This is a genomic window from Yersinia sp. 22-579 (genome assembly GCF_030433455.1).
In the GTDB taxonomy this organism is placed as follows: Bacteria; Pseudomonadota; Gammaproteobacteria; order Enterobacterales; family Enterobacteriaceae; genus Yersinia; species Yersinia enterocolitica.
This window is the reverse complement of the sequence record NZ_JAUJTZ010000010.1, coordinates 115,343-173,013: the sequence shown is the minus strand read 5'-3', so window position 1 is coordinate 173,013 and position 57,671 is coordinate 115,343. Positions and strand designations below refer to the sequence as shown.

Here is a 57,671-nt window from a genome sequence, read left to right as displayed (position 1 = left end):
AACCCAGTGTCTGCAACAGCAAACACAAGTGAAATCCAAGCTGGAAGAGACTGAAATGCAGTGGCTGGATGCGCAAGAGCAGTTGGAGAATCTCACCAAGCTGTTTGAAGCAGGGTAACCCGCTTTTCAAAAAAACACCTCATTAAGGATAATAAGGTTATGAGTAATAAGGATATTAGCGTGATAGTGCCGGTATTTAATTGCGGCGCTTATCTCGCACTACTCTTAGATTCACTGTACCAGCAGTCTGGTGTGTCATTGGAAATCATCGCCGTTAATGATGGCTCAACCGATAATAGTCTGGCGATTTTAGAAAACGCGGCACACCTTGACCCACGGCTGGTCATTATTAGTCAACCCAATCAAGGGCTTTCTGCTGCTCGTAATGCTGGTATAAGCCGGGCCAGCGCGCGCTGGGTTGCTTTTGCGGACGGTGATGATTGGCTTGCGCCCAATGCATTATTGACTTGGTTGCGGCAAGCTGAGCAACAACAGCTAGATTTACTGGTAGGAAATGGTTTCAGCTTTACCACTGACCCTTATTTCCCTCCGGAGAGCCCTTTGTTACATAAACAATTGTGGGGTCAAACACTTAGCGGCCAACAATGGATTATCCGCAGTGTTGAGCATAATGAATGGCCACATTACGCATGGCTGCAATTAATTCGCCGCGAACTCATTAATACCCACCAGTTGGTATTCATCCCCAAAATGCTCCATGAAGATATTCTGTGGACGACTCATCTGGCTCTTGTCACCCGGCGTATCGGTTTCTGTGAAACGCCATTCTATGGTTATCGTACTAATCCGCAATCAATCACCCACTCTCCATCAACCCAAGCCTTATTAGCTCGCGCCAATAGCTATCTCCATATTATCAAAGCGTTAGTTAGCCTTGCCAGAACGCAAGAGCTACCTTTACGCGCTGCGTTGTTACGTCACGCCAATCAAGAGAGCGGCCATTTTTTAGGGCTAATGCGTAAGAGATTACCCCCGTCACCAGAGCGTACAGCGTTAGCTATTGAGTTTCGGGAGCTCGGTTTACCCTCGGCTCTGTATCGGGGTGCGAGTAATATCCATGAATTTTGGCGGGCATTACGTTGTTCCGTGATTTTGGCACGTTTAGCACAACAAAATCATAACCCATAGAAATAGATAGACAACTTATACTTATTTCCGTGAATACTTAGAAGGTTTTAGTGTCTAATAGGCAATAAATTTTCGGTAGGAATAGGTGTAAATGCAGCGCATTTTGGTTATCCGGATAGATTTCCTTGGTGATATGGTCTGTACCACAGCGTTGTTGCATGCACTCAAGCAACGTTGGCCCGCAGCAGAGATTCATGTATTAGCGAACAAATACAATCAGGCGGTATTGGCTCGTAACCCTGATATTACTGCGGTTCACACCTATGTTTACAGTAAGCAATGTGAAAGGAATCAGCAGCCTGGCAGAATTAAGGCGCTCGTTAACCGTCTGGCACTGATTCGGCGATTACGGCGATTGCACTTTGATCTGCTGATTATTCCTAATGGCGGCATGAACAAAAACAGCATTCAGTTCGCCAAACTACTGGGTGCTACGGATTGTCGCTGGCATACCACTGAAAGTGAGTTCGACGATCGCAATCCTGACCATGTTACCAACCGGCCAATACGCCATGAGGCACTCTCAGGTTTCGCGCTGGTACCTGAATTAGGGCCAGTTGATATCGACGCATTGCAACTGCACATCTATCCAGATCCACAATTACAGGCTAAATGGCACACAGAATTAGGTGAGAAAAAGCGGCCACGGGTTGGCTTGTTCATTTCCAACAAAGCACCACAACGCCGCTGGAGTTTGGAGAAATGGCAACAATTGGCGCAAAAACTCAGTGATCAAGCTGATATCGTCGTGTTGTATGACCCAACAGACCCACCAAGTGAAGCACAGTTGGCCTCTTTTCAGGGCCGTTGCCTATTCACCCCCGGCGTCGATGAGTTTGTTGCAGCCATAAGTCTGCTGGATATGGTGATTTCAGCCGATAGTTCACCGGTACATGTCAGCTCTGCATTGCAGATACCGGTGGTCGCGCTGTTTGAATCACGGCCAGAAAAGTACTTGCGCTGGTATCCATTAGTGCGCCATGTCTTGTTGCATGCCGGGCCGCAAGTTGAAGACATCACAGTCGATGCCGTCGAAAATGCAGCCCGTTCATTGTTGGGCTAAAAATAAATTGTTGGGCGAAAAATAAGATAGCCCATTAAGGCCGAAATACTGGCTTATCTCCGAGAATCGTCGCTCGGTGCATAATCCGTCGCTGCGGTAGATAATCCGCATTGGCATAGTGTTGGGTGACGCGGTTATCCCAGATAGCCACGTCATCCTGTTGCCAGCGCCAGCGCACTTGAAACTCCGGTTTGGTGGCATGCGCAAACAGAAAACGCAGTAGCGCATCGCTCTCTTTCTCACTGAGATCCACTATTCTCGTAGTGAATCCTTCATTAACAAATAATGCCTGACGCCCACTCACCGGATGAGTACGTACTACCGGATGGAGCAATGGCGGATTCTTCTCTTTTGCCAGCAACCAGCGCTGATGGTCTTCTGGCGTTGCACGGTGCTTATGTTCGGGGAAAGAATGGGTGAAATCGTGCTCTGCCCGTAACCCCGCTAAAAGCTGTTTAAACGGTGCTGAAAGGGCTTCATAAGCGGCGATCCCACTGCTCCATAACGTATCACCGCCAGTGGTCGGCAATTGCTTCGCAGCCAGAATCGCACCTAAAGGAGGAGTCTCGATAAAAGTGACGTCAGTGTGCCAATTATCATTATCCGGCGGATTATTATCGTGCGTATCTAAAACAATAATCTCTTCACACTCTTTCGCGTGAGGATAAACCGGATGAATATGTAAATCACCAAAGCGCCCGGCTAAATCGCGTTGCTGTAACGGGGTAATCGGTTGATTGCAGAAAAACAGGACTTGATGCTTGAGCAAGGCATGATAAAGCTGCTCAAACTGGCTATCCCCCAACGGGCGGGCGATATTCACATTCTCAATCAGAGCGCCAATATGCGGTCCCAATGGCGTCACTACCAAACGTTCATTCATTGCTGTGCTCCATACCAAGGTGTTAACCGGCGCTGAATTGCCCGCAAACTTAATTCCATGCCAAAAGCGATAATGGCAATCACACTGATGCCCGCAATCACTACGTCGGTGGCGAGAAATTCTCCAGCCGATTGCACCATAAAGCCCAATCCACGCGTCGCAGCGATTAACTCAGCCGCCACCAATGTTGACCAACCGACCCCCAGCCCGATGCGAATGCCGGTTAAAATCTCCGGTAATGCGCTGGGCAAAATAACAAACCATAAAACCTGCCAGCGGCTGGCACCCAATGCGCGTGCCGCTCTCACTCGTACCTGTGCCACACTGCGCACTCCTGCCACCGCGGCCAAAGTGATCGGCGCGAATATGGCCAGATAAATCAGCAATATTTTTGACGTTTCGCCAATACCAAACCAAATCACCATCAGCGGCAGATAGGCCAGCGGTGGCACTGGGCGATAAATCTCAATAAGCGGATCCAACACGCCACGCACTGTGCTGCTCAGCCCCATAGCAATTCCGGTGGGGACACCGAGAGCTACAGCGGCTAACAGTGCAATTAAAATACGCCCCAAACTGGCGGCCAAATGTTGCCATAACGTGGCATCCATAAAGCCCTGTGGGCTGGCAATCACCAGTAACTGATGCAGAACCTGTTGCGGCGCGGGTAGAAATAACGGGCTGATAAGCCCAAGCGCCGTGACCGCCCACCACAGCGCCACCACACTCACCAAAGTGGCGATACTGAGCCACAATCCTTTCGTCGCCGGTAAACGGCGTACAGGCTTCTTAGCGTTCAAGGGCGCTGGACGCACGGCCTCAGGCGCAGATAACGGGGTGGCTTGTGGGCGTAAACTGGCGTCGCGTAATGTACTGTGCAGGCTCATATCAGGGTCTCCCGCTGTTGGAAGACTTTACCCAGCACATATTCGCGGCGGGCGATAAATTCAGGATCAGACTTAATGCTGCGGCAAGCTTCGCCATCGGCATAGCGCTGACCAAAGTTTAGCGATAATCGCTCGACCACCTGCCCCGGCCCCGGCGACAGCAATAGCAGCTCGCTGGCCAGAAATACCGCTTCTTCAATATCGTGGGTAATCAGTAAAATTTGTTTGCCGGTGTCACGCCAAATAGACAGCAGCAGCTCTTGCATCTGTTCACGAGTAAAAGCATCGAGCGCACCGAACGGTTCATCTAGCAGTAATAAGCGCGGATCCACCGCCAGCGCTCGGGCAATCCCCACTCGCTGGCGCATCCCTCCAGAAAGCTGCCAAATGTAGTGATGTTCAAAACCGGCTAACCCGACCCGATTAAGCATTTTCAGCGCGGTTATCCGTCTCTGTTGCTTGCTCAAACCAGCCAGTTGCAAGCCAAACTCGACATTGCTGACCACATCGCGCCACGGCAGTAAACCCTCATGCTGGAACACCACTCCCCGTTCGGCACTCGGGCCATGAACCGGAATATCATCCAGAGTGATGCTGCCAGCTGAAGGCTCCATAAATCCGGCAATCAAATTCAACAATGTAGTTTTGCCACAGCCTGATGGCCCCAATACCACGACCAACTGTCCGGATGCGATTTGTAATGACACATCCTGTAAGGCAGGTTTGCCCTGATATTCAGCCCACAGGCCACTGACATTTAACATGATGGCTCCTAGGACTGCGGGGTCGCCTGAACATCTTTCACAAAGCGGTCAGTGACGAAATCACGATAATCACTGGCAACCTGCGGGATCTTACCCTGTTGTTTGAGGAACGCAGCGGTATCACGGATAGCTTGATCCACCGGCTGGCCCAATTGGGTTATCTGATCGGCTACTGACAAGTAGGTGTTGCCTTTCACCAGTTCTGGCACTTGCTCTGGCGGAACACCGCTTAAGCGCGAAAGCTGGCTCAGATGTTCTGGGTTTTTAAGCCATTGATCCGGTTGTGCTAAATAAGCCCCTTGAGCGGCCAATGCACTGCGAGCAAAGGCGGTCACCACTTCAGGATGGGCCTGAGCGAAGTCCTTGCGTACCACCCAAACATCCAGAGTTGGCGCGCCCCATTGCCCCACTTGCGCAGAGTCAGTCAGGACAGTACCGGTTTTGGCTAATTCGTTGACAGCAGGAGCCCAAACATACGCGCCATCAATATCACCACGTTGCCAGGCGGCAGCGATAGCGGGTGGCTGTAAGTTCAGAATAGTGACCTGATCCGGCTTGATACCCCAATGCTTCAGAGCAGCCAGTAGGCTGTAATGGGTGGTGGAGATAAATGGCACGGCAATGCGTTTACCAATTAAATCCTGCGGAGTTTTGATCTCTTTTTTGACCACTAATGCTTCAGAGCTGCCCAGTTGTGAGGCCAACAAGAAAACCTCAATCGGGACATTCTGGCTGGCCGCAACAGCCAGTGGGCTAGAGCCGATATTACCAATCTGCACATCACCCGAAGCAAGCGCTCTGACGACACTGGAGCCACTATCAAATTTACGCCAATCCACCTTGGCACCGGAAAGCTTGGCAAAGCTGTTATCCGCTTGCGCGACCTTGGCCGGTTCCGCAGAGGTTTGGTAGGCCACTGTCACATCAACAGCATGTGCGCTGGTCGCCACCAATGACAGAGCCAACAGCGCCCCACCCGATCGCCAGATGCCACGTGCTGCGCTGGCAAGACTTACAGAAGAAAAGGTTATCGTCATGGGTTCACTCCGCTCGGTTAACAGTGTCATTCGCTTTTGTTGCGTGAAATAACAGTGATACCTGAAGGAGTAACACCGCTAAAGGAATAAAAAATTATTCTTTATTCCTTTAAGCGATAACAAATTAACTCACAGAAGAATTCTTATCCGTAACAAACAGTTAACTAAAATGTAATTTCGCCTTTAAGGAAAATGCGGGATGCACCTGAAATAAAAGTACGTTCCCCGGCTAAAGTGCAAAATAGCTCACCACCACGCGCGGATATCTGGCGGGCATGCAACGATGTTTTACCCAACCGCGCCACCCAATATGGCATTAATGTGCAATGAGCTGAGCCGGTAACCGGATCTTCATTGCTGCTCAGGGTAAAGTAGCGCGAAACAAAATCGACCTCATCACCCGGCGCGGTCACAATCACACCTCGGCCGGTATAAGCAATCAGCGCCACCAGATCCGGCTGTAATTGACGTACTTGTTGCTCACTCTCCAGCACCACCAGCAGGGATTTTGCCTGCCATACCTGTTGAATATCGGTACCAAGCAGGGCTTTCAGTTCAGCCGCAATCGCAATCTTCTCTGGGGGCAATGCAGGGAAATCCAGTGATAGTCGGCTAAAGTTGTCAGTATCGCGCTTGACATGTAAATCACCACTGGCGCTACGAAAACAGATATCGTGCAAACCGGGGTTAACCACGTTGAACATTACATGTGCCGCCGCCAGAGTGCCGTGGCCGCATAAATCCACTTCACGCTCTGGCGTAAACCAACGGATTGCCGATTTATCCCCTTCGTCCCAGACAAAGCTGGTTTCCGGTAAATTGATTTCCGCAGCGATACGCTGCATCTGTGCTGCCGACAGCGGTTTTTTCAGTAAATACACCCCAGCAGGGTTACCGGATAACCCTGTGCCGATAAACGCATCCACATGAAAATAGTTATAAGCCATTTATTAGTCCCGCTGAGTAATCAATGCCAAATAAGCAGCACACAGGCCGCCGTCAGCAAGCCCATCGCGATATTAAAGGTAAACCATGCCCGGCGACTGCGTAACAGACGGCCGATCAATGTTCCAAAACCCAGCCAAATGATTCCGGCCACCAGATTCACCATAAACATGCCAAGACTGATCATTAAGATCGAATGATTATAGGCCGCCCCTGCCATGCTGAAGCTGGCAACTGACCCTAATCCCATCAACCAGGCTTTTGGGTTAAGGAACTGCAATAACCACCCTTGATACAAACGCAGCGGTTTTGGTGGAACAACATTGGTTTCTAATTTTTCATAGGCCGAAGTGGCAATTTTCCATGCCAGCCATAGCAGATAAAGACTACCCAGGATTTTCAGAATTAAGTGCAAGGAGGGGTAGATCAGAATCAGACCACCGACGCCAAACGCCACCAGCAGCAGCATGCTTTGCATGCCTAACATAATGCCTAACATCAACCAGATAGACCGCATAAAACCAAAATTGGCCCCAGCTGAAGTTAACAGCATATTGTTTGGGCCAGGAGTGATAGCGGCAACCCAGAGAAAACCTACCATTGAAAGAAATAAACTCAGTTCCATGAGACGGGTGCCTCTCACCCAAAATGATGCGCGATATACCCATGAAGCTAACAGTGTGCTATTGATCACACAAGAGCAACAACATGATTTCCATTCACCATATGCATGAAATATTTCGTCCGCTGGCCGGTGCCAGCAATCCACATCTGCAAACGCTGCTGCCACGGCTGGTCAGGCGGCGGGTTCAACTGCAACCTTTTTGGCAACGGCTGGAATTACCCGATGGGGATTTTGTCGATCTAGCCTGGAGTGAAAACCCCGAGCTGGCACGGGATAAACCCAGAGTCGTGCTATTCCACGGGCTGGAAGGGAATTTTTACAGCCCCTATGCCCACGGTTTGCTGCGCGCCTGGCAAGACAAAGGGTGGCTGGGTGTGGTGATGCATTTTCGCGGATGCAGTGGCGAACCCAATCGTAAATCACGTATTTATCATTCTGGTGAAACAGAAGATGCCCGGTTCTTTCTGCGTTGGCTGCGGGAAAGCTATGGTCAGGTTCCCACCGCCGCGGTTGGCGTCTCTTTGGGCGGCAATATGCTGGCGCTCTACTTGGCTGAACAAGGGCAGTTGGCTGAGCAAGGGCAAGAGAGCTTATTAGAGGCAGCCGTGGTGGTTTCTGCGCCACTGATGCTTGAGCCTTGTGCTAATCGTATGGAACAAGGTTTCTCTCGCGTCTATCAGCACTATTTGTTGAACCAACTGAAGTTAAATGCCACCCGCAAGTTGTTGCATTACCCCGGAAGCCTGCCATTGGATCTGCCTCAATTGAAAGGACTGCGGCGAATCAAAGAGTTTGATGATGTCATCACGGCAAGAATACATGGCTTCGATGATGCACTGGATTACTATCGACGTTGCAGCGCTTTACCATTATTGCCGCAAATTACAACTCCACTGCTTATCATTCATGCCAAAGATGATCCGTTCATGACGGCTGAAGTCATCCCGAATCTACACGAGTTACCGGACAATATTGATTATCAGCTAACTGAGCATGGCGGCCACGTCGGTTTTGTCAGTGGCTCGTTAAAACATCCGCAAATGTGGTTGGAACAACGTATTCCAGCCTGGCTTTCCCCCTATTTGGAGCAACAATCATGATAATCCCCTGGCAGCAAGTCGACAGCGAAACGCTGGATAATCTGCTGGAAGCCTTTGTGCTACGTGAAGGCACGGATTACGGCGAACATGAGCGGTCATTGACGCAAAAAGTCGAAGACGTACGCCGTCAATTAGTCAGTGGTGAGGCCGTATTAGTTTGGTCAGAGCTACACGAAACTATCAATATCATGCCACGCGGCACCTTTCGTGCTGGAGCAGAAGAGCTGCCATAACCCATGCGTTGTCACCCTATCCTCTAAGTAAAATCAGGGTGACAAGCCGGGCACTTTGCCCTAAAAATAACCATTAACAAGAAAAAATAGACCGTTTAAGCCCGCCCACTGAGGATCTAACCCCATGGAGTTACAGCTAATATGTCAATTAAACATCCGGTTATAGCCGTCACCGGCTCAAGTGGCGCAGGGACAACCACCACCAGTCTGGCGTTTCGCAAAATTTTTCAGCAATTGAATATCCGCGCAGCGCCAATTGAAGGTGACAGCTTCCATCGCTATACCCGTCCTGAAATGGATACCGTCATCCGTAAGGCACGGGATCAAGGCCGACATATTAGCTATTTTGGCCCAGAAGCCAATGACTTTGGTCAGTTAGAAGAGAGTGTGTCGCAATACGGCGAGCATGGAACCGGGCGCTCACGTAAGTATCTCCATACCTATGATGAAGCCGTGCCCTATAACCAGATCCCAGGCACATTCACCCCTTGGGAGGCTCTGCCGGAACCCACGGATGTCCTGTTTTATGAAGGGCTGCACGGCGGGGTCGTGACCGAACATCATGATGTCGCAAAACATGTCGACTTGCTGGTCGGCGTGGTACCGATAGTCAACCTGGAGTGGATTCAGAAATTAGTCCGTGATACCGGCGAGCGAGGCCATTCCCGTGAAGCGGTAATGGATTCGGTGGTGCGATCTATGGATGACTACATTAACTACATTACGCCACAGTTCTCACGCACCCATATTAACTTCCAACGCGTTCCGACGGTTGATACCTCTAATCCATTTGCCGCCAAAGCCATTCCGTCACTGGATGAAAGTTTTGTCGTCATTCACTTCAGAGGTTTGGATCAAATCGATTTCCCCTACTTGCTCGCAATGTTGCAAGGGTCGTTTATTTCCAATATCAATACATTGGTGGTACCCGGCGGGAAGATGGGGCTGGCAATGGAGCTGATTATGGCACCGTTGGTGCAGCAATTGCTGGAAGGTAAGAAGATAGGCAACTGATTAAAGAATAAACCCATAACCTATTCAGCGAGGTTATGGGTCAGCACTTTTACGCGATGTCACGGATTTCAAAACTGTGGGTAATAGTCGCCGCTTTCCCCAACATTAAAGAAACCGAGCAATACTTCTCAGCCGAAAGCTCAACCGCACGCTCAACGATTTTATCCGTCAAGCCTTTGCCGCTGACAATAAAATGCAGGTTAATTTGCGTAAACAGGCGCGGTGCTTCTTCCCGGCGCTGCGAGGTTAACGTCACTTCGCAATCGCGCACATCGTTACGCCCTTTCTGTAAGATAGAAACGACATCAATTGCACTACAGCCACCGGCCGACATTAACAACATTTCCATCGGACTTGGTGCTTTGTCTCCAGCATTCCCATCCATTAAAACTTGATGACCTGAAGCGGACTCACCTAAAAATGTAAGCCCTTCAACCCACTTTACACGTGCCTGCATAACTCTTGCTCCCGGTTAAATTTTCCGATTCAGACTACCCTTTCATTTACAAACTGGCAATGTAACCCGATGTTCATCATGCTGAAGCGATACAACACAAGACACTAGCCTCATCCTGTGCTACAAACAGAACCGAAAGTATTGTTTTTAGAATTAAATAGGGTAGCTTCTCAATACTCAGTGAAGGGTTTCTATCCGGTACGTATCTTGGCTATACCTTTCGGCAGTTGAGCAAATTAATATGCTAAGAGAAAGTGTATTTTATAAGCACGCCGTACAGGGAACTCTGAGCCCTGTTAAGTTAGGCAGCGATAACAACAGAGGATAACAGCGAATGGTTCTCGGCAAGCCACAAACAGACCCGACTCTCGAATGGTTCCTGTCTCATTGCCATATCCACAAATATCCATCGAAGAGTACGCTAATTCACCAAGGTGAAAAGGCCGAAACGCTTTACTACATCGTGAAAGGCTCCGTTGCGGTGCTGATCAAAGATGAAGAAGGTAAAGAGATGATTCTCTCCTATCTAAACCAGGGAGATTTCATCGGCGAACTTGGATTATTTGAAGAAGGCCAAGAACGTAGTGCCTGGGTCAGAGCAAAAACTGCCTGTGAAGTGGCTGAAATTTCTTACAAAAAATTCCGCCAGTTAATTCAGGTCAATCCAGATATCTTGATGCGCCTGTCTTCACAAATGGCGAATCGCTTACAGATAACATCTGAGAAAGTGGGTAACCTTGCTTTCCTTGATGTGACTGGACGCATTGCACAAACGCTGCTTAATCTGGCAAAACAACCTGATGCCATGACCCACCCAGATGGGATGCAGATAAAGATTACCCGCCAGGAAATTGGTCAAATAGTTGGCTGCTCCCGCGAAACTGTGGGGCGGATACTAAAAATGCTGGAAGATCAAAATCTGATCTCCGCACACGGTAAAACGATTGTCGTTTACGGCACCCGTTAATTCCCTATAAACCGGTGCTGCTACCTCGGCACCGGTTTTCTTTTGTGTGATTAATAAATTTCTGGGGCCTACATGAAATGGCAACGGCTTATTTATCATCCTGAAGTTAATTATGCGCTCCGCCAAACACTGGTTCTCTGCTTACCGGCGGCATTGGGGTTTGCCGTGGGGGAATTGCGGCTGGGGTTGATGTTCTCCCTGATACCCGCCTGCTGTAATATTGCTTCGCTCGATACTCCCCATCAACATTTCTTCCGGCGGCTGATTGTCGGCGGGACACTCTTTACCTTCAGTAGTTTTCTGACTCAACAATTACTGCTATGGGATATCCCATTGCCGGTGGTGATGCTTGGTCTCGCATTAACATTGGGGGTAAGTGGTGCCATCAGCCAGCTCAATGGCCGGTTGCTCCCGGCAGCATTGATCGCCGCGATTTTTAGTCTCAGCATGGTAGGCCGTGCGCCTATTTGGCAAGCGCCGTTGATGTGTGCCGTGGGGACTCTCTGGTACGGGGTATTTACCTGGCTATGGTTTCGGTTATGCAAAGACCAACCCATCCGTGAGCCACTGAGTCAGCTTTACCATCTGTTGGCCGATTATTGTGATGCTGCCTATTCTTTGCTTGGTCAGCGCCAGAAAGCGGAAAAAATGATGCCAGCCCTGCTTGATAGGCAGCAAGGTATTATGGATAAAATTAATCAGCTTTATCAACAATTTAATCTACTACCTAATGCCACCAAGAAAGAACAAAAGCGGCTACTGATACTCTTTCAAATGGCGCTTGATTTGCAGGAACATATCACTGCGGCGATGAATCAGTCAGAAAAGGCGCAAGAGCTGATAGAGCAGAGTTCAATAGAAGCCATCCTTGAACGTAATGTACGGATTATCTCAACACAAATGCGTACCATCGCCGATAATATTCTCTATCACCACCGCGCGAAGACTCATTTCAGTGCCGGTGATGCGCTGGTCGAACTGGAAGAAGTTGCCCAGCAACATCCAGATAATCCGGTGGCACAATTCTGCTATTACCATATCAGCCACATTACCCAGATCCTGAGCGATCAGCGCCCGCAATATGACCGCGATTTGATGTCTAGCCAACTATCTCAACCATTCTGGCCAGCGCTTGTCGGCTATTTATCATTTAAATCCAGCGCATTACGTGATGCAGGCCGCATGGGCGTAACGCTGGCAGCAGGCAGTTATATTGGTAGCCTGATCCATTTGCCTAAACCTTATTGGATTTTACTCACCATCATGTTGGTGACGCAAAACGGCTACAACGCCACTAAAATTCGGATTCACCACCGCGCCATGGGCACTCTGATTGGGCTGTTACTCGCAGCGGCCCTGCTGCATTTTCAAATGCCGGAAGGGACTACGCTGAGCATCATGTTGCTCATCACATTGATAGCCTATCTGGTTCAGCGCAAAAACTATGGCTGGTCAGTCATCTTTAGAACCATCACTACAGTGTATATCTTGCAATTATTGACCGGAGAGGGTGCCGACTTTTTAGTTCCACGATTGCTGGATACCTTAATCGGCTGTGCGTTGGCCTTCGCCAGCGCACTATGGTTGTGGCCACAGTGGCAAAGCGGTTTGCTGCGAAAGAATGCGCATCAAGCACTGGAGAGTTATCAGAAGATCCTGCGCATCCTACTGAAATCTAATCCAGATATCGGGCAACTCTCCTATGAACGCATTCAGGTGAACAAAGCCAGCAATGCTGTCCTGAGCTCACTGAATCAGGCCATGCAGGAACCCGGATTTAACTCAAAATATTTGGCCGACATGCGCCTATGGGCCACCCATAGCGAACTTATTGTTGGGCATATCAATGAGATGACCATCCTGACTCGCGCTTATCCATTGGAAGAATCACCGCTAGAATCAGATAAACGCCATATTCAGCTGACTGTTAAATTGGCGGAAGAATATTTACAGCTTTGTGAGATGGCAATTCAGCAATGCCAGCAACGGCTGGAATCGGATAACAGTGAGGGGAATAACGATTTTGTGCAAATGCCAGACATCGATCCTGATACACAAATCTCTGAATCGGAACGTAATTTACGGCGAATCTTGTCACATCTCAGTGTAATGCATACCGTTTCATCTCTGGCATGGCAGCAACAGCCGCACCACGGTATTTGGCGTCGGCACAAGTTGTACAGCAAGGCGTAAAAATGAAGAGGCCAAAAAGCCTCAGACTACTGACGAAGTAAAATGAAGGGGAAACGTGCCGTTGGGGTCGTAACGGCGTAAGCCGTTGAAGCGCCCCTAGGTACGGTCAACCCTTCACTCACTGAGCTATAAATAGCATTGTCATTAACCTCAGATAAAAAAAGCCTCTTCATAATGTAATGCAAAGTTACCCTTGCGCCAGGCTGGCAATAACATGTTCCAAGCGCGCCATACCTTGCTGGATATCTTCTTGCTCAATCACCAGCGAAGGCGCTAAGCGCAATACATCTGGCCCGGCATTGAGGATCATCAAGCCATTCGCTGCCGCAGCTGTCAGGAACTCCCGTGCACGACCCTGATATTGCGGTGCTAATTCAGCGCCAATCAATAGCCCCATGCCGCGGATATCACTGAACACATGATACTTGTTATTGATCTCTTGCAGAGCTTGCACAAATAGGCCGTGACGCTGTTCAATACCATTAAGTACCTCAGGGGTGTTAATGACATCCAACGCGGCTTCTGCCACCGCACAGGCGAGAGGATTGCCGCCATAGGTAGTACCATGCGTGCCTACCGCCATCACCGATGCAATTTCTTCTGTGGTCAGCATCGCGCTGACAGGGAACCCGCCCCCCAGAGCTTTAGCTGTCGTGAGGATATCTGGCGTCACACCATAATGCATATAGGTAAACAGCTTACCGCTGCGCCCCATGCCGCTTTGCACTTCATCAAATACCAACAGCGCTTTATGTTGGTCACAAAGTGCACGTACCCCTTGCAGAAACTCAGGTGTGGCAGCAGTAATCCCACCTTCACCCTGAATAGGCTCCAGCACGACGGCACAAGTATGGTCGTCCATGACAGCTTTTACCGCAGCCAAGTCATTAAACGGCACGTGGATAATATCCGCCGGTTTCGGGCCAAATCCATCGGAATACTTTGGCTGCCCACCAACGGATACAGTAAACAGGGTGCGACCATGAAATGCATTATGGAACGCAATGATTTTAGTTTTATAAGGACTATGGCGTTCAATGGCGTAATGGCGAGCTAACTTAAACGCCGCTTCATTTGCCTCACCACCAGAGTTAGCGAAAAACACCCGATCGGCAAAAGTTGCTGCAATCAGTTTCTGTGCCAAACGCAGTGCTGGCTCATTGGTAAATACGTTACTGGTATGCCATAACATTTCACCTTGCTGATGCAATGCTGCTACCAGTGCCGGATGGCAATGACCCAAGGCAGTAACCGCAATTCCACCTGCAAAATCAATGTATTCCGTACCTTGTTGATCCCACACGCGGCTTCCTTTCCCTTTTACCGGAATAAACTGCGCTGGTGCATAAACAGGCAAAATAACCTGATCGAATGTACTGCGAGTTACTGCTAATTTATCTGCCATTACGCTGTCCATCCTAATAAACCATTGAGTTGCCAATTTCTGACATGTGAAAATATAATCATAAAATATGCATAAAAAATCACAATCAGGCAAACGAAAAATAAACCAATTGGTAAAGTAGATCTCAACAGATTAATTTTTAAGGAAATTATCTAATAACTGATGGCCTTGCTCGCTAAGAATACTCTCCGGATGAAACTGCACCCCCTCCAGTGGCAAGGTGCGATGGCGGATACCCATAATCTCATCCATCACTCCGTCTTGTTCTGTCCATGCGGTCAGTTCAAAACAATCAGGCAGTGAATCGGCGGCAATCACTAAAGAGTGATAACGAGTCACCGTTAGCGGCTGATTAAGCCCACGGAAAACCCCCTGCCCACTGTGGCGAATTGCTGTCGTTTTACCGTGCATCACTTGTCGCGCCCGCACGATACGCGCCCCAAAAGCCTGCCCCAGTGCCTGATGACCCAGGCATACGCCCAGTATGGGTAATTTACCGGCAAAATGACGAATAGCATCCAAGGAGATCCCAGCCTCATTGGGGGTACAAGGGCCGGGGGAAATAACCAAATGAGAAGGTGATAGCTTTTCAATATCAGCTAGTTGTACTTCATCATTGCGTTTAACCAGCACCTCTGCACCCAGCTCGCAAAAATACTGGTACAGGTTGTAGGTAAACGAATCGTAATTATCGATCAATAACAGCATTTCATATCCAAAAAATCAGGTTAGCGCTTGCGCCCACCAGTAATTGACCCCAGAACACCGCGCAAAATTTGTCGCCCCAGATCGCGTGCCATACTTTTAGCCGCAGTCTGAACGATACCATCTCGTTTGCCACCACGCGGGCCTGTCGAACCAAATAGCAAATCATTTAGCCCATCCATCAATCCGCCCCCCTGATTACTCGGCTGCTGCGGAGCAGTCGTGCCGTCTGGAGCCGCATCTCCCAAGGTGGAGGAACCGCCGGCGGATAACTTCTCATATGCCGACTCGCGATCCACCATCTCTTCATAGCGGCCATACAGTGGTGAATGATTGATGGCGTGATTACGTGCTGCGGTGTCCAGTGCGCCCATTTTAGATTGTGGGGCAATCACCATAGCGCGCTCAACGATATTGGGCCGCCCTTTCTCATCAAGGAAGGAAATAAGTGCTTCGCCAACACCCAGTTCGGTAATCACCTGTTCGGCGCTGAATGCCGGGTTCGCGCGCATGGTTTGCGCCGCAGATTTAACCGCCTTTTGATCCCGTGGAGTAAAAGCACGTAGAGCATGCTGCACGCGATTGCCCAATTGGCCGAGAATTTTATCAGGAATATCCAATGGATTTTGTGTCACGAAATAGATGCCAACCCCTTTTGAGCGAATCAGCCGTACCACTTGCTCAACTTTATCCACCAGCGCAGTCGGAGCATCGGTAAACAACAAATGGGCCTCATCAAAGAAAAAAACTAATTTAGGTTTATCGACATCACCAACTTCAGGTAATTGCTCAAAAAGTTCAGCTAGCAACCACAGCAGAAAAATTGCATACAGTTTTGGTTGATTAATCAGACGGTCAGCGGCCAGCAGATTGATAACCCCTTGCCCATCGCTGTCAGTTCGCATCAAGTCGTGAATGTCCAACATCGGCTCGCCAAAAAATTGGTTAGCGCCCTGCTCTTCTAAAGTCAGTAAACCGCGCTGGATAGCGCCAATCGAGGCGGGTGTAATATTGCCATATTGAGTGCGGAACTGTTTTGCATTATCGCCAACGAATTGCACGATGGCGCGTAAGTCTTTCATGTCCAGCAGCAGTAGATTGTTGTCATCCGCAATTTTAAATACCAATTGCAGCACACCACTTTGCACTTCATTGAGATCAAGCAAACGTCCCAGCAGTAACGGGCCAAGATCGGAAATGGTAGCTCGGATTGGGTGGCCTTTTTCAGCGAAAATATCCCAAGGCACAATCGGGCAAGCTTGTGGTTGCCAGTCTGTCACCCCAATTGCCGCCAGTCGTGCTTGCAACTTTTCTGACGCAACACCTTCAGCACCAATACCGGATAAATCGCCTTTCACATCAGCCAGAAAGACTGGCACGCCAATGCGGGAAAATTGCTCGGCCATTTTTTGTAACGTGACGGTTTTACCGGTACCTGTCGCGCCAGTAATCAAGCCATGACGGTTTGCCAATGCCGATAAAATCACTAAATCCTGTGCCGGCTGTGCCTTCGCGATAAGCAATGCTTCACTCATAAACCGTTACCCCCAACTGAGACAGATAATTGATTATATGCAACCTGGTTAGGCAAAAGGATTAATTTCTGGTGAGGATGGGATGTTAGTAGGGTATATCAGCCTTCGGGGAAGAAGGCTGACAACTAAATCATTAAGGTAAAACTTTTGCCGACAGAATAGTGATCGGTTTCACCGGCACATTTTGGTATGGCCCGACGTTTTCGGTCTGAACCTGAGAGATTTTCTCTACCACGTCCATACCCTTAACCACTTTACCGAACACGGCATAGCCAAAGTCACGTTGGCCATGATCAAGGAAAGCATTATCTGCCACGTTGAGGAAGAATTGGCTGGTGGCGCTGTCTTTATCTGCGGTACGGGCCATAGAAATGGTGCCACGCAGGTTACGCAAGCCGTTATCTGCTTCATTTTTGATCGGCGTTTTAGCCGTCTTTTGTTTGAAATCGGCAGTAAAGCCCCCGCCCTGAATCATAAAACCGGGGATAACGCGGTGGAAGATAGTGTTGTTGTAATAGCCGTTGTTGACGTAATCAACGAAATTCTGTGTTGAAATCGGTGCCTTCTGGCTATTGAGTTCCAACTCAATATTCCCAACCGACGTTGTTAACAACACATGAGGTTCACCGGCAGCTAAAGCTGCGGGCACCACGGCGCTTAGGGAGCAAAGTGCAATGAAGGTCACTAAAGTACGTTTGAACATTAACGGTTCCTTTCTGTGGGATGCGAACAACGGAAAAGCGCTTTGATTCTAGAGAGCTGACCCGCTCAATGCCACCCATTTACGGTTATTTACGTAACAGAATACGCATTTTCGCAGGAAACTCACCACTTCGGCCGTTAAACCGCGTAATAGAGATTAATTAGCCAAACTAAACCATCCACCCAATCTCAGGCAATGCCGAAATTCTGCAACCGGGATCACGTCTTGCTTATTTCCTTGCTCTCAGGCTGTCATTTTTGCGAGCAACATCCCATTTTGTTTTTGGTTAATCGTTAGTCTTCTCCCAAATGAGAGCGCTCTCATTTATAATTTACTCATTTGGAGGCCAAATATGAAAACCTTTAAAATTGCCATTGTTGGCGGCGGCAGTAGTTATACCCCTGAACTAGTTGATGGATTAATTCAGCGAATTGACCAACTGCCGGTTACCGAACTGGCACTGGCTGATGTCGAGTTAGGTCGTCAAAAAGTGGAGATTATTGCCGCGCTGACCCGCAGAATGCTGGATCGTCACGGGTTGGAACAGGTGAAAGTTAGTGTTCATTTCTCACTGGATACCGCCATTGAAGGTGCCAGTTTCGTTCTGACACAATTCCGTGTCGGCCAACTCCCGGCACGGGCAGCGGATGAGCGTTTGGGTTTGAAATATAACTTACTCGGGCAGGAGACCACGGGTGTCGGCGGTTTTGCCAAAGCGCTCCGTACCATTCCGGTTATGCTAGATATTGCTGCGAAAGTTGAAAAACTGGCACCGGATGCCTGGATAATCAACTTTACCAACCCAGCCGGTATCGTCACCGAAGCAGTAACCCGCTATAGCAAAGCGAAGATTATTGGCCTGTGTAATGTCCCGATCAGTATGCACCATATGATTGCGAAGTTACTGGATGCGCCTTATGAAGATATCCAGCTGCGTTTCGCCGGGCTAAATCATATGGTATGGGTGCATGAAGTGCTCCAGCAGGGTAAAAACGTCACCGCAGATGTGCTAAACATGTTGTGTGACGGAGCCTCACTGACCATGAACAACATCAAAGAAGCACCATGGCCACCGGAGTTCCTGCGAGCAATGGGTGCTATCCCTTGCCCTTATCATCGCTATTTCTACCAGACACAAGATATGCTGGCAGAAGAAATGGCCGCAGCGGCTGAACGCGGCACCCGTGCAGAACAAGTGATGCAGGTAGAAAAAGAGTTGTTTGATCTGTACGCTGACCCACATCTGGATAGCAAACCGGAGCAACTCAGTTTCCGTGGCGGATCATTTTATTCTGAAGTAGCACTGGAACTTATTCGTGCAATTCATAATAATTTAGGTACGCAACTAGTTGTGAATACAACAAACCGTGGCGCGATTCGTGGTTTGTCTGATGGTTCCGTGGTAGAAACCAACTGTATTGTTGATGCGCAAGGTGCACACCCACTGACTTTTGGCCCTTTACCGGTTTCCATGCATGGGCTAACCCAGCAAGTCAAAGCCTATGAGCGCCTGACAATTGAAGCTGCAGTGCACGGCGATCGCCGTAGTGCTTTGTTGGCATTGGTGACCAACCCACTGATTGGGAACGCCAGTATTGCTCAGCCACTATTGGACGATGTGCTACAAGTAAATAAACTTTACTTGCCGCAGTTCGCAGATTTGTAACATTCATTCATTTTATACTCTACGTAATTGGAGTTGCAGTTCCCCCTGCAACTTCAAGTATGAAGGGGATTGGAGTCAGCAATGGTCACACTGGAAGACGTCGCGGTATTAGCCGGGGTTTCCCGCGCTACGGTATCCCGCGTGGTCAATGGTGATACCAATGTTAAAGCGCAAACGCGTGAAAAAGTTGAGCAAGCGGTCGCAGTTTTGGGCTACACCCCGAACCCTGCCGCACGGGCACTGGCCTCCAGCCAAAGTAATACGCTGGGGTTAGTGACCACATCCTACCGTGGTGGCTTTTTTGGGGCGTTGATGGATTTCGTCCAAACTGAAGCCGAATCGCAGGGTAAACAGCTGTTAGTCACTCAGGGGCGGGATAACGCAGATAAGGAATGGCAGGCTATTCAGCGCCTGTATAACCTACGTTGCGATGGATTAATCCTGCATGTGCGTTTTCTCAGTGATGAAAGGCTACATCAGTTAGCGGCAGCAGGCCGTTCGTTTGTCTTATTGGATAGACTGGTTCCCGGCCTGGAAGCTCGCTGTGTCACTTTTGATCATCGCCGTGCCAGCCAAATGGCTACACAAGTACTTATTGATGCCGGCCATCGCCACATTGCTTGTATCAGTGGTTCAGCGCAGCGCCATTCCAGTGAATTACGTCGTCAGGGCTTTATCGATGCGATGCAATTAGCCGGTTTAGAGCCGGTAGCTTGTGTGGAAGGGGTATATGACCTGGAAAGCGGCTATCAACGTGCAGATGAGATCCTCAAGCGCCCACAGCACCCCACCGCTATATATTGTTGTAACGAAGAAATGGCTATTGGTGCCCTGCTCGCTATCAATAAGCATCACTTGCAAGTCCCGCAGGATATTTCATTGCTTTGCTATGACAGTGGCGAACGTGCTCCATTTGTCAGCCCGGCATTAACCAGCTTACATTTCCCCATTGTAGAAATGGCGCGATATGCCACTCAACTGCTGATTAACCCATTGATTCCCATTGCTAGTTTCCCACCTACGATTATCATGCGCGAGTCAGTTATGCCGCCTAAAAAATAGCATTTATGTAAATTCAGCGCTGATTAACATGCATCTGCCTGCCACTCTTTCCTGGTGTGAAAACAGACTCAAAATATCCTCATTTCCTGTCATATTCAGAATATTTATCAATGCCTCGCCACTACAAATTGTGACACCTCACTATTTTTCGCAATCGCGCTCCACTCATTGCATTAAAAATTGAATGTAAATCACAAAAACTCACTATGCCTGTGCTAGGATCCGCCGCCTCAGTGCAGAAATGGTTTTAGCGCTTTTTATATATGCTCTTACTATTATTGACTTAACATTATGCTGACACAGGCCCCATCTATGAATAACAGCAATCGCCTTCGACTCACTTGGATCAGTTACTTTTCATACGCGCTGACCGGTGCGTTAGTTATTGTCACCGGGATGGTGATGGGAAATATCGCAGAGTATTTCAATCTGCCTATTGCCAGTATGAGTAACACATTCACTTTCCTTAATGCCGGTATTTTGATCTCTATCTTCCTGAATGCCTGGTTGATGGAAATCATTCCATTAAAACGTCAGTTAGTGTTTGGTTTCATTCTGATGTTAATTGCGATTGCCGGATTAATGGTTGGCCATAATCTGATGATCTTCTCCATCAGCATGTTTATTCTCGGCGTCGTCAGCGGGATAACCATGTCGATAGGTACCTTCCTGATAACCCACATGTATGAAGGACGTCAGCGCGGGTCACGCCTGCTGTTCACCGACTCATTCTTCAGCATGGCCGGGATGATTTTCCCGGTCGCCGCAGCGATGCTGCTGGCACGCCATATCGAATGGTACTGGGTCTATGCCTGCATCGGCTTGTTGTATGTCGGTATTTTCGTGCTGACATTGTGCTCTGAGTTCCCGGTTCTGGGCCATAAAGCCACCGATCAAAGCAAACCTGTGGTGAAAGAAAAATGGGGGGTGGGCGTGCTGTTCCTGGCGATTGCCGCACTGTGTTATATCTTGGGCCAACTCGGTTTCATCCAGTGGGTACCGGAATACGCCACCAAAACCTTCAACATGGATATCAGTCAGGCTGGCCAATTGGTCAGTAACTTCTGGATCTCCTACATGATTGGGATGTGGGTATTCAGCTTTATCCTGCGCTTCTTTGACCTGCAACGCATCGTCACCGTGTTAGCGGCGCTGGCAACATTGGCGATGTACATGTTTGTCAGTACGGATAATCCAGAACACCTGAGCTACTACATTCTGGCGTTGGGCTTTGTCTCTAGTGCCATTTACACCACGCTGATTACGCTAGGTTCACTGCAAACCAAAGTGTCTTCACCAAAACTGGTGAACTTCATTCTGACCTGCGGTACTGTCGGCACCATGTTAACCTTCGTGGTAACTGGCCCGATTGTGGCTAATAGTGGTGTTCATGCCGCACTGGCAACCGCTAACGGCTTGTACCTGACCGTGTTTGTGATGTGTCTGATTTTGGGCTTCTTCACCAAGCACCGCAGCCATGGCCACGTGACTCATTGATTTAGCTGTTTGATTGCCCTGCCGCCATATCGGTGCAGGGCAATTCCGTTTATTTAAAATCTACCCGCTCTTTCTGGCCGAGATAAATCCAGCTCTCTGCTGGTTGGGTCTTCGCTATCACCACGCCGTGGCGAATGGAATAATGCACCGGCACTTGCCGCCGCACCGCATCAAAACCGTTTTCTGCTGGCAGAATAATCAGATTGGCACTGTTACCCGTCTGTACCCCATAATCTGATAAATTCAGGGTTCTGGCACTGTGGGTAGTTATCAAATTCAATCCATCATTGATTTGGCTGTATCCCATTAACTGGCAGATATGTAACCCCATATGCAATACCTGCAACATATTGGCGGTACCCAGCGGGTACCACGGGTCGAACACATCATCATGACCGAAACAGACATTAATCTGTGCCGCCAGCATCTCTTTCACCCGCGTAATACCCCGCCGCTTGGGATAAGTGTCAAAGCGCCCTTGCAGATGAATATTCACCAGCGGATTGGCTACAAAGTTAATACCGGACATTTTCAGCAAGCGAAATAACCGGGAGGTATAGGCACCATTATAAGAGTGCATCGCCGTGGTATGGCTGGCGGTCACTCGCGCGCCCATGTTCTCCCGGTGCGCCAATGCCGCCACTGTTTCGACAAATCGCGACTGCTCATCATCAATCTCATCACAATGAACATCCACCAGCCGCTGATATTTTTGCGCCAATGCAAAGGCGATATGTAGCGATTCGACGCCATATTCGCGAGTAAATTCAAAATGAGGAATAGCGCCAACCACATCAGCCCCCAGTCGCAGCGCCTCTTCCAACAGCGCGGCACCATCAGGATAGGAGAGAATCCCTTCTTGCGGGAAGGCCACAATCTGCATATCCACCCACGGACTGACTTCCTCTTTGACTTCCAACATGGCACTTAAGGCCGTCAAGCTGGGGTCCGAAACATCAACATGGGTGCGGACATACTGAGTGCCATTGGCTATTTGCCACTTCAATGTTTGCCAGGCGCGCTGCTTAACATCGTCTCGGGTCAGTAAGGCTTTACGCTCAGCCCAGCGCTCAATGCCCTCAAACAAGGTGCCGGATTGGTTCCAGCTTGGCTGCCCGGCGGTTTGAGTGGTATCCAGATGAATATGCGGCTCAACAAATGGCGGCAATGCCAGTCCACCTTGGGCATCCAATACCCCATCACCGGTTACTGGCAGCTCCGGTTGCGGCACAATCGCCGTGATTTTGCCCTCGGCAATGGCTATCTGCCACAGCCCTGCTTGCCCGGCAAGGCGGATATTATTAATTGTGCTTAATAAATGATTCGTTGAAGATTGGCCCGCCATAGATGACTCCATGATTGCTTTCGTTATTACGCTTTAGCTTACCCGACCCACAGCCACTCGCCGATTTTCTTTTACTAAAACATCGTTTCAATTTAATGAATAAAAAAAGCGAAACTGAAACCATTCAGCTAAACATGAATGAAATCCACAACTTATAAAAAACGTTAAAAATCAGCCATCTACCACCTTAGAGGTATATGGATGGCAAATTGATTTACATCAATAAGTGCGCTGTGCGGAAGATTAAGGTGAGGGTAGAAAATTAAAAATTGAGGCAAAAATGAGCAAAGTCAAACTTGCCATCATCGGCAACGGTATGGTCGGCCACCGCTTTATTGAAGACTTATTAGATAAAGCAGATAAAGACCAATTTGAGATAACCGTCTTTTGCGAAGAACCACGCATCGCTTATGACCGGGTTCATCTTTCTTCTTACTTCTCCCACCACACTGCGGAAGAACTGTCATTAGTTCGCGAAGGTTTTTATGAAAAGCACGGCGTCAAAGTGCTGGTTGGCGAACGCGCCATAACCATTAACCGCAAAGAGAAAGTCATCCACTCCAACAGCGGCCGTACTCTATATTACGACAAGCTGATTATGGCGACCGGCTCCTATCCGTGGATCCCGCCGATTAAAGGCAGCGAAGGGCAAGACTGCTTTGTTTACCGCACCATTGAAGATTTAAATGCCATTGAAGCTTGTACCCGTCGCAGTAAACGCGGGGCAGTCATTGGTGGCGGATTATTAGGGTTGGAAGCCGCAGGCGCACTGAAAAGCCTCGGTGTTGAAACCCATGTCATTGAATTTGCTTCGGTATTAATGGCAGAACAGCTTGACCCAATGGGCGGTGACCAACTGCGCCAGAAAATTGAGCGCATGGGCGTCAGAGTTCATACCGGCAAAAATACGCAAGAAATTGTCCATAGCGGGCAAAACAGCCGCAAAACCATGCTGTTTGCCGATGGCACCCAGTTGGAAGTCGATTTTATCGTCTTCTCCACCGGTATTCGCCCACAAGACAAACTGGCTCACCAATGCGGTTTAGCCACAGCGCGCCGTGGTGGTATTGCTATTAATGATTATTGCCAAACCTCCGACCCGGATGTGTACGCCATTGGCGAGTGTGCATCATGGCAAGAGCGGACTTTCGGGCTGGTCGCACCGGGTTACAAAATGGCCCAGGTGACGGCTGACCATTTACTGGGGCGCGAAAATACCTTCCAGGGCGCGGACATGAGCGCCAAACTCAAGCTCCTCGGTGTAGACGTCGGCGGGATTGGTGATGCCCACGGTCGCACTGAAGGCGCACGCAGCTATGTTTATCTCGATGAAAGCAAAGAGATTTACAAGCGTCTGGTGGTCAGCGCCGACAACAAAAAACTGCTCGGGGCGGTGCTGGTCGGTGATACCAGCGATTACGGTAATCTGCTGCAATTAGCACTGAATAATATTGAGCTACCGGAAAACCCCGACAGCCTGATTTTGCCAGCCCATGCGGGCAGTAAACCAGCGATGGGGGTTGATTCCCTGCCGGATACCGCACAAATCTGTTCCTGTTTTGATGTCACCAAAGGCGACATTATTCAAGCCATCGGCCAGGGTTGCCATACCGTAGCAGCGCTTAAATCGGCGACGAAAGCCGGTACCGGTTGCGGCGGCTGCATTCCCTTAGTGACCCAAGTGTTGAATGCCGAACTCAGCAAGCAAGGCATTGAAGTTAATCATCATTTGTGTGAGCACTTCGCGTATTCACGTCAAGAGCTATATCACTTGATCCGTGTCGAAGGGATTAAAAGCTTTGATGCCTTGCTGGAAAAATATGGTAAAGGTTATGGCTGTGAAGTATGTAAACCGACGGTGGGTTCACTGCTGGCATCCTGCTGGAATGAATATATATTGGAGCCGCAACACACCCCGTTGCAGGATACCAACGACAATTTCCTCGGCAATATCCAAAAAGACGGCACTTACTCGGTTATCCCGCGCTCACCGGGTGGGGAAATCACGCCTGATGGTCTGCTGGCCATTGGCCGCATCGCCAAACAATATAATCTCTACACCAAACTGACCGGCTCACAGCGCGTCGGGATGTTTGGCGCACAAAAAGACGATCTCCCGGCTATTTGGGCGCAGTTGATTGAAGCGGGCTTTGAGACCGGACACGCCTATGCCAAAGCACTACGTATGGCAAAAACCTGTGTCGGTAGCACCTGGTGCCGCTTTGGGGTTGGCGATAGCGTCGGCTTCGGTGTCGCACTGGAACACCGCTACAAAGGCATCCGGACACCACACAAAATGAAATTTGGTGTTTCCGGCTGTACCCGCGAATGTTCAGAAGCACAGGGTAAAGATGTCGGGATTATCGCCACCGAAAACGGCTGGAACCTGTATGTCTGCGGTAACGGCGGGATGAAACCACGTCATGCGGACTTACTGGCAGCGGATCTGGATGAAGAAACCCTGATGCGCTATCTCGACCGCTTTATGATGTTCTACATCCGCACCGCCGATAAACTGCAACGCACCTCGGTGTGGCTGGAAAGTCTGGAAGGTGGCATTAACTATCTACGCGCCGTCATTCTCGATGACAAACTGGGCATTAACGACCAGCTAGAAGCGGATATTGCTCGCCTGCGCGATAAAGTCACCTGCGAATGGAAAGTCACCGTCGAAAACCCGGCTGCGCAAGTCCGTTTCGCCCACTTTATCAACAGCCCACTACGTGACCCAAATGTGCAAGTAGTGCCTGAACGTGAACAACATCGCCCGGCCCGTCCGGATGAACGCATCCCTGTTAGGGTGCTGGAACTGGAGGATAACTTATGAGTCAGTGGATTCCACTTTGCCCATTAGCCGATATTTTGCCCGGTAGCGGCGTATGTGGCCTGATTGGTGAGCATCAAGTCGCGGTATTCCGACCTTATGCGGACGAACAGGTGTTTGCCATTAGCAACATTGACCCCTTCGCTCAGGCCAGTGTGCTCTCGCGCGGATTAATCGCAGAACATCAAGGTGATTTGTGGGTGGCCAGCCCACTGAAAAAACAACATTTTCGCCTGCATGATGGCTTCTGTCTGGAAGATGAAACGCGCTCGGTTACCCATTTTGATGCGCGGGTTCGCGACGGCATAGTGCAAGTCAAAGCGTGATAGATAACAGTTATCCGGCCAGTGCCGGATAACCACAAAATAACTCTCGATCACAGGTATGAGTATGTATACAGATACAATTAACAAATGCGCGACCAACGCGGCCCGCATCGTCAAACTGGCAAAAGAAAGCCCGCTGGGATTTTGGATTGGTTCGGCGATGGCCGGTGCTTATGTTGGCCTTGGCATTATTCTGATTTTTACCCTGGGCAATCTGATTGACCCCGCTTACCGCCCATTAGTCATGGGGGCCACCTTTGGTCTGGCGCTGACTTTAGTGATTATCGCTGGTTCTGAGCTGTTTACCGGCCACACCATGTTCCTGACCTTTGGGGTCAAGGCAGGCACTATTAAATCCAGTCAAATGTGGACTGTACTGCCACAAACCTGGCTGGGGAATCTGCTGGGTTCTGTTTTTGTTGCCCTGCTTTATTACTACGGCGGCGGTAACCTGCTGTCAGTGGATACCAGTTTGGTGCACACCGCAGCGCTGGCAAAAACCTCTGCGCCCGCTATGACCTTATTCTTTAAGGGTGTACTATGTAACTGGCTGGTTTGTCTGGCGATCTGGATGGCAATTCGGGTAGAAGGTGCCGCTAAATTTATCGCTATTTGGTGGTGCTTGCTGGCCTTTATTGCCTCCGGTTATGAACACTCCGTAGCAAATATGACGCTGTTCGCCTTGTCTTGGTTCGGTCATCACAGCGAGGCTTACACCCTGAGCGGTATCGGTCATAACCTGCTGTGGGTGACACTGGGGAATACCCTGTCAGGCGCGGTATTTATGGGTCTGGGTTATTGGTATGCCACCCCACGGGAGCAACGTCCACAGCCTACGGTAGTCAATGCGCCACAAGCCGTAAAAGAGTGAGTTATACGAGGTTAATGGCAAAACCAGTGAGTGAAGGGTTTACCGCACCTAGGGGCGCTCCGGTCGCTTACGCGACTACGACCCCAACGGCACGATTCCCCTTCAATTGACTTAGCCAGCAGTCAGATACCCGAATTCACCAGCTCTTAGGGGCTGGTTTACCCCCTAGCGGCCTCAACCTGAAGGATTGCCCATGGACTACTTCCCGATTTTCTGCCAACTGCAAAACAAAGCCTGCCTGCTGGTCGGTGGTGGTGAAGTGGCCGAACGTAAAGCTCGCTTATTGCTTGATGCGGGTGCTGTCGTCACCGTCAATGCCTGTGAATTTACCGAGCAGTTTCACGATTGGGCGGAGCAAGGGCAACTTTCATTAGTTAGTGGCGAATTCGCACCGGAACTGTTGGCAGAAAAATGGTTGGTGATTGCAGCGACTGACCAGGTGACCGTCAATGCGTTGGTCTATCAAAGCGCCAACCAACAGCGGGTGTTCTGCAATGTGGTTGATGACCCGAAGCGCACCAGTTTTATTATGCCATCAATCATTGACCGCTCTCCTATCATGATAGCTATCTCTTCTGGCGGAAAAGCTCCAGTGTTAGCGCGATTGCTGCGAGAAAAACTGGAAGCTATGCTGCCACAGCATTTGGGCCAATTGGCACAGTTGGCAGGTCACTTACGTCAGCGGGTAAAACAGCATTTTGCCGCGATGACTGACCGTCGCCGTTTCTGGGAAAAACTGCTCACCCACGACCGTCTGGCGCAATCACTGGCTAATGAGGATCAGGTACAAGTCGAGCAACACGTTGAGCAACTGTTCAATGCGCCACTGTCTGATCGCGGCGAAGTAGTATTAGTTGGAGCCGGGCCGGGGGATGCTGGTTTGCTGACATTGAAAGGTTTACAGCAGATTCAGCAAGCTGACGTGGTGGTATATGACCGCCTGGTGTCCGATGAAGTGATGAATTTAGTGCGACGCGACGCCGAGCGAATTTTTGTCGGTAAAGAGTCTGGCCGCCACACCGTACCACAGGATCAAATCAATCAGATTTTGCTGCAACAGGCGCAACAAGGGAAACGCGTGGTGCGTTTGAAAGGCGGCGATCCGTTTATTTTTGGCCGTGGCGGCGAAGAGCTGGAAACACTGGCAGACTACGATATTCCGTTTTCTGTGGTACCGGGAATTACCGCTGCATCTGGCTGTTCAGCCTACAGTGGCATTCCACTGACCCATCGCGATCACGCCCAGAGTGTGCGGCTGATTACCGGCCACGCCAAAAAAGACAGTCAGTTGGATTGGGCAAATCTGGCGGCAGAAAAACAAACTTTAGTGTTCTATATGGGCCTATCACAGGCCGCAGAGATTCAGCAGCAACTGATTCGACACGGTATGCCAGCGGCAACCCCTGTTGCTCTGGTCGAGAATGGTACCTCACGGCATCAGCGGGTGGTAAGCGGCGAACTGAGTCAGCTGGCACTACTTTCTCAGCAAGTCAGCAGCCCAAGCCTGATTATCGTCGGCAGTGTTGTCAGCTTACGTGAAAAACTGAATTGGTTTTCCAGCGCGGAACATGGCAAAGCAGGGACGAAGGAACAAGTTGAAAAAGTGGGTTAAGCTAAATTTGAGTCAGAAGGGGGAAGGCTCCCCCTTCGAATGACTTATTGATTCACTTATGGATGTGCAACAAAACCAATAGCTTCATACACTTTAGCCAGTGTATCTTGTGCGCGAGCACGCGCCTTAGCCGCACCTTCACGCATAACTTCCTGCAAGAAAGCCTCGTCTTCGCGATATTGATGATAACGCGCCTGAAGCTCGCTCAGCATGCCAGAAACTGCATCGGCAACCGCACCTTTCAAATGACCATACATTTGGCCTTCAAACTGGGCTTCCAGTTCAGGAATAGACTGACCTGTCACACCTGACAAGATATCCAGCAGGTTAGAAACACCGGCTTTCTTCTCAGTGTCATAACGGATAACCGCTGGCTCATCAGAATCGGTCATGGCGCGTTTAATCTTTTTCACCACAGATTTAGGATCTTCCAATAATTCGATGACGTTATTGCGGTTATCATCAGACTTGGACATTTTTTTGGTCGGATCCTGCAAGGACATCACCCGCGCACCGGCTTTTGGAATAAACGGCTCAGGAATTTTGAAGATATCGCCATACAGATTATTGAATCGGCTGGCGATATCACGGCTCAGTTCCAGGTGTTGTTTCTGGTCTTCACCGACTGGTACCTGGTTAGTCTGATACAGCAAAATATCCGCCGCCATCAATACCGGATAATCGAACAAACCGGCGTTAATATTTTCAGCATAACGGGCTGATTTGTCTTTGAACTGAGTCATGCGGCTCAGTTCGCCGAAATAGGTGTAGCAGTTCAATGCCCAGCCCAGTTGCGAGTGCTCTGGCACATGGGATTGAACAAAAATGGTGCTTTTCTGCGGATCAATACCGCAAGCCAGATACAGCGCCAGGGTATCGAGCGTTCTTTTACGTAGCAACGTTGGGTCCTGACGAGCAGTGATTGCATGCAGGTCAACAATGCAATAGATGCAATCATAGTCATCCTGCATCTGTACCCACTGACGCAGCGCACCCATGTAATTGCCAATAGTCAATTCGCCGGACGGCTGCGCGCCGCTAAATACGATAGGTTTTTGTTTATCGGATACAGCAGGTATTTCAGTGGGTTTACTCATTTTATACTTCCTGATCTTTTAAAGATGGTAGCCCGATGGCGGGCAACAGACAGGCAAAGTGCTCCAGCACACAGTCAGGATGACTGGTGGCAATAGCTTCACCGTAGTTATATCCATAGGTCAGCCCGACACAGGGGCAACCCGCCGCCTGCGCGGCCATAATGTCATTACGTGAATCACCAACAAACAGCATCTCATGGGCATGCAAGCCAAGTTTGGCCAACAATAAATACAATGGAGCTGGATGCGGTTTCTTCACCACAACATCATCACCGCCAATGATGACGGAGAAATAATCGGCAATACCCAAAGACCTCAGCAGCGGTGCAACAAATGGCGTGGGCTTATTGGTAATCAGGCCCATCGGCAGGCCACTGGCCGCCAGTTGTTCCAATGTCGCTTTCACTTGCGGGAATAGCTGACTTCCCTGCTCAACCGTCTGGGCGTAATAGTGGTCAAACAATTCACGGGTATGCGCCACAGATTGTGCATCTGGCTCGCGGCCAGCCCAGCGCAATGCACGCTCGACTAACACATCAGCGCCATTGCCAATCCAGGTTGATACCAAATCTTTACCGGCAACCGGCAAGTTTTGATGTGACAGCGCCATATCAATCGCGCTGGCAAGCCCTGGAGCGCTATCAACCAATGTGCCATCCAGATCGAAAGCCACACCGCGGATAGAGTCGAACTTAGTCATTGGCAGACATCGCCAATTCACTGCGCATGGCATCAATGACTGCGGCGTAATCTGGTTGATTGAAAATAGCCGAACCGGCAACAAACATATCGGCACCTGCTGCCGCGATATCGCGGATATTATCCACTTTAACGCCACCATCTACTTCCAAACGAATGTCATAACCGCTGTCATCAATCAACTTACGCACCTGACGCAATTTGTTCAGCGTTTCAGGAATGAAGGATTGACCACCGAAGCCGGGGTTCACCGACATCAACAAAATGACATCCAGCTTATCCATCACATAGTCAAGATAGCTAAGCGGAGTGGCTGGGTTGAACACCAAACCCGCCTTGCACCCACTCTCTTTGATGAGCTGCAAGGTGCGATCAACATGTTCTGAGGCTTCAGGATGGAATGTGATATAGGTGGCACCTGCTTTGGCAAAATCCGGGACAATACGGTCGACCGGTTTTACCATCAGATGAACATCAATAGGGGCAGTAATACCGTAATCACGCAGAGCCTTGCACACCATCGGCCCGATAGTCAGATTAGGAACGTAATGATTGTCCATCACATCAAAATGCACAACATCAGCACCGGCGGCGAGCACCTTGGCAGTATCCTCACCCAGACGGGCAAAATCTGCTGACAGAATAGACGGGGCAATTAAAAACTTTTTCATCCGCTTCTCCAAACGTGTCTCTTTGTTTTATGAGGCGTCAGCGTGGCAAGCTTTCTCTCTCACAAACCATGGGGTTTGAATCTTTACTGAGCGGCAGCCCCGCTCAGCTATACAGCGCCAAAAGCTCATTCACTTTACTACGGCCAAGGATATTCCGGCTGATAGTACGGCGCGCTTTGACCACATGCAGTGACGCCTGATGATACCAATCGCGCGTCAGTTCTGTGTCGTGATTAGAAATCAGGACCGGGATCTTATTTTCTGCTGACAGCTGGTAAGCCAGACGAGCCAGATTCTGTTGATCCGCCAGACCAAAGTTACTGGTGTGATATGCCGTAAAATTAGCCGTCGCTGATAATGGTGCATACGGAGGATCGCAGTAAACCACTGCCCCGTGCACAGCTTTTAGTAAAGTTTCCTGATAGTGCTCACAAACAAAAATGGCATTTTGCGATTTTTCAGCAAACCAATACAGTTCATTTTCCGGGAAATAAGGTCTTTTGTAACGACCAAAAGGCACATTGAATTCACCGCTCAAATTATAACGACACAGACCGTTATAACAATGGCGATTCAAGTAGAGAAACAATAATGCACGCCGATAGGCATCGGTGCTGGCGTTAAACTCTTGACGCAGTTGGTAAAACTGTTCGGAATTATTGAAATCGCCGGTGAATAAAACGCGAGCATCACGCACGAAGTCATCAGTGCGGTCCTTCACGATATTGTAGAGGTTGATCAGATCACTGTTGATATCGGCCAGTATGTAAGATTCATACTCGGTGTTAAGGAACACCGAACCCGCACCGACGAATGGCTCTATCAAGCAGTCTCCCGCTGGTAGATGGCGTCGAATGTCATCAACCAGCGGATATTTCCCACCAGCCCATTTTAAAAAAGCGCGGTTTTTCTTCATGCCGTCAGTTAGCTACTTAATAATTCAGAGCCGCAGATTGTACTCTGTTTCAGACAGCACATCAGCGCACAAATAAGAATGATTTATTTTCTAAGGTCTTGCTGTACTTGTTGTACAGGTTTAACCCACGGTTTTTTCGCCTGAACATCGGCCGGTAATGTGGCTATCGCCCTTTTTGCATCAGCAGAAGAGGCGTAATTACCACTCACCAGGATGTACCAAGGCTTACCATCACGTTTAGTTTCATACACATGATAGTCAGATAATTTCTGCTGCTTAGCATAAGCATTCAAGGTATCTGAACGCGATGCACTGCTCAATTGCAACGTAAAGTGGCTACCAGAGGCATTTTTCAATGCGCTGCTGCTGCCAGTTGAGCCTGACTTCACCCCTGCGGAAGCGGCTGGAGACACTACCGTAGTTGGATTTTTATGACTAATCGCAGGTTGTTTAGTCGCGGCTGTGGCCTGTTTCTGCGCCGGGTGAGTAATGGTTTCCCGTGCTACTGGCGCTTTGGCCCCTTTCGAAGTCGAAACCGTTGCTGGCGCTGTTGGCAATGTGGATGTCTGACCATCATTCATATTCTGAGACAAGGTATCTACCTGCCCCTGAGTCTGAGAGAGTGCGTCAGACATATTACCCGGCAATTCAACACGTTGAGTCGGAGCGTTAGCAGAAGACTGCGGTGCAGCCTCGGTTGGTGTCGGAGAAATCGGCGGAACATTGATATCTTGTGGCTGAGCGTTGTTCTTCACGCCATTGGCATCATGGCCATCGGTGGTGTTATTTGCCACACCTGGTTGGGTATTATTGCCGCTGGTCAGTGAGGATGAATCAGACAGATTGATGTTTCGCGCAGCATCCACATTTGGATTTTGTTGGGATGCTTCGTGCTCTGTCGGTGCTTTCAGGGCTGAACCGATGGCAATAATAATCAATAACAGCACTAAAATGCCGATACCAATCATCATATGTTGGCGTGAAACAGCAAGCTTAGGCCCAGTCGAGGACTTACGGGCACGTGTAGGGCGACGGTCACTGCTATCTGGTTTCAGATCGTCTTCCGGCTTTAAATCATCCATCTAAACCCTCCAACTAGAGGCAAAAGCCGACCGCATTTATCATTGCAGCCCGGCTGATTGATTTTACTGACTGCTAACAGGCTAAACCGCCCGCAGCAAAGGAATATGATAAAACGTATAATATCGTACTTATGCCATTTTCTATAACTGGCAATCAGCGATAGACGCCAGCACCATGTCATGCGCAATACCGCTACGAATTTCTGACTGACCTATCGCAGTTGGCAGTACCAGACGAAGCTCTCCGGCCAGCACTTTTTTATCTCGCATCATGTGTGGTAAATAGGACTCTAGCGTCATTTCCTGCGGCCCGCTGACTGGCAGACCGGCACGTAAAAGCAGTTTCTTGATACGCTCAACATCTTCAGCTGAGAACTGGCCCAATCGACGGGAGGTGTGCGCGGCCATCATCATTCCGGCGGCAACAGCTTCCCCGTGTAGCCAGACGCCATAACCCATTTCGGCCTCAATGGCATGACCATAAGTATGACCCAAATTGAGTAAAGCGCGCATCCCGCTCTCTTCCCGTTCATCGGCAGCGACAACATCGGCTTTCAATTCACAGCAACGACGGATGCAGTAGGCTAATGCCGACATATCCAGTGCAAGAAGTGAGTCGATATTGGTTTCCAGCCACTCAAAGAAAGCTGCGTCAAGAATGATGCCGTATTTGATAACTTCAGCCAGCCCGGAAGCAAGCTCACGTGAAGGGAGGGTTTTAAGACAATTAAGGTCAACCACTACCGATGCGGGCTGGTAGAAAGCACCAATCATGTTCTTACCCAATGGATGATTCACTGCGGTTTTACCACCGACAGAGGAATCCACTTGAGAAAGTAAAGTAGTAGGGACTTGAATAAAGCGAACACCGCGCTGATAGCAAGCGGCGGCAAAACCGGTCAGGTCGCCCACTACACCGCCACCCAAGGCGACAAGTGTAGTATCACGACCGTGCGGTTTTTCCAGAAGGGCAGAAAATACCTGCTCCAGAACACTCAGAGATTTATACTGCTCGCCATCAGGTAAAATCACCTGATCAACTTTAATGCCGCCTTGTTCCAGCACTGCCCGGAGCGAATCCAGATAGAGTGGCGCTAGCGTTTGGTTGGTTACCAGCATGACCTGGTCACCCGCCTTCAGCGGCTTAAAAGAGACTGGATCATTGAATAATCCAGCAGCAATCGTAATCGGGTAGCTACGCTCCCCTAACGTGACAGTAATCTTCTCCATGTCGCGCCCAGTAACCTTCTTAACTTACGCCCGTGGGCATTAGTAAAATGCTAAAATCAGTTACTTTCCAGCATGTTGATAATCTGGTTAGCAACAACTTTCGCGCTTTGATCGTCAGTGCGGATGGTGACATCTGCAATTTCTTCGTACAACGGATTACGTTCTTTTGCCAGTGCTTCTAACACTTCACGCGGAGGCGAATCAACCTGCAACAACGGACGTTTTTTGTCGCGCTGCGTACGGGCCAACTGCTTTTCGATCGTGGTTTCCAAGTACACCACAACGCCACGGGCTGACAAACGGTTACGGGTTTCTCTGGATTTAACAGAGCCACCACCGGTTGCCAGCACAATGCCTTGTTTTTCCGTCAGTTCATTAATAACTTTTTCTTCACGATCGCGGAAACCTTCTTCGCCTTCCACGTCGAATACCCAGCCCACGTCAGCTCCGGTACGTCGCTCAATTTCTTGATCAGAGTCGAAAAACTCCATATTGAGTTGCTGAGCTAACTGACGACCAATAGTGCTTTTGCCGGCACCCATAGGCCCAACCAGAAAGATATTGCGTTTCTCTGCCATGTTTTTGGTATTACTAAGACTATTCGTTAATGATAACCCGCCCCGCCAATCAAATTAGCAACGGGACCTAAACTGAAACCTCATGAGCGATAGTGCGAGATCAGACGGAAAATTATCTCAGCACTTCTGGTAGTTTGGCAACCGAATAAATCGTTGTACACGTCGTGGGAGGGAAACCATACGTTTTTATCGGCGTATCAACGTTATTAAAAACCTCGGAGCTCAATTCGGTAACCCTTGTAAGCTAAATCCGAGGCAGCGTCAAATTTAGAAGCCCCCAATCACACAAAAAGTTGCAGAAAGTCACCAAGATTGGTCTGTTTTCATAAATCAGCACCTCATAATACTCAAGCACTGATTAACCTTGGCGTGATGAAAATAACTAACTCCCGACGGCTTTGTTGCCGGGCATCCTGTTTAAACAGCCCACCCAACCAAGGAATATCGGCCAAAATAGGGACTTTATTAAGCCCGTGACTGCTTTTTTGCTGGAAAATCCCGCCTAACACAATCGTTTCGCCATCATTTACCGTAATTTGGGTTTGTATTTCCTGCTTATCTATTAATAAAGTTTCACTATCACCACGTTTCATCGCCATTCCTGGCATATTTTGGCTGATTTTTAAGTTTAAAGTAATTTTACCATTCCGCAGTATTTTCGGTGTGACCTCCATCCCTAGCACTGCTTCTTTAAACTCAATCGTGGTCGCCCCTTTTTTACCTCGCGAGACAGTATACGGAATATCGGAACCTTGCTTGATACTGGCGGTTTGTTGATGAGAGGTCACCAATCGAGGGCTGGCAATGATATCGACCTCATTTTCCTGTTCCAGTGCGCTCAACTCCAGTTCCAGTAGCCTCCCCCCAATGCGGGCAACATTAAAACCGGCGCTGACAGCACTATTTGGTAGAGGCAAATTTACATTAAAATCACTCATTCGAAGTGAAGAGGTAGGTTTGGCATCCCCCATACCCCAGCGTACGCCAAGTTCTTGCAAGTTTTCGCGGCTCATGGTCACGATATGCGCGGCCAACTGGACTTGCTGCAAGGGCAAATCCATCTCTGCCAGCCAATTTTTTAATAATGCTAATGATGCGGGAGTATCGCGAATTAATAATGTATTGGTACGTTTATCTACCACTACGCTGCCCAGAGGGGACAGTAGCCCCCCTTCCGCCAGATTCAAACTGTCGGCAACTTCTTCGGCATTGGCATATTGTAAGGCGAGACTCAAATTACTCAGCGATTCCGGCGCGGTTTTTTGTTCCGCCCGCAATCGCCTTTCCTCACTATCCTGTTCGGTGAAAACCAACATCACCGCCCCTTCCCGCTCTACTTTCAGGTGACTCATCCGTAAAACGATTGCAAGCGCTTGATCCCAAGGGACATCCACTAGTCGGAGGCTGAGATTCGCGCCAATATCCGACGCAATGACTAAGTTTAATTGCTGATAATCAGCCAATGCTTGTAATACCACGGTGGCGGGAGCATCTTGAAACTCCAGTGAAACTGGCTTGCCACTTTTGGCATCAGTGGCAAACGAAGTGGTGAGCAAAACACCGCACAGTAGAAGAGTGGAAAATAGTTCTCGCGCCATGCAGCATGCAGCCCAAAGCCAGTTTTTGATTTTAAATATGATTGTGATTTTAAATAGCGAGACTCTCATCAGATTCATTCCTTTTAATACTGATTATTAATGGGTTAGCGCATTGAAAGCACCATAGAACCCGATGAGCCTGAGCATGATCGCTCCGCATTGACATGCTGGAGGCTAACCTGCCGCTCACTGATGTGAGTTACCTGCCAATAGGGCAATAAGCGCGTTTCTATCGCCACCTTTTGCCACTGCCCCTCTGAACGTTGTACCCAGCCAATATGATAATCTGCACCGCGGACAATGCCCTGCAATCGCCACCCGGCAAGCGTTTTCCGATCATCATCACAAGATGCCGTTGATATTCGCTCAAAAGGATTGCGCCCAACCTCTGCCAATAGGGATTCTGCACCCACAACTGGAAACTGTGATACTGCGACCAGTAGCCCTCCGATCACCCACGCACTCCTACGGTGATAACTCACTTCCACCTCCGGCAAGATACTCTTGTAGGGTTAGTTTTACGGTCAGTGCATGGTTATCACGCGTAATATCAATTAGTTGGATTTGAATCGGTGATGGAGTGGTGGCTAACTGACGAAGTAAATGGCGTAATCCATAAAAGTTGATCCGTAAGGTTGCTGCCCATTGTTGTTGCTCGACAAGACCCGCTCCGCCACCTCCCACAAGCGGTTCAGATTGACGCTGCCAACTGATAACCTGACCACCAAAAGGCCCAATCCATTTGCCGACTAAATGTGCTATTGAGCCGCCGGGTTGCTGTCGCGATGCTTCTGCCACACTCAACGCGGTCAGTTCCTGTTGAAGAGAAAATAGCGATGGGAACAGTGCCAACTCTGACTGTTGCCGCTCAACCTGTTGTTGGTGTTGGATAATTTCCTGAGTGCTGAGCTGCTGCTGTTGCCATTGAGGGCGCAGCAGCATGCTATAAACACCTAAACCCATCAGCCCCAGTACCCCCCATTGATATAAGTAGAGCTGCCAGCCAGGCCGATCCAGCCAACGTTGCAACTGTTTATTCATCACTTATCCCCTCCTGAGGCCAATCCGCCTGTGCCATAAACCGAAAATGCCCATCATCCCGTTGAGCAATCCGCTGTAGGCGCACATTTGCCAGTAGAGGCTGTCGGCCCAATCGCGCTAAAAAATCATGGATCGCGGCGTAATCTTGGCTGACTGCCTCGAAAACCAGCTTATCGCTTTGCGGTATCAGGCTGATCAACCAGCAGTTATCGGGAATTTGCTGGGATAGCTGTTGCAGTAACACCGAGTAACGATGGGCAGATTGATGCATTTGCCGATACATCTGTATTCGCTGCTCCGCACGCTGTTTTCGCGCCATGAGTTGTTGCACCTGTTGATGCTGCTGGCTCAATACAGACTGCTGTTGCAAAAGTGCCCTCAGACTGCCTTGTTGGCTGATTTGTCGTGAGTGTAACTGCATCTGCATAGCCACCAGAGAGATGGCAAAAAGTATCCCTTGGCACAAACCTATGTTGCGCCAAAATCGGTAGCGAGATCGCTGACAGGCTGTACGCCATGATGAAAAGTTAACTTGATACATCAGTCATCTACTGGGCGTAATGCCAGTCCTCCGGCTAAGGTGAATGCTGCCGGTGATGAAGGCAAGGGAGGTTGATACTGAGTAAATGCAGCAAAAGGTGACCAGAGTGCAGTATTTTCCGGTGCAGGCTCACCCATGATACTGCTGTAATACACTTTGACTGCCTTATCACTCAATGCAGAATATTGGGTCCGAAGTTGCGTCAATAATATCGATAACGGATTGAGCATATTAGAGCCGCCCTCCGGTGCATCGTCAGTTTCGATAGCCACCACACCGAAGATAAACGGCATGTCACTGGAGGAGACCCACAGCCACTCATGCGCCAGCCGATGGACTAACCAATAAGGCCCCACTAAACCGGCTGCCATCGCCATATAACGTAGAGCGCAGGGAGTGATATCAATGATGTGTGATGGCAGATCAGCCTGTTGTAAGCATTCTTGCCATTGGCGAACTTCTGACTGGCGAGCAGCAGTGATTAATAATTCACGCTCAGACACCGCCCGATAATCCAGCGCCAATTCCTGGCTGCTTAGCGGGAAAAGCTTGCTTGCCACTGCATGAATGAAGCCCTCGCGTTCGGGTTCGCGTAACCGCCGATCCGGGGCGGGAATGCTCTGTTGCAAGATCCGCTGTGCGGGCAATGCAATGCGTAATGAAATATGTCTCGGTAATTGTTTGCGTAATAATTTGAGTTTGTCGCTAACCACATCTGGCTGTTGTAAAATACCCTCCCGCACAGCCCCATAAGGTAAGGTTTGATGCCACCAGTACCGCAGTTGCCAACCATAGCGCCGTCTGACAACTGCCAAGGCGCGTATCGCCTCCATTTGAATATCTAGCCCAACCTGCCAATATTGTGTGTACATCTTTGTCGACCTCCGTGTCGAGACAGAATAAAAGTACGTATCCATGTAACGGGCTTGCCTTTATACTACGGCGCGGTTGTTTATAAACTGCCCAATTGACATTGAATGGGAAATCTCAGGTGAAGTTCGTAAAGTATTTTTTGATCCTTGCGGTGTGTTGCATTTTACTGGGAGCAGCCTCAATATTTGGCCTGTACAAATATATTGAGCCTCAGCTACCCGACGTTGCCACACTGAAAGATGTCCGGCTGCAAACACCTATGTTGGTGTATAGCGCCGAAGGCGAATTGATCGCCCAATACGGTGAAAAGCGCCGTATCCCGTTGACATTAAAACAAATTCCACCAGAAATGGTGCATGCGTTTATTGCGACGGAAGATAGCCGATTCTATGAGCATCACGGTGTGGACCCGGTGGGTATCCTACGTGCGGCTTCTATTGCTATGGTGTCGGGGCGCGCCTCTCAAGGGGCCAGTACCATCACCCAGCAATTAGCGCGAAACTTTTTCTTAAGCCCGGAACGAACCTTGATGCGTAAAATCAAGGAGGCTTTTCTGGCCATTCGCATTGAACAGCTACTGACCAAAGATGAAATTCTTGAGTTGTATCTGAACAAGATCTATCTGGGTTACCGCGCCTATGGTGTCGGGGCGGCGGCGCAGGTTTATTTCGGTAAAGAAGTCAACGAGTTGACTCTCAGCCAGATGGCGATGATTGCCGGTTTGCCAAAAGCGCCATCAACTTTCAACCCGCTTTACTCACATGACCGCGCTGTTGCACGTCGTAATGTGGTGCTGTCGCGCATGTTGGATGAAAAGTACATCACCCAAGCGCAGTACGATCAGGCTCGTAGTGAAGAGTTAGTTGCCAACTACCATGCGCCGCAAATTGCTTTCTCAGCACCTTATCTGTCCGAAATGGTGCGTCAGGAAATGATTAAGCGCTATGGCGAAAACGCCTATACCGACGGTTATCAGGTCTATACCACTATCACCAAAAAGCTTCAGCTCGCGGCGGTGGACTCCTTACGCGCCAATGTGTTGGCTTATGACATGCGCCACGGCTATCGTGGCCCATCCAATGTGTTATGGAAGGTGGGCGAAAGCGCGTGGAGTCGTGAGCAAATTATTGATTCACTGAAAACACTGCCAGTCTATGGCCCACTGTTGCCTGCGGTTATCACTGAGGCAAATGCGGAACAGGCAACAGCCATGTTGGCTGATGGTAGTAGCGTGACATTACCGATGGCCGGTATGCGCTGGGCGCGTCCGTATAAATCTGACAATGCTCAGGGGCCGACACCTAAAAAGGTCACCGATGTTGTTCAGCCAGGTCAGCAGATTTGGGTCAGAAAAGTGGATGACAACTGGTGGCTCGCTCAAGTACCAGACGTCAACTCTGCCTTGGTTTCTATTGACCCGAATAATGGTGCGATTAAAGCGCTGGTAGGCGGTTTTGACTTTAACCAAAGTAAATTCAACCGTGTTACACAAGCATTGCGTCAGGTTGGTTCGAATATCAAACCTTTCCTGTACACCGCGGCGATGGACAAAGGCCTGACCTTGGCAAGCATTCTCAACGACTTGCCGATTACTCGTTGGGATGCCGGTGCGGGTACCGACTGGCGGCCAAAAAACTCGCCACCCACTTATGACGGCCCGATTCGTCTACGCCAAGGCCTGGGTCAATCGAAAAACGTGGTGATGGTGCGAGCCATGCGCGCCATGGGTGTAGATTATGCGGCTGAATATCTGCAACGCTTTGGTTTCCCGGCACAAAACATCGTGCATTCAGAATCATTGGCGCTGGGTTCCGCTTCATTCACGCCATTGCAGCTAGTCCGAGGTTATGCGGTGTTGGCAAACGGCGGCTATTTGGTCGATCCGTATTTCATCACCAAAATCACCGATGATACCGGCAATGTGCTGTTTGAAACGAAACCGAAAATTGTCTGTGAAGAGTGTAACCTGCCGGTCATTTATGGCGATACACAGCGCTCTGTGGTGCTATCCGACGATAACACCGAAAATGTGGCGACGTCACAAACCAATAATGCCAGCAATGTGCCAATGCCGGAGCTGGAACAAGTCACTCCAGCACAAGCTAAGCTCAATAGCGATGAGCAATATGCACCGCATGTAATAAGCACACCGCTGGCGTTCCTGATTCGCGATGCATTGAACTCCAACATCTTCGGTGAACCGGGCTGGATGGGGACAGGCTGGCGTGCTGGGCGCGATTTAAAACGCAAAGATATCGGCGGTAAAACCGGTACCACCAACAACTCGAAAGATGCATGGTTCTCCGGCTATGGCCCGGACACTGTGACATCAGTCTGGATTGGTTTTGACGATCATCGCCGTGACTTGGGTCGTAGTACTGCATCTGGCGCAATTTCTGACCAGATATCAGGTGCTGAAGGCGGGGCGAAAACTGCTCAACCGGCGTGGAATGACTTTATGAAAGCAGCCCTTGAAGGTTTGCCGGAAAAACAAGTCGCGCCACCACCGGGTATCGTCAGTGTAGTGATTGATAAGCAAACAGGTAAACTATCCACAGGTGGGCCAGGTAGCCGCTCAGAGTACTTTATCGAGGGGACACAACCTACCGAATATTCTGTACATGAAGCGGGTACCACGCTGATGGATAACGGCCAGACTCACGAACTGTTCTGATAATTGAGTTACTGCTGATAAGCCGGGGATCGCAAGATCACCCGGCTTTTTTATTAGAGCAGCTCAATATTAAGCGATACCCGCTTTAGTCAGAAATGCCTGGGCCAAAAACAGTGCGCTGACATTGCGGGCTTCGCAAAAACCGGGTTCATCAAGCAGTGCCATCATATTCGCAATCGGCCAGCGCACTTGTGGCAGTGGTTCTGGCTCATCACCTTCCAGACTTTGCGGATAGAGGTTTTGCGCGACAACAATGTTCATTTTGCTCGAGAAGTAGGAGGGGGCCATCGTCAGCTTACTAAGGTAATCAAAACGCTCAGCGCCAAATCCAACTTCCTCCATCAATTCACGATTAGCAGCGTCTAATACGCCCTCTCCGGGATCAATGAGTCCTTTAGGGAAGCCCAATTCATACTCTTCGATACCCACGGCATATTCGCGGATCAGCAGTAAGTCATTACCAATGATTGGCACAATCATAACGGCTTCGCGATTCGATGGGCGCATACGCTCATAAACACGTTGTACACCATTGCTGAACTCCAAACTCACCGCTTCAACAGTAAACAAGCGGGAGCGGGCAATCGTTTCTATTTTATGTATTTTAGGTTTTTGCAGGTGTTTCATAATGGCCCCAAATTAAAACTCGCCGCCGGTCGGACGCACATCGGGGTAGTCAGGCCCATAATATGGTTACTTAATAAGCCACTTTTTACCTATGCGGATTAACCCGACTCTTTATACTGGATTTTATTAGAACTTGATCACATTGTGCGTTAATGAGAACCTTTATCGCAATGTCAGTTAGATATAATTTACCTGTTTTTAACATGGCGGCGAGTTTAGTCAAGATTCAACCGGTTAATTATCATCCTATATCTGCGCAATATCAGTTAAAACTTGTGTTTGAAAATAGGATTATGCTGATATTACCGATGTTTTAGCCTTGCTATCCTTATCAGTCTACGGGCAGTTTAAGAGCACTTGTATTAGGTTATTTGATGAATAACGCTGTTATATGCCTCTGTACTGTGTTTATGCGTAATATGTACCCTAAATAATTCAAGCTGCAGCAAGGCGGCAAATAAAAGCAGCCAACGCACATGCAGTTTGCCGCATGTTGGGTATGATGCATTATTTCATAGAGTTGACGTAAGTCAGGGGCGCTCGGATGGGGATGGGATGAGCACAATAGTCTTAATATTGGCCTTACTGTTGACCAGTCTGATCACAGTGGGTTTGTTGTGGTGGTTCCGATTCCGCCGACCTATCCCCGTAACTGCAACACTGCCGTTCGCGCAACCCACGCATCGAAAACTGACACCGGAAGAGCGGGTCAACATTGAAAACTACCTGCTAAACCAACAAGACAAAATAGGGTTTAAACCCCAGTCAACGTTTGATACCCGAACCCTGACAAACAGTGTGTCTTCGCCCGCGAAACTAATTTTAACACCTCAAAGTGACAATGTTTATGCGGTAACCCGCGCGATTACCCGCTATGGCGTGGCAACTGACGAACCGAATAAATGGCGCTATTATCTTGATTCTATTGAAGTTCACCTACCAGCTTCATGGGAACAATATATTACTCAGGATAATGACGTCGAACTTATCCAAACCCAAACGATCCCTTTGGTTATTTCCCTCAACGGGCATACGCTGAAAAATCATCAGTCAGAGAACACTTACCAGCCTATTTTATCTTCTGTGGCGCAAAACGCGTCAATCCGCAAGGCGGATAGCGAACATATTGAGCTACTGAATATCCGCAAGGAAACTCCGGAAGAATATGCCCTGCATGGTACTAACGGCTTGAAAGAAGCTGGGGCCATTTGTTTGGCATTGCTGTTACTGTTCTTTGCACTGACTGGCCCTGCGGTAACACTGCCCTGGCTGATTATTGTGGCGGCAACACTGACTGGCTGGGCATGCTGGAATATGTTCCGCCCACTATCTGAAAAAGATTTGCGGGAAGTTCATTGCCTAAGTGGCACACCAAAGCGCTGGGGCCTGTTCGGTGAGTCAAATCAGGGGCAGATGAATAATATCTCGCTCGGGATTGTCGATCTGATCTATCCGGCACATTGGGGCCCCTATTTTGCTCATGATTTGGGCAAAAAAACCAATATTGATATCTACCTCAATCGTCAGGTTGTACGTCAGGGGCCGTTTTTGTCCCTGCATGATGAAATGAAGCACTTTCCCCTACAACGCTGGGGGAAAAACCTGACATTAATGGCCGGATCGCTGTTGGTGATGGCGTTATTACTGATCTATGTGCCACTGGGGCTGCCACTAAAATTGAGTGTCGCCTGGTTGCAAGGTGCGCAAAGCCAGCAGGTGACCAGCGTTGAAGCATTAGAAAAAATGCCGCTCCGTATTGGCGATATGCTGAAAGCACAGGGAATGGGGATGTGTTATGTCCCGCCGAATACTCAAAACTCGCACAGTTTTGTTTTCACACCTTTTGATTGCTCCGGTATCTATTGGAATAACGCAGCGCCATTACCGCAACCTGAATCTGAGGTCATTGAAAAAGCAGCATCGCTGGTGGCTACCGTGAATCAACAGCTACACCCCCAAGGTTCGGATGCTAACGTTAACCCACAACTGGCAACCGCTATTGAAAAGTCCGGTATGATTTTGCTGGATAATTTTGCGGATATCGTCTTAAAAACCCAGGCATTATGTGGTGGTGATGCTGATTGTATTCGCCTGAAAAATGCTTTGGTGAATTTGGGGAATGCCAAGAATTGGTCAGGGCTGGTGAAACGAGCACAGTCAGGCACCTTAAAAGGCATGAATGTGCTGTTACGCCCGGTCAGCGCCGACACTCTGGAAAATCTGGTTAAAACGGCAACCTCATCATTTGTTTACCGTGAAACACATCTGGCGACAGAGGCTTTGAACAGCCCTCCACCGGGTGGGTTCCTGATTACCAGCGATGAGGGGAAACAGTTAGTCAATCACCCTGCGCCCTCGGTTCCTCTGTTCGATTACAGTGCGTTGGAGCAGTGGCGCGAATTGCAGCGGCTCTCTGGGCTGCTACTCAATACCCCATTTAAGGCTGAAGGTATCATTACCAATATCACCACCGATGCCAATGGAACTCGCCATATTGCATTACACAGCGAACCGGATATCGTGACACTCGGTCGTTATTTGGGCACCAGCCTGCTGCTGCTGGTTCTGATTGTGTGTTTAGTGGTGAATACCACCTTATTTATTCGGCGCGTCCTGAAAAACCGTAGTCGCATGGATAATATTCAACGCTATTATGATAATTGCTTCAACCAACCCCTCACTCCAGCGCCTTTCCTACGTTAGCCCTTTTTCGTTTATCATTAGTCTTATTTACGCCCTAAATAATTCGAGTTGCAGGAAGGCGGCAATTGAGTGAATCCCCAAGAGCTTACACAAGTAAGTGACTGGGGTGATTGAATGCAGCCAACGCACATGCAGCTTGAAGTATGACGGGTGAATACAGCTAATGTGGAGTCGCGATGCCCCCTGAATTGAATTGGCAAGAAATTGATACCGTGCTGTTGGATATGGATGGCACTCTGCTCGATTTAGAGTTCGACAGCCATTTCTGGCTCAAGCAGGTACCGGAAACACTCAGCCAACGCCGAGGGATATCTCTGGAGCAGGCGCATAAAATTATCCATGATGAATATCTGGCAGTGCAGCACACACTAAATTGGTATTGCTTCGATTATTGGAGCGAGCGGCTAGATTTGGATATCTACGCGATGACTACGCAAGCAGGCAATCGCGTGCGGTTGCGCCAGGATACCCAGCCCTTTTTAGCCAGTTTACGTGAGCGCGGCTTACAAACTATTTTACTCACCAATGCCCATCCGCACAGTCTGGCGGTAAAAATTGAGCACACCGCTCTCGACCAGCACCTTGATTTATTACTTTCTACCCATACATTTGGTTATCCAAAGGAAGATCAACGACTGTGGCAAGCTGTCACGCAGTATACCGGGCTGAATCCTGCCAGAACCTTATTTGTCGATGACAGTGAGAAGATTCTGGATGCTGCGCGCACCTTTGGTATCCGCTACTGTCTGGGAATAGAAAACCCTGACTCCAGCTGTGCTGATAAAGCATTTCACAGCCACCCTGCAATCAATGACTACCGTAAGCTATTGCCTGCATTAGAGTTACGCAAGTAATGTCGGAATAAATGAGCATGACGGCTGGGAGTATTCATGAAAGAGAAAGCAGTCTCGGACGAATCGGTTCGGCTAGATAAATGGCTTTGGGCCGCCCGGTTTTACAAAACCAGAGCAATAGCGCGAGAAATGGTGGATGGCGGCAAAGTCCATTACAACGGGCAGCGTGGTAAACCGAGTAAGCTGGTTGAAATCAATGCCGAAATTCGTCTGCGCCAAGGTAACGATGAGCGCACAGTACGGGTCTTGGCGCTACACCACCAACGCAGAGGCGCAAGTGAAGCGCAGGCATTGTATGAAGAAACTGAGGCCAGCATTGCTAACCGCGAGAAAGTGGCACAAGCACGTAAACTCAATGCTCTGACCATGCCACATCCGGATCGGCGACCGGATAAAAAAGAGCGTCGCAATCTAATCAAATTTAAACAAGGCGAGCCTGAGTAAACTGCTTGCAGCCAGAAAGAGAGAAACCTATGTCTAATCACGATCAATCTAATCACGATCACTCTAATCATGATCAACTGCAACGCTACCTGTTCGCTAACCATGCTGTGCGCGGTGAACTGGTTTCAGTCAATGAAACCTACCAACAGATGCTCGCTAATCATGACTACCCTCCTGCGGTACAAAAACTGTTAGGTGAAATGTTGGTCGCGACCAGTCTGCTGACCGCGACCCTCAAATTTGACGGTGATATCACGGTGCAATTGCAAGGTGGGGAAGGCCCACTCTCACTGGCAGTGATTAACGGCAATAACCAGCAAGAAATGCGCGGTGTCGCCCGCTTTAAAGGTGAAATCAGTGATGAAAGTACGCTGCAAGAGATGATGGGCAACAGTGGCTATCTGGTCATAACCATCACACCGGCACAGGGTGAGCGCTATCAAGGTGTAGTGGCATTGGAAGGTGAGACTATCGCCGCCTGCCTGGAAAATTACTTTATGCAGTCAGAACAGTTACCTACCCGCCTGTTTATCCGCACCGGTAATGTGGAAGGTAAACCTGCCGCAGGCGGTATGCTGTTGCAAGTTCTACCCGCACAGGAGCGTAATGAAGATGAATTTGATCATCTCGCACGGCTTACTACCACCATCAAAGCTGAGGAGCTATTCACCCTGCCGGCCAATGAGGTGCTGTATCGTTTATATCATCAGGAAGAAGTGACACTTTACGAACCACAAAATGTCAGTTTCCGCTGTACCTGTTCTCGCGAACGTTGCGCCGATGCATTAGTGACGCTATCCGAAGATGACGTCAAAGAGATGCTGGAACAAGATGGCAATATTGATATGAATTGCGAGTATTGCGGTACTCACTACCTGTTTGATGCGGTCGATATTGCCACATTAAAAAGCGGTAACAGCCCTTCATCAGAACAAATTCATTAATTCTCGTAATACTTGGTTGGGTGCTGACTCGTGCCCAGCCATTTCTTCTGCCGTTTCATACTTGCGACAATCCGTGTCCTATCTCTCATAACCTAGCGAAAAGTAGGTCATATATTGAAATATTTGAACGCTATCGCTGTTAATCGGGGATGAGTAATTACAATCGCTGGTAGAAAATTGACGATCCAGGAGTTATGACATGAGTGTTAAAGGAATTACCCCGCAGGAGCTCGCCGCCTATGGCATCCATAACGTCAGCGAGATTGTTTACAACCCAAGCTATGATTTACTGTTCCAGGAAGAGACTAAACCCACACTCGAAGGATACGAGCGCGGAACCCTCACCAACACAGGAGCAATTGCGGTAGACACCGGTATCTTTACCGGCCGCTCACCAAAAGATAAATATATTGTCCGTGATGCTATCACTCAGGATACCGTGTGGTGGGCCGATCAGGGCAAAGGCAAGAATGATAATAAACCGCTAAGCCAAGAGACTTGGACTCACCTGAAAGGGTTGGTCACTAATCAACTGTCTGGGAAGCGCCTGTTTGTTGTTGACACATTCTGCGGTGCTAATGCCGATACCCGTCTGCAAGTTCGCTTTGTTACTGAAGTGGCCTGGCAAGCGCATTTCGTTAAAAACATGTTTATCCGCCCAACTGATGAAGAATTGGCCCATTTCGAGCCTGATTTTATCGTCATGAATGGCGCTAAATGCACTAACCCGAACTGGAAAGAGCAAGGTCTGAATTCAGAGAACTTTGTGGCCTTTAACCTGACAGAACGTATGCAGCTGATTGGCGGCACATGGTATGGCGGTGAAATGAAGAAAGGTATGTTCTCAATGATGAACTACCTGTTGCCACTGAAAGGCATTGCTTCCATGCACTGCTCGGCTAACGTCGGTGAAAAAGGCGATGTGGCTATCTTCTTCGGCTTGTCCGGTACCGGTAAAACCACCCTGTCCACTGACCCGAAACGCAAGTTGATCGGCGATGATGAACATGGTTGGGATGATGACGGCGTATTTAACTTTGAAGGTGGCTGCTACGCCAAAACCATCAAGTTATCTGAAGAAGCAGAACCCGATATTTATCATGCGATTAAGCGTGATGCATTGCTGGAGAATGTGGTAGTGCTACCAGATGGTACTGTTGATTTCAATGACGGTTCCAAAACTGAAAACACCCGTGTTTCTTACCCTATCTACCACATTGAAAATATTGTTAAGCCAGTCTCTAAAGCAGGTCATGCCACCAAGGTTATTTTCCTGACTGCCGATGCCTTTGGCGTATTACCGCCGGTATCTCGCCTGACGGCAAATCAAACCCAGTATCACTTCCTGTCTGGCTTTACAGCCAAACTGGCGGGTACTGAGCGCGGTGTCACTGAGCCAACACCAACCTTCTCTGCTTGTTTTGGTGCCGCATTCTTGTCACTGCATCCAACACAATATGCAGAAGTATTGGTTAAACGTATGCAAGCGGTGGGCGCTCAAGCTTATCTGGTCAACACTGGCTGGAATGGCACCGGCAAACGTATTTCCATCAAAGATACCCGAGCCATCATTGACGCCATTCTGAATGGTGAAATTGATAAAGCTGAAACCTTTACCCTGCCAATCTTCGATTTGGCCGTTCCGATGGCATTACCGGGCGTAGACCCCGCAATCCTCGACCCGCGCGATACTTACGCGGATGTCGCGCAGTGGCAGGAGAAAGCCGAAGATTTGGCGAAGCGTTTTACCACTAACTTCGATAAGTATACCGATACCCCAGCAGGGGCTGCGTTGGTTAGCGCAGGGCCAAAGATCTGATTTAGATTTGGTTTTGTAAGATGATAAAAGGGGCACATTTGTGTCCCTTTTTGTTTTTCGCAAATCAAGAATAGATTAAATCTGGCTTGGTGGTTTAGTTATCAGGTTCGGTTGTTGTTTGTTCGGTGCTCACTGAACAATTAATATTCAACAACCAAATCAGATCACACTACTGCTGGTGGCTTAGGCTTAACATCCAACGGCAACGGGATATAGGCCCGAATCCGTAATCCACCTCGCTCGCTGGTACCGATATCCAACGAACCGGCGTGCGCATCAATAATTCGCTGCACAATGGCCAACCCTAACCCGGTGCCACTGGTACTACGGGCACTATCGCCACGGACAAAAGGCTGGAACAAATGCTTCAAATCTTCCGGCTTAATACCCGGTCCATCATCTTCCACCTGGAACCAAGCCCGCTGTAGCTCTGTGCCACTGCTCACTTTTATCCAACCATTGCCGTAACGAGCAGCATTCACCACCATATTTGCCAAGGCGCGCTTGATCGATAATGGATGAATATCTACCATCACTTCGCCTTCACATAAATCCGTTTCAATCACTCGTTCATAGCCACTTTCAGCAGCAATCACTTCACCCAATACCGCATTAAGATCGCTCGGTTCGGTCGGCATCTCCTGCCCAGTGCGCAGATAATCAATAAACTGCTCGATAATGGCATTACACTCTTCAATGTCCTTATTGATTGACTCAGACAAATATCCGTCGGCTTCACTCATCATTTCTGTCGCCAAACGGATACGGGTCAATGGCGTACGCAAGTCATGACTGACCCCCGCCATTAACAAGGTACGGTCATCAGCCAGCAACTTCACGCCAGCCGCCATTTGGTTAAATGCCCGGGTGACAGAACGGACCTCAGAAGCACCATATTCGCGCAGCGGTGGCGGAATGATTCCCTTACCGACCTGCAAAGCCGCATGTTCCAGTTCAACCAAGGGTCGATTCTGAATACGGATAAACAGCCAGGCACCGCCAACTGCCAGTAACATGATGGCCAAGGTATAACGGAACAGCGGCGAGAAATCGCCCTGATGGATCTCGGTTAATGGCACCCTCACCCAAATATCTGGCGATAACCACGTTTTCAACCAGACAACGGGCGAGTTTTTATTCACTTCGACCCGAACATCGGTTGGCCCACCTAATTGCTGGGCCATTTGATCACTAAGAAACTTGTAATGCTGTGCCCAACGCAGGCCACTTTCCTCTGCCGCGGCATTGGTATAAAGCGAAATCCCCAATTCACGGTAAATCTCACGCCGAAACGCTGGCGGGACTTCAAGTAGCGTGCCATCTTCCAGTTGCAGCCGATCAGTCATCAGCATACGGACTTCATATGCCAATACTTTATTAAACTGCTGCAAACTAGGCAAAATGGCGAAATTCAGTACCACCAGATACGTCGTGACCAGGCTGACAAACAGCAAAGTCACAATCAGTAATAAGGTTCGGGCAAATGAGCTACGTGGAGAAAAGCGCCATCGCCTCATGCTTTACTGCCGTCCGGCACAAATACGTAGCCCAAGCCCCATACAGTTTGGATATAGCGTGGATGAGCTGGATCTTCTTCTACCATGCGGCGCAAACGTGAAATCTGTACGTCGATAGAACGTTCCATTGCACTGTATTCACGGCCACGAGCCAAATTCATCAGTTTATCGCGAGACAATGGCTCACGCGGGTGACTGACTAAAGCTTTCAGCACCGCAAACTCACCGCTGGTCAGTGGCATAGGTTCATCTTCACGGAACATCTCGCGGGTACCCAGGTTCAATTTGAACTTACCAAATGCAATCACCGCTTCTTCTTGTGAAGGGGCACCTGGAAGTTCGTTGGCCTGACGGCGTAGCACCGCGCGGATACGAGCCAGCAGTTCGCGTGGGTTAAATGGCTTTGGAATATAGTCATCGGCACCAATTTCCAGCCCGACGATACGGTCAACTTCTTCACCCTTGGCCGTCACCATAATGATCGGCATTGGGTTGCTTTGACTGCGCAGGCGGCGGCAGATAGACAGGCCATCTTCCCCCGGTAACATCAGGTCGAGCACCATCAGGTGGAAGGACTCACGAGTCAGCAAGCGATCCATCTGTTCCGCATTGGCAACACTGCGCACCTGGAAACCTTGTTCTGTCAGGTAACGTTCCAATAGCGCGCGTAGGCGCATATCGTCATCAACGACCAGAATCTTGTGATTCTCTTGCATTTTATTACTCCCAAAGGCCGTATTGCCTGAATCTGCACATTGTTAGAAAAACTCACTCTAACAGACAGCTATTTATGGTATACATTCTAGTCGAAATTGTTACAAAGCTTATTGTCAGGCTTAATTATCAACACTTTCATCAAATGGGCGGTAGCGAATCTCTAAAATCCAGTAAGTCGCCTCACCATTTGGTGTTTGAACCGTCACCTCATCATCGACCTGTTTACCTATCAAGGCTCGGGCCACCGGTGAATCGATAGAAATCCATTTTTTCGCCGGATCGAACTCATCTGGCCCCACCAAGCGGAAGATGCGCTGTTCTCCTGATTCATTTTCGACCCGAACCCAAGCACCAAAATAGACTTTCCCTTCCTGGCGCGGATCGGGATCAACAATTTTCAACACTTCAAGGCGTTTGGTCAGAAAGCGTACCCGACGATCAATTTCCCGCAGGCGCTTCTTACCGTAGATATATTCGGCATTTTCCGAACGATCACCCATAGCCGCGGCTTCAGACACCGCCTGAGTGACTACTGGCCGCTCTTCTCGCCATAGATAATGCAGCTCACGATCCAGTGCCTGCCAGCCTTCGCGGGTAATATAGTTACTTTTCGCCATACCGTTATCCACTTATTCCTTTGGCAGAAATGCCACTACTATACCTTAAATAATTCGAGTTGCAGGAAGGCGGCAACTGAGTGAGTCCCGATGAGTTGACACCAGTCAATGATTCGGGTGAACGAAGGCAGCCAACGCACATGCAGCTTGAAGTATGACGGGTATATACCTTAACCTTTTACCGATAAGTTCACGTTAGCTCAAGCTCAGCGACCACTCTACTGGCAATTTATCCGGGCAATCCGTATAACTATCTTCTGCCGTTTTTCCTACTCACTATCAAAATTGATATCAGACTTATGAATGAACAACTGAGCAGCATTATTGCAAGCGAAATACAGGCGCGGCCAGAGCAAGTTATTGCCGCGATAAGCCTGCTGGATGAAGGTAATACCGTACCCTTTATTTCACGGTATCGTAAGGAAGTTACCGGCGGGTTGGATGATACCCAGCTGCGCCAGTTGGAAAGCCGTTTGGGTTATCTGCGCGAACTTGAAGACAGACGCCAAACCATTCTTAAATCAATCGAAGATCAGGGTAAGCTCACCGAGCAGCTGGCCAGTGCCATTAACGGCACGATGAGTAAGACTGAGCTGGAAGATTTATATCTTCCTTATAAGCCAAAGCGCCGTACCCGCGGGCAGATTGCGATTGAAGCTGGTCTGGAACCCTTGGCAGACAGCCTATGGAATGACCCACAGCAAGATCCGGAACAGGTCGCCCTCGCTTATGTCGACGCCGATAAAGGCGTGGCAGACACCAAAGCGGCACTGGATGGGGCGCGCTATATCCTGATGGAGCGTTTTGCGGAAGATGCCACTTTGCTGGCGAAAGTGCGCCAATACTTGTGGAAAAACGCCCATTTGGTAGCAAAAGTGGTGGAAGGCAAAGAGCAGGAAGGTGCTAAATTCCGCGATTACTTCGATCACCACGAACCTATCGCCCAAGTCCCTTCTCACCGCGCACTGGCGATGTTCCGTGGCCGTAATGAAGGGGTGTTGCAACTGGCGCTGAACCCCGCTCCACAGTTTGATGAACCTCCGCGTGAAAGTCAGGGCGAGCAGATCATTATCAACCATCTGGATTTGCGCCTGAATAATGCACCGGCTGATAACTGGCGCAAAGCCGTGATCAACTGGACATGGCGTATTAAGGTGCTGATGCATCTTGAAACCGAGCTGATGAGCACCCTGCGTGAACGGGCAGAAGACGAAGCTATCAATGTATTCGCTCGTAACATGCAAGATTTGCTGATGGCCGCTCCGGCAGGGATGCGCGCCACTATGGGCCTCGATCCAGGTCTGCGTACTGGGGTGAAAGTGGCGGTGGTTGATGCTACCGGTAAGCTGGTTGCCTACGATACCATCTACCCTCATACCGGGCAGGCGGCTAAAGCCGCTGCCGTGGTGGCTGCCCTGTGCATCAAACATCAGGTTGAACTGGTAGCGATTGGTAACGGCACTGCATCACGGGAAACCGAGCGCTTCTTTACCGAGCTGCAACAGCAGTATCCGGCGGTGACGGCGCAAAAAGTCATCGTTAGTGAGGCTGGCGCTTCGGTGTATTCGGCCTCAGAGCTGGCCGCACTGGAATTCCCTGATCTGGATGTTTCCATCCGTGGCGCGGTTTCTATTGCCCGCCGGTTGCAAGACCCGTTGGCTGAACTGGTTAAAATCGACCCGAAATCTATCGGGGTTGGTCAGTATCAGCATGACGTCAGCCAAAGCCAACTGGCGAAAAAGCTGGATGCGGTAGTAGAAGACTGCGTAAACGCCGTGGGTGTGGACTTGAACACCGCGTCAGTACCATTACTGACCCGTGTGGCTGGCCTGACCCGCATGATGGCGCAGAATATTGTGAACTGGCGTGATGAAAATGGGCGCTTCCATAACCGCGAGCAATTGCTGAAAGTCAGCCGCTTAGGGCCAAAAGCTTTCGAACAGTGCGCCGGTTTCTTGCGTATTAACCACGGGGATAACCCGCTGGATGCTTCAACGGTGCATCCGGAAGCCTATCCGGTGGTCGAGCGTATTTTGGCAGCTACCGAGCAAGCATTGCAGGACTTAATGGGCAATGCCACAGCATTACGTAGCCTCAACGCCCGCGATTTCACCACCGAGAAATTTGGCGTGCCGACCGTCACAGACATCCTGCGCGAGTTGGAAAAACCGGGCCGAGATCCGCGTCCTGAATTTAAAACCGCGACCTTTGCCGAAGGCGTGGAAACACTGAATGACCTGACACCGGGGATGATCCTCGAAGGCTCAGTGACTAACGTGACCAACTTTGGCGCGTTTGTCGATATCGGTGTCCATCAGGATGGTTTAGTGCACATCTCCTCACTGGCAGACAAGTTTGTCGATGACCCGCATAAAGTGGTGAAAGCCGGTGATATCGTCAAAGTTAAAGTCATGGAAGTGGATTTACAGCGCAAACGTATTGCTCTGAGTATGCGGCTTGATGAACAGCCGGGTGAAAGTGGTTCACGTCGTGGTAATGGTGGTGAGAACCGCGCTAATACCAATAATGACAATCGTGGTGCCAGTCGGCCGCGTAATAGCAATGAATCCAATAGTCGCCCACCCGCTAAAGGGCGCGCTGGCGGCAACCATTCCAGTAGCAACAACAGCGCCATGAGTGACGCGCTGGCGGCGGCATTTAAAAAACGCTGATATCTCAAGTGAAGGGCCAGATTCTGTGGCCCTTTTTCATTGTTCTTATTTCATCGAATTTGTAAGTTCAGACTCATCCTTAACGCCATATTGAGTACCACTTCTCATATTTTTTTCTTCTATAAGATCGCAGCGTTATCTTTTAAATTAATTAGCATGCAATTCTTTTTTTCGGGGTTCTATCACACTAAATCAGACGTAGACTTAACTGATTTAACATCATATTTAACATGAAGTTTAATGTAGTCCGTTATTACACTTAATTTATAAATAATTACGATAACATTCCATGTGTTAATTAAAATATGAATGTTATTTGATTCAAATCATAGTGAAGTGATTATGTTAATCATCAGTATTTCTTATTGTGGACAGCAGCTTATAGAAACATTCGATTAACTGATTTAACTCATCGTTCGCATTTGCGATCGTGCTAATTTGGTGGTAAAACAAGCGCAAATAGAAATCAGACTCATTAATTTTAAAAATGAAATCGTAATGAATATTTACTTTTGAGTGTTTAACCTGAGTTGAATATGAAAACGATTCTTACTATTATTATTTTAATCATTATTTATTAGTGGTGGAATTTCTCTGAACTCTGGTTTGCTAATGCGTTATAACGAGAGGCTTACATGCATCTGATCCCACAGCGCTCCTACAAAATTGTTGGTTTCTCACCTGAAATTAGCCCGGCTTACCGACAAAAATTATTATCACTGGGTATGCTTCCCGGCTCTTCATTTAATGTTGTCCGCCTGGCGCCATTAGGTGATCCCATTCAGATAGAAACCCGCAGAGTCAGTCTGGTGGTGCGTAAAAAAGATTTAGACCTACTGACGCTAGACCTGCAACCCTAATATTTCAAATTAACTTCTTATTCTGGCTGTGAGGTGATGTATCAAAACCACCTTGCATAGGCTGACTTTAATTTACTGATATCACGTTGGATCATGAAAGCACTCACAATTGGCCTAATTGGCAACCCCAATGCGGGTAAAACTACCCTTTTCAACCAGTTAACTGGAGCTCGCCAGCGGGTAGGTAACTGGGCCGGGGTCACTGTCGAGCGCAAAGAGGGCCACTTCAGTACCGCACAGCATCAGGTGACTTTGGTTGACCTGCCGGGAACATACTCACTCACCACCATTTCTGAACAAACCTCGCTGGATGAGCAGATTGCTTGCCACTATATTTTGAGCGGCGAAGCGGACTTGTTGATTAACGTGGTAGATGCCGCCAATCTGGAGCGCAATCTCTATCTGACACTGCAACTGATAGAGTTAGGTATCCCCTGTGTCGTGGCCCTCAATATGCTGGATATTGCCAAAAGTCAGCACATTGATATTGATATCGAAGCACTTTCTCAGCAGTTAGGCTGCCCGGTTATTCCGCTAGTTTCTACGCGGGGGCAGGGTATCAATGAATTAAAAAACAGCATTGATGAGCTTCAACCTGTTCCCTTCAAAGCGCTGGTTAACTACCCGCCGGTACTACTCAGTGAAGTGGATAAGTTGGTGCAGGCGATGCCTGAGTCCTGGCCGGTACAGCAGCGCCGCTGGCTGGCACTGCAAATATTAGAGGGTGATATCTATAGCCTGGCTCGCGCTGGCATCTCCCCTTCTATCGTGGATCTGGCCCGTGAAAATCTGCGACAAAACCAGCATGAAGACCCGGAACTGGTGATCGCCGATGCCCGCTATCAAAGCATTGCCCGTATCTGCGATATCGTCGGTAACTCACAGCAAGCTGAGCCAAATCGCCTGACCCAAGTGCTTGATAAAGTGATTCTGAATCGCTGGTTAGGTGTGCCTATCTTCCTGTTTGTCATGTACTTAATGTTCGTCTTAGCCATTAATATCGGCGGGGCGTTACAACCGATATTTGATATCGGCTCTGCTGCCATCTTTATTCAAGGGATACAGTGGGTTGGCTATACACTACATTTCCCACAGTGGCTAACCATCTTCCTGGCTCAAGGTGTCGGCGGCGGTATCAACACCGTGCTACCACTGGTGCCACAAATTGGCATGATGTACCTGTTCCTCTCCTTTTTGGAAGACTCCGGTTATATGGCCCGCGCCGCCTTTGTTATGGACCGGCTGATGCAGGCGCTGGGGTTACCGGGTAAATCTTTTGTGCCACTGATTGTCGGCTTCGGCTGCAATGTGCCCTCAATTATGGGCGCACGCACTTTGGATGCTCAACGTGAGCGTTTGATAACCATCATGATGGCGCCGTTTATGTCCTGTGGCGCACGGCTGGCTATATTTGCTGTATTTGCCGCCGCATTCTTCGGCCAGGATGGAGCCAGTGTCGTCTTTTCTCTCTATTTGTTAGGTATTGCCGTCGCCATCCTCACTGGATTGGTACTGAAATACACCATCATGCGCGGTGAAGCATCTCCCTTTGTGATGGAGTTACCGGTTTACCACGTGCCACACCTCAAAAGCCTATTATTACAAACTTGGCAGCGGCTAAAAGGCTTTGTTCTGCGCGCCGGGAAAGTGATTGTTATCGCCAGTATTTTTATCGGTGGCCTGAATAGTTTTTCTTTTAGTGGTCAAGCGGTGGATAGCATCAATGATTCAGCACTGGCCTCTGTCAGTAAAGTATTGACTCCGTTACTGGCCCCGATGGGGATCCATGAGGATAACTGGCAGGCGACCGTTGGGTTAGTGACTGGCGCGATGGCGAAAGAAGTGGTGGTGGGGACACTGAATACCCTTTACACCGCTGAGCAAATTAACAACCAGCCTTTTGATGCTGAAAACTTTAATTTATTGAGTGAATTGTCTGGTGCAGTTGATACCACCTGGCAGGGATTAAAAGATACCTTCAGCCTCAGTGTGTTAGCTAACCCAATTGAGGCCAGCAAAGGTGATGGCG

At 49.1% G+C, this 57,671-nt stretch carries 52 protein-coding genes (2 of these 52 running past the window's edge); 24 read left to right on the top strand and 28 right to left on the bottom strand.

Annotated elements, in window-relative coordinates:
- The 3 genes from QSV56_RS13790 to QSV56_RS13780 all read left to right on the top strand — a co-directional run.
- A protein-coding gene (locus QSV56_RS13790) for an ABC transporter ATP-binding protein (RefSeq protein WP_005174650.1) crosses the window boundary here: on the top strand, window positions 1–118 show its final stretch. Its footprint begins 1,799 nt before the window's first position; the window shows 118 of its 1,917 coding nt (coding positions 1,800–1,917); the start codon falls outside the window, past its left edge; the stop codon is at window positions 116–118.
- Window positions 119–159: 41 nt separating this feature from the next.
- A complete protein-coding gene (locus tag QSV56_RS13785) occupies window positions 160–1,149 on the top strand; it encodes a glycosyltransferase (protein WP_046051820.1) in 990 nt (329 codons plus the stop codon).
- A gap of 91 nt (window positions 1,150–1,240) precedes the next feature.
- Complete coding sequence (locus QSV56_RS13780; RefSeq protein ID WP_046051821.1) at window positions 1,241–2,212, top strand: glycosyltransferase family 9 protein; 972 nt, start codon at window positions 1,241–1,243, stop codon at window positions 2,210–2,212.
- A gap of 34 nt (window positions 2,213–2,246) precedes the next feature.
- Here QSV56_RS13780 and tauD read toward each other — a convergent pair whose 3' ends face one another.
- From tauD to QSV56_RS13750, 6 genes are all read right to left on the bottom strand, one after another.
- The gene (tauD, locus tag QSV56_RS13775; protein WP_301212783.1) at window positions 2,247–3,095 is read right to left on the bottom strand and encodes a taurine dioxygenase; all 849 of its coding nucleotides are present in this window, start codon (window positions 3,093–3,095) and stop codon (window positions 2,247–2,249) included.
- Complete coding sequence (gene tauC, locus QSV56_RS13770) at window positions 3,092–3,982, bottom strand: taurine ABC transporter permease TauC (protein WP_019081514.1); 891 nt, start codon at window positions 3,980–3,982, stop codon at window positions 3,092–3,094. Before tauC ends, tauD begins: the two co-directional genes overlap by 4 nt.
- Window positions 3,979–4,746: a taurine ABC transporter ATP-binding subunit gene (tauB, locus tag QSV56_RS13765; protein WP_046051823.1), complete on the bottom strand. Its 768-nt coding sequence runs from the start codon at window positions 4,744–4,746 to the stop codon at window positions 3,979–3,981. The genes tauC and tauB overlap by 4 nt, the downstream gene beginning before the upstream one ends.
- Before the next feature lie 8 nt (window positions 4,747–4,754).
- A complete protein-coding gene (gene tauA, locus QSV56_RS13760) occupies window positions 4,755–5,783 on the bottom strand; it encodes a taurine ABC transporter substrate-binding protein (protein ID WP_019081516.1) in 1,029 nt (342 codons plus the stop codon).
- Window positions 5,784–5,947: 164 nt separating this feature from the next.
- On the bottom strand, window positions 5,948–6,730 hold the full coding sequence (locus QSV56_RS13755; RefSeq protein WP_046051824.1) for a PhzF family phenazine biosynthesis protein: 783 nt from the start codon (window positions 6,728–6,730) through the stop codon (window positions 5,948–5,950).
- 20 nt (window positions 6,731–6,750) lie between these two features.
- Window positions 6,751–7,353 (bottom strand): LysE family translocator, encoded by a 603-nt coding sequence (locus tag QSV56_RS13750; protein ID WP_005159767.1) that lies wholly within the window; start codon window positions 7,351–7,353, stop codon window positions 6,751–6,753.
- A 101-nt stretch (window positions 7,354–7,454) separates the two neighbouring features.
- Between QSV56_RS13750 and QSV56_RS13745 the strand changes: the two genes are divergently transcribed.
- The 3 genes from QSV56_RS13745 to QSV56_RS13735 all read left to right on the top strand — a co-directional run bounded on the left by QSV56_RS13745 (window position 7,455) and on the right by QSV56_RS13735 (window position 9,700).
- Complete coding sequence (locus QSV56_RS13745) at window positions 7,455–8,453, top strand: hydrolase (RefSeq protein ID WP_026018068.1); 999 nt, start codon at window positions 7,455–7,457, stop codon at window positions 8,451–8,453.
- The gene (locus tag QSV56_RS13740) at window positions 8,450–8,686 is read left to right on the top strand and encodes a YheU family protein (RefSeq protein WP_046051825.1); all 237 of its coding nucleotides are present in this window, start codon (window positions 8,450–8,452) and stop codon (window positions 8,684–8,686) included. The genes QSV56_RS13745 and QSV56_RS13740 overlap by 4 nt, the downstream gene beginning before the upstream one ends.
- A gap of 141 nt (window positions 8,687–8,827) precedes the next feature.
- Window positions 8,828–9,700, top strand: coding sequence for a phosphoribulokinase (locus QSV56_RS13735; RefSeq protein ID WP_046051826.1), 873 nt, complete (start codon window positions 8,828–8,830; stop codon window positions 9,698–9,700).
- A 49-nt stretch (window positions 9,701–9,749) separates the two neighbouring features.
- Here QSV56_RS13735 and QSV56_RS13730 read toward each other — a convergent pair whose 3' ends face one another.
- Window positions 9,750–10,157, bottom strand: coding sequence for an OsmC family protein (locus QSV56_RS13730; RefSeq protein WP_004391459.1), 408 nt, complete (start codon window positions 10,155–10,157; stop codon window positions 9,750–9,752).
- A 334-nt stretch (window positions 10,158–10,491) separates the two neighbouring features.
- On the opposite strand from QSV56_RS13730, the gene crp reads away from it, so the two are divergent.
- Together crp and QSV56_RS13720 are read left to right on the top strand one after the other, a co-directional pair.
- Complete coding sequence (gene crp, locus QSV56_RS13725; protein ID WP_002212297.1) at window positions 10,492–11,124, top strand: cAMP-activated global transcriptional regulator CRP; 633 nt, start codon at window positions 10,492–10,494, stop codon at window positions 11,122–11,124.
- A 72-nt stretch (window positions 11,125–11,196) separates the two neighbouring features.
- Window positions 11,197–13,317, top strand: coding sequence for a YccS/YhfK family putative transporter (locus tag QSV56_RS13720; protein ID WP_050163318.1), 2,121 nt, complete (start codon window positions 11,197–11,199; stop codon window positions 13,315–13,317).
- A 187-nt stretch (window positions 13,318–13,504) separates the two neighbouring features.
- Here QSV56_RS13720 and QSV56_RS13715 read toward each other — a convergent pair whose 3' ends face one another.
- The 4 genes from QSV56_RS13715 to ppiA all read right to left on the bottom strand — a co-directional run bounded on the left by QSV56_RS13715 (window position 13,505) and on the right by ppiA (window position 17,665).
- Window positions 13,505–14,722, bottom strand: a complete 1,218-nt coding sequence (locus tag QSV56_RS13715) for an aspartate aminotransferase family protein (protein ID WP_046694434.1) — start codon at window positions 14,720–14,722, stop codon at window positions 13,505–13,507.
- Between the two features lie 132 nt (window positions 14,723–14,854).
- Window positions 14,855–15,430 (bottom strand): aminodeoxychorismate synthase component II, encoded by a 576-nt coding sequence (locus QSV56_RS13710; protein ID WP_019084079.1) that lies wholly within the window; start codon window positions 15,428–15,430, stop codon window positions 14,855–14,857.
- A 20-nt stretch (window positions 15,431–15,450) separates the two neighbouring features.
- A complete protein-coding gene (locus tag QSV56_RS13705; protein ID WP_046051829.1) occupies window positions 15,451–16,962 on the bottom strand; it encodes a helicase HerA-like domain-containing protein in 1,512 nt (503 codons plus the stop codon).
- Between the two features lie 133 nt (window positions 16,963–17,095).
- Window positions 17,096–17,665, bottom strand: a complete 570-nt coding sequence (ppiA, locus tag QSV56_RS13700) for a peptidylprolyl isomerase A (RefSeq protein WP_019081527.1) — start codon at window positions 17,663–17,665, stop codon at window positions 17,096–17,098.
- A gap of 352 nt (window positions 17,666–18,017) precedes the next feature.
- On the opposite strand from ppiA, the gene QSV56_RS13695 reads away from it, so the two are divergent.
- From QSV56_RS13695 to tsgA, 3 genes are all read left to right on the top strand, one after another.
- Window positions 18,018–19,331: a 6-phospho-beta-glucosidase gene (locus tag QSV56_RS13695; protein WP_019081528.1), complete on the top strand. Its 1,314-nt coding sequence runs from the start codon at window positions 18,018–18,020 to the stop codon at window positions 19,329–19,331.
- Between the two features lie 81 nt (window positions 19,332–19,412).
- The gene (locus tag QSV56_RS13690; RefSeq protein WP_046051830.1) at window positions 19,413–20,393 is read left to right on the top strand and encodes a LacI family DNA-binding transcriptional regulator; all 981 of its coding nucleotides are present in this window, start codon (window positions 19,413–19,415) and stop codon (window positions 20,391–20,393) included.
- A 312-nt stretch (window positions 20,394–20,705) separates the two neighbouring features.
- Window positions 20,706–21,890: an MFS transporter TsgA gene (gene tsgA, locus QSV56_RS13685; RefSeq protein WP_005174681.1), complete on the top strand. Its 1,185-nt coding sequence runs from the start codon at window positions 20,706–20,708 to the stop codon at window positions 21,888–21,890.
- A 49-nt stretch (window positions 21,891–21,939) separates the two neighbouring features.
- Here tsgA and QSV56_RS13680 read toward each other — a convergent pair whose 3' ends face one another.
- The gene (locus tag QSV56_RS13680) at window positions 21,940–23,235 is read right to left on the bottom strand and encodes a cytosine deaminase (RefSeq protein ID WP_301212769.1); all 1,296 of its coding nucleotides are present in this window, start codon (window positions 23,233–23,235) and stop codon (window positions 21,940–21,942) included.
- 280 nt (window positions 23,236–23,515) lie between these two features.
- Between QSV56_RS13680 and nirB the strand changes: the two genes are divergently transcribed.
- The 4 genes from nirB to cysG all read left to right on the top strand — a co-directional run bounded on the left by nirB (window position 23,516) and on the right by cysG (window position 28,868).
- The gene (gene nirB, locus QSV56_RS13675; protein WP_046694431.1) at window positions 23,516–26,062 is read left to right on the top strand and encodes a nitrite reductase large subunit NirB; all 2,547 of its coding nucleotides are present in this window, start codon (window positions 23,516–23,518) and stop codon (window positions 26,060–26,062) included.
- A complete protein-coding gene (nirD, locus tag QSV56_RS13670) occupies window positions 26,059–26,385 on the top strand; it encodes a nitrite reductase small subunit NirD (RefSeq protein ID WP_050132010.1) in 327 nt (108 codons plus the stop codon). Before nirB ends, nirD begins: the two co-directional genes overlap by 4 nt.
- 64 nt (window positions 26,386–26,449) lie before the next feature.
- A complete protein-coding gene (gene nirC / locus QSV56_RS13665; protein WP_019081532.1) occupies window positions 26,450–27,256 on the top strand; it encodes a nitrite transporter NirC in 807 nt (268 codons plus the stop codon).
- Between the two features lie 193 nt (window positions 27,257–27,449).
- Window positions 27,450–28,868: a siroheme synthase CysG gene (cysG, locus tag QSV56_RS13660; RefSeq protein ID WP_046051833.1), complete on the top strand. Its 1,419-nt coding sequence runs from the start codon at window positions 27,450–27,452 to the stop codon at window positions 28,866–28,868.
- A gap of 56 nt (window positions 28,869–28,924) precedes the next feature.
- On the opposite strand, the gene trpS is transcribed toward cysG, so the two are convergent.
- The 12 genes from trpS to pilM all read right to left on the bottom strand — a co-directional run bounded on the left by trpS (window position 28,925) and on the right by pilM (window position 39,193).
- Window positions 28,925–29,965: a tryptophan--tRNA ligase gene (gene trpS, locus QSV56_RS13655; protein ID WP_019081534.1), complete on the bottom strand. Its 1,041-nt coding sequence runs from the start codon at window positions 29,963–29,965 to the stop codon at window positions 28,925–28,927.
- 1 nt (window position 29,966) lies between these two features.
- Window positions 29,967–30,665 (bottom strand): phosphoglycolate phosphatase, encoded by a 699-nt coding sequence (locus tag QSV56_RS13650; RefSeq protein ID WP_019081535.1) that lies wholly within the window; start codon window positions 30,663–30,665, stop codon window positions 29,967–29,969.
- Window positions 30,658–31,335 (bottom strand): ribulose-phosphate 3-epimerase, encoded by a 678-nt coding sequence (gene rpe, locus QSV56_RS13645; protein WP_005174695.1) that lies wholly within the window; start codon window positions 31,333–31,335, stop codon window positions 30,658–30,660. Before rpe ends, QSV56_RS13650 begins: the two co-directional genes overlap by 8 nt.
- A 103-nt stretch (window positions 31,336–31,438) precedes the next feature.
- Window positions 31,439–32,251, bottom strand: a complete 813-nt coding sequence (gene dam, locus QSV56_RS13640; protein WP_005174698.1) for an adenine-specific DNA-methyltransferase — start codon at window positions 32,249–32,251, stop codon at window positions 31,439–31,441.
- Window positions 32,252–32,334: 83 nt separating this feature from the next.
- A complete protein-coding gene (locus QSV56_RS13635; RefSeq protein ID WP_046694427.1) occupies window positions 32,335–33,333 on the bottom strand; it encodes an SPOR domain-containing protein in 999 nt (332 codons plus the stop codon).
- A 141-nt stretch (window positions 33,334–33,474) separates the two neighbouring features.
- The gene (aroB, locus tag QSV56_RS13630; RefSeq protein ID WP_301212760.1) at window positions 33,475–34,563 is read right to left on the bottom strand and encodes a 3-dehydroquinate synthase; all 1,089 of its coding nucleotides are present in this window, start codon (window positions 34,561–34,563) and stop codon (window positions 33,475–33,477) included.
- A gap of 56 nt (window positions 34,564–34,619) precedes the next feature.
- Window positions 34,620–35,141 carry a shikimate kinase AroK gene (aroK, locus tag QSV56_RS13625; RefSeq protein WP_004391482.1) on the bottom strand — a complete coding sequence of 174 codons (522 nt, stop codon included), beginning with the start codon at window positions 35,139–35,141 and terminating at the stop codon, window positions 34,620–34,622.
- Window positions 35,142–35,488: 347 nt separating this feature from the next.
- Complete coding sequence (gene hofQ, locus QSV56_RS13620; RefSeq protein ID WP_301212757.1) at window positions 35,489–36,808, bottom strand: DNA uptake porin HofQ; 1,320 nt, start codon at window positions 36,806–36,808, stop codon at window positions 35,489–35,491.
- 35 nt (window positions 36,809–36,843) lie between these two features.
- Complete coding sequence (locus QSV56_RS13615; protein WP_046051837.1) at window positions 36,844–37,194, bottom strand: DNA utilization family protein; 351 nt, start codon at window positions 37,192–37,194, stop codon at window positions 36,844–36,846.
- A 10-nt stretch (window positions 37,195–37,204) separates the two neighbouring features.
- Window positions 37,205–37,780, bottom strand: a complete 576-nt coding sequence (locus QSV56_RS13610) for a hypothetical protein (RefSeq protein ID WP_046694426.1) — start codon at window positions 37,778–37,780, stop codon at window positions 37,205–37,207.
- Window positions 37,773–38,201: a PilN domain-containing protein gene (locus QSV56_RS13605; protein ID WP_229690366.1), complete on the bottom strand. Its 429-nt coding sequence runs from the start codon at window positions 38,199–38,201 to the stop codon at window positions 37,773–37,775. Before QSV56_RS13605 ends, QSV56_RS13610 begins: the two co-directional genes overlap by 8 nt.
- Window positions 38,202–38,320: 119 nt before the next feature.
- Window positions 38,321–39,193 (bottom strand): type IV pilus biogenesis protein PilM, encoded by an 873-nt coding sequence (gene pilM, locus QSV56_RS13600; RefSeq protein ID WP_046051840.1) that lies wholly within the window; start codon window positions 39,191–39,193, stop codon window positions 38,321–38,323.
- 119 nt (window positions 39,194–39,312) lie between these two features.
- Here pilM and mrcA point away from each other — a divergent pair, with 119 nt between their 5' ends.
- Window positions 39,313–41,868, top strand: a complete 2,556-nt coding sequence (mrcA, locus tag QSV56_RS13595) for a peptidoglycan glycosyltransferase/peptidoglycan DD-transpeptidase MrcA (RefSeq protein ID WP_005174714.1) — start codon at window positions 39,313–39,315, stop codon at window positions 41,866–41,868.
- A 69-nt stretch (window positions 41,869–41,937) separates the two neighbouring features.
- Here mrcA and nudE read toward each other — a convergent pair whose 3' ends face one another.
- Entirely contained in the window at window positions 41,938–42,495 is a 558-nt protein-coding gene (gene nudE, locus QSV56_RS13590) for an ADP compounds hydrolase NudE (RefSeq protein WP_019081543.1), read from the bottom strand.
- A gap of 555 nt (window positions 42,496–43,050) precedes the next feature.
- Here nudE and QSV56_RS13585 point away from each other — a divergent pair.
- The 5 genes from QSV56_RS13585 (at window position 43,051) to pckA (ending at window position 49,259) form a co-directional block, all read left to right on the top strand.
- The gene (locus QSV56_RS13585) at window positions 43,051–45,198 is read left to right on the top strand and encodes an intracellular growth attenuator family protein (RefSeq protein ID WP_050335372.1); all 2,148 of its coding nucleotides are present in this window, start codon (window positions 43,051–43,053) and stop codon (window positions 45,196–45,198) included.
- Between the two features lie 176 nt (window positions 45,199–45,374).
- Window positions 45,375–46,052: a GMP/IMP nucleotidase gene (yrfG, locus tag QSV56_RS13580; RefSeq protein WP_301212750.1), complete on the top strand. Its 678-nt coding sequence runs from the start codon at window positions 45,375–45,377 to the stop codon at window positions 46,050–46,052.
- A gap of 36 nt (window positions 46,053–46,088) precedes the next feature.
- The gene (gene hslR / locus QSV56_RS13575; RefSeq protein ID WP_005159667.1) at window positions 46,089–46,496 is read left to right on the top strand and encodes a ribosome-associated heat shock protein Hsp15; all 408 of its coding nucleotides are present in this window, start codon (window positions 46,089–46,091) and stop codon (window positions 46,494–46,496) included.
- A gap of 29 nt (window positions 46,497–46,525) precedes the next feature.
- Window positions 46,526–47,440 (top strand): Hsp33 family molecular chaperone HslO, encoded by a 915-nt coding sequence (gene hslO / locus QSV56_RS13570; RefSeq protein ID WP_301212748.1) that lies wholly within the window; start codon window positions 46,526–46,528, stop codon window positions 47,438–47,440.
- A gap of 199 nt (window positions 47,441–47,639) precedes the next feature.
- Window positions 47,640–49,259 (top strand): phosphoenolpyruvate carboxykinase (ATP), encoded by a 1,620-nt coding sequence (gene pckA / locus QSV56_RS13565; RefSeq protein WP_005159660.1) that lies wholly within the window; start codon window positions 47,640–47,642, stop codon window positions 49,257–49,259.
- Window positions 49,260–49,423: 164 nt separating this feature from the next.
- Here the strand turns inward: pckA and envZ are convergent, their stop codons facing one another.
- The 3 genes from envZ to greB all read right to left on the bottom strand — a co-directional run bounded on the left by envZ (window position 49,424) and on the right by greB (window position 52,110).
- Window positions 49,424–50,776, bottom strand: coding sequence for a two-component system sensor histidine kinase EnvZ (gene envZ / locus QSV56_RS13560; RefSeq protein ID WP_005159658.1), 1,353 nt, complete (start codon window positions 50,774–50,776; stop codon window positions 49,424–49,426).
- Window positions 50,773–51,492 (bottom strand): two-component system response regulator OmpR, encoded by a 720-nt coding sequence (gene ompR / locus QSV56_RS13555; protein WP_004709363.1) that lies wholly within the window; start codon window positions 51,490–51,492, stop codon window positions 50,773–50,775. The genes envZ and ompR overlap by 4 nt, the downstream gene beginning before the upstream one ends.
- Before the next feature lie 120 nt (window positions 51,493–51,612).
- On the bottom strand, window positions 51,613–52,110 hold the full coding sequence (gene greB / locus QSV56_RS13550) for a transcription elongation factor GreB (protein ID WP_026018070.1): 498 nt from the start codon (window positions 52,108–52,110) through the stop codon (window positions 51,613–51,615).
- A gap of 299 nt (window positions 52,111–52,409) precedes the next feature.
- On the opposite strand from greB, the gene QSV56_RS13545 reads away from it, so the two are divergent.
- The 3 genes from QSV56_RS13545 to feoB form a co-directional block, all read left to right on the top strand.
- Window positions 52,410–54,782, top strand: coding sequence for a Tex family protein (locus QSV56_RS13545; RefSeq protein ID WP_301212743.1), 2,373 nt, complete (start codon window positions 52,410–52,412; stop codon window positions 54,780–54,782).
- Between the two features lie 635 nt (window positions 54,783–55,417).
- Window positions 55,418–55,642 (top strand): ferrous iron transporter A, encoded by a 225-nt coding sequence (gene feoA / locus QSV56_RS13540; protein ID WP_004702177.1) that lies wholly within the window; start codon window positions 55,418–55,420, stop codon window positions 55,640–55,642.
- A gap of 93 nt (window positions 55,643–55,735) precedes the next feature.
- A protein-coding gene (feoB, locus tag QSV56_RS13535) for a Fe(2+) transporter permease subunit FeoB (protein WP_019081548.1) crosses the window boundary here: on the top strand, window positions 55,736–57,671 show its 5' portion. It continues 380 nt past the right edge of the window; 1,936 of the gene's 2,316 nt are visible here — the first part of the coding sequence; the start codon lies at window positions 55,736–55,738; its stop codon lies beyond the right edge, outside the window.

What these genes read in the sequence shown, in the direction of transcription:
- QSV56_RS13785 (WP_046051820.1), top strand. Translation starts at nt 160, where the DNA reads ATGAGTAATAAGGATATTAGCGTGATAGTGCCGGTATTTAATTGCGGC.
- QSV56_RS13780 (WP_046051821.1), top strand. Translation starts at nt 1,241, where the DNA reads ATGCAGCGCATTTTGGTTATCCGGATAGATTTCCTTGGTGATATGGTC.
- tauD (WP_301212783.1), bottom strand. Translation starts at nt 3,095, where the DNA reads ATGAATGAACGTTTGGTAGTGACGCCATTGGGACCGCATATTGGCGCT.
- tauC (WP_019081514.1), bottom strand. Translation starts at nt 3,982, where the DNA reads ATGAGCCTGCACAGTACATTACGCGACGCCAGTTTACGCCCACAAGCC.
- tauB (WP_046051823.1), bottom strand. Translation starts at nt 4,746, where the DNA reads ATGTTAAATGTCAGTGGCCTGTGGGCTGAATATCAGGGCAAACCTGCC.
- tauA (WP_019081516.1), bottom strand. Translation starts at nt 5,783, where the DNA reads ATGACGATAACCTTTTCTTCTGTAAGTCTTGCCAGCGCAGCACGTGGC.
- QSV56_RS13755 (WP_046051824.1), bottom strand. Translation starts at nt 6,730, where the DNA reads ATGGCTTATAACTATTTTCATGTGGATGCGTTTATCGGCACAGGGTTA.
- QSV56_RS13750 (WP_005159767.1), bottom strand. Translation starts at nt 7,353, where the DNA reads ATGGAACTGAGTTTATTTCTTTCAATGGTAGGTTTTCTCTGGGTTGCC.
- QSV56_RS13745 (WP_026018068.1), top strand. Translation starts at nt 7,455, where the DNA reads ATGCATGAAATATTTCGTCCGCTGGCCGGTGCCAGCAATCCACATCTG.
- QSV56_RS13740 (WP_046051825.1), top strand. Translation starts at nt 8,450, where the DNA reads ATGATAATCCCCTGGCAGCAAGTCGACAGCGAAACGCTGGATAATCTG.
- QSV56_RS13735 (WP_046051826.1), top strand. Translation starts at nt 8,828, where the DNA reads ATGTCAATTAAACATCCGGTTATAGCCGTCACCGGCTCAAGTGGCGCA.
- QSV56_RS13730 (WP_004391459.1), bottom strand. Translation starts at nt 10,157, where the DNA reads ATGCAGGCACGTGTAAAGTGGGTTGAAGGGCTTACATTTTTAGGTGAG.
- crp (WP_002212297.1), top strand. Translation starts at nt 10,492, where the DNA reads ATGGTTCTCGGCAAGCCACAAACAGACCCGACTCTCGAATGGTTCCTG.
- QSV56_RS13720 (WP_050163318.1), top strand. Translation starts at nt 11,197, where the DNA reads ATGAAATGGCAACGGCTTATTTATCATCCTGAAGTTAATTATGCGCTC.
- QSV56_RS13715 (WP_046694434.1), bottom strand. Translation starts at nt 14,722, where the DNA reads ATGGCAGATAAATTAGCAGTAACTCGCAGTACATTCGATCAGGTTATT.
- QSV56_RS13710 (WP_019084079.1), bottom strand. Translation starts at nt 15,430, where the DNA reads ATGCTGTTATTGATCGATAATTACGATTCGTTTACCTACAACCTGTAC.
- QSV56_RS13705 (WP_046051829.1), bottom strand. Translation starts at nt 16,962, where the DNA reads ATGAGTGAAGCATTGCTTATCGCGAAGGCACAGCCGGCACAGGATTTA.
- ppiA (WP_019081527.1), bottom strand. Translation starts at nt 17,665, where the DNA reads ATGTTCAAACGTACTTTAGTGACCTTCATTGCACTTTGCTCCCTAAGC.
- QSV56_RS13695 (WP_019081528.1), top strand. Translation starts at nt 18,018, where the DNA reads ATGAAAACCTTTAAAATTGCCATTGTTGGCGGCGGCAGTAGTTATACC.
- QSV56_RS13690 (WP_046051830.1), top strand. Translation starts at nt 19,413, where the DNA reads ATGGTCACACTGGAAGACGTCGCGGTATTAGCCGGGGTTTCCCGCGCT.
- tsgA (WP_005174681.1), top strand. Translation starts at nt 20,706, where the DNA reads ATGAATAACAGCAATCGCCTTCGACTCACTTGGATCAGTTACTTTTCA.
- QSV56_RS13680 (WP_301212769.1), bottom strand. Translation starts at nt 23,235, where the DNA reads ATGGCGGGCCAATCTTCAACGAATCATTTATTAAGCACAATTAATAAT.
- nirB (WP_046694431.1), top strand. Translation starts at nt 23,516, where the DNA reads ATGAGCAAAGTCAAACTTGCCATCATCGGCAACGGTATGGTCGGCCAC.
- nirD (WP_050132010.1), top strand. Translation starts at nt 26,059, where the DNA reads ATGAGTCAGTGGATTCCACTTTGCCCATTAGCCGATATTTTGCCCGGT.
- nirC (WP_019081532.1), top strand. Translation starts at nt 26,450, where the DNA reads ATGTATACAGATACAATTAACAAATGCGCGACCAACGCGGCCCGCATC.
- cysG (WP_046051833.1), top strand. Translation starts at nt 27,450, where the DNA reads ATGGACTACTTCCCGATTTTCTGCCAACTGCAAAACAAAGCCTGCCTG.
- trpS (WP_019081534.1), bottom strand. Translation starts at nt 29,965, where the DNA reads ATGAGTAAACCCACTGAAATACCTGCTGTATCCGATAAACAAAAACCT.
- QSV56_RS13650 (WP_019081535.1), bottom strand. Translation starts at nt 30,665, where the DNA reads ATGACTAAGTTCGACTCTATCCGCGGTGTGGCTTTCGATCTGGATGGC.
- rpe (WP_005174695.1), bottom strand. Translation starts at nt 31,335, where the DNA reads ATGAAAAAGTTTTTAATTGCCCCGTCTATTCTGTCAGCAGATTTTGCC.
- dam (WP_005174698.1), bottom strand. Translation starts at nt 32,251, where the DNA reads ATGAAGAAAAACCGCGCTTTTTTAAAATGGGCTGGTGGGAAATATCCG.
- QSV56_RS13635 (WP_046694427.1), bottom strand. Translation starts at nt 33,333, where the DNA reads ATGGATGATTTAAAGCCGGAAGACGATCTGAAACCAGATAGCAGTGAC.
- aroB (WP_301212760.1), bottom strand. Translation starts at nt 34,563, where the DNA reads ATGGAGAAGATTACTGTCACGTTAGGGGAGCGTAGCTACCCGATTACG.
- aroK (WP_004391482.1), bottom strand. Translation starts at nt 35,141, where the DNA reads ATGGCAGAGAAACGCAATATCTTTCTGGTTGGGCCTATGGGTGCCGGC.
- hofQ (WP_301212757.1), bottom strand. Translation starts at nt 36,808, where the DNA reads ATGAGAGTCTCGCTATTTAAAATCACAATCATATTTAAAATCAAAAAC.
- QSV56_RS13610 (WP_046694426.1), bottom strand. Translation starts at nt 37,780, where the DNA reads ATGAATAAACAGTTGCAACGTTGGCTGGATCGGCCTGGCTGGCAGCTC.
- QSV56_RS13605 (WP_229690366.1), bottom strand. Translation starts at nt 38,201, where the DNA reads ATGCAGTTACACTCACGACAAATCAGCCAACAAGGCAGTCTGAGGGCA.
- pilM (WP_046051840.1), bottom strand. Translation starts at nt 39,193, where the DNA reads ATGTACACACAATATTGGCAGGTTGGGCTAGATATTCAAATGGAGGCG.
- nudE (WP_019081543.1), bottom strand. Translation starts at nt 42,495, where the DNA reads ATGAAACACCTGCAAAAACCTAAAATACATAAAATAGAAACGATTGCC.
- QSV56_RS13585 (WP_050335372.1), top strand. Translation starts at nt 43,051, where the DNA reads ATGAGCACAATAGTCTTAATATTGGCCTTACTGTTGACCAGTCTGATC.
- yrfG (WP_301212750.1), top strand. Translation starts at nt 45,375, where the DNA reads ATGCCCCCTGAATTGAATTGGCAAGAAATTGATACCGTGCTGTTGGAT.
- hslR (WP_005159667.1), top strand. Translation starts at nt 46,089, where the DNA reads ATGAAAGAGAAAGCAGTCTCGGACGAATCGGTTCGGCTAGATAAATGG.
- hslO (WP_301212748.1), top strand. Translation starts at nt 46,526, where the DNA reads ATGTCTAATCACGATCAATCTAATCACGATCACTCTAATCATGATCAA.
- pckA (WP_005159660.1), top strand. Translation starts at nt 47,640, where the DNA reads ATGAGTGTTAAAGGAATTACCCCGCAGGAGCTCGCCGCCTATGGCATC.
- envZ (WP_005159658.1), bottom strand. Translation starts at nt 50,776, where the DNA reads ATGAGGCGATGGCGCTTTTCTCCACGTAGCTCATTTGCCCGAACCTTA.
- ompR (WP_004709363.1), bottom strand. Translation starts at nt 51,492, where the DNA reads ATGCAAGAGAATCACAAGATTCTGGTCGTTGATGACGATATGCGCCTA.
- greB (WP_026018070.1), bottom strand. Translation starts at nt 52,110, where the DNA reads ATGGCGAAAAGTAACTATATTACCCGCGAAGGCTGGCAGGCACTGGAT.
- QSV56_RS13545 (WP_301212743.1), top strand. Translation starts at nt 52,410, where the DNA reads ATGAATGAACAACTGAGCAGCATTATTGCAAGCGAAATACAGGCGCGG.
- feoA (WP_004702177.1), top strand. Translation starts at nt 55,418, where the DNA reads ATGCATCTGATCCCACAGCGCTCCTACAAAATTGTTGGTTTCTCACCT.